The organism is Pseudomonas rhodesiae (assembly GCF_007858255.1).
In the GTDB taxonomy this organism is placed as follows: domain Bacteria; phylum Pseudomonadota; class Gammaproteobacteria; order Pseudomonadales; family Pseudomonadaceae; genus Aquipseudomonas; species Aquipseudomonas rhodesiae.
In genome coordinates, this window is the sequence record NZ_VFEU01000006.1 from 1 (window position 1) to 57,671 (window position 57,671).

The 57,671-nt window shown below is 64.4% G+C and carries 47 protein-coding genes and 1 pseudogene (1 of these 48 running past the window's edge); 34 read left to right on the forward strand and 14 right to left on the reverse strand.

Translation table 11 applies throughout. From position 1 onward, the window contains the following. Positions 1–366: 366 nt before the first annotated feature. Positions 367–1,515, reverse strand: coding sequence for an aldose epimerase family protein (locus FIV35_RS10875; RefSeq protein ID WP_034113004.1), 1,149 nt, complete (start codon positions 1,513–1,515; stop codon positions 367–369). Positions 1,516–1,651: 136 nt separating this feature from the next. Between FIV35_RS10875 and FIV35_RS10880 the strand changes: the two genes are divergently transcribed. Further along, positions 1,652–2,419 (forward strand): SDR family NAD(P)-dependent oxidoreductase, encoded by a 768-nt coding sequence (locus FIV35_RS10880; RefSeq protein WP_034138719.1) that lies wholly within the window; start codon positions 1,652–1,654, stop codon positions 2,417–2,419. 137 nt (positions 2,420–2,556) lie between these two features. On the opposite strand, the gene FIV35_RS10885 is transcribed toward FIV35_RS10880, so the two are convergent. After that, the gene (locus tag FIV35_RS10885; RefSeq protein WP_034138718.1) at positions 2,557–3,153 is read right to left on the reverse strand and encodes a glutathione S-transferase; all 597 of its coding nucleotides are present in this window, start codon (positions 3,151–3,153) and stop codon (positions 2,557–2,559) included. A gap of 99 nt (positions 3,154–3,252) precedes the next feature. Continuing rightward, positions 3,253–4,215 (reverse strand): AraC family transcriptional regulator, encoded by a 963-nt coding sequence (locus FIV35_RS10890; protein ID WP_034138730.1) that lies wholly within the window; start codon positions 4,213–4,215, stop codon positions 3,253–3,255. A gap of 97 nt (positions 4,216–4,312) precedes the next feature. On the opposite strand from FIV35_RS10890, the gene FIV35_RS10895 reads away from it, so the two are divergent. The 3 genes and pseudogenes from FIV35_RS10895 to FIV35_RS10905 form a co-directional block, all read left to right on the forward strand. Further along, complete coding sequence (locus FIV35_RS10895; protein ID WP_034138717.1) at positions 4,313–5,548, forward strand: MFS transporter; 1,236 nt, start codon at positions 4,313–4,315, stop codon at positions 5,546–5,548. A gap of 44 nt (positions 5,549–5,592) precedes the next feature. Continuing rightward, a complete protein-coding gene (gene yghU / locus FIV35_RS10900; RefSeq protein WP_034138716.1) occupies positions 5,593–6,420 on the forward strand; it encodes a glutathione-dependent disulfide-bond oxidoreductase in 828 nt (275 codons plus the stop codon). A 46-nt stretch (positions 6,421–6,466) separates the two neighbouring features. Beyond that, positions 6,467–6,616 (forward strand): annotated as a pseudogene (locus tag FIV35_RS10905) (helix-turn-helix domain-containing protein); the annotation flags it as partial. A gap of 350 nt (positions 6,617–6,966) precedes the next feature. Here FIV35_RS10905 and FIV35_RS10910 read toward each other — a convergent pair. Both FIV35_RS10910 and FIV35_RS10915 read right to left on the reverse strand, forming a co-directional pair. Then, positions 6,967–7,263 carry a DUF6124 family protein gene (locus FIV35_RS10910; protein ID WP_034138715.1) on the reverse strand — a complete coding sequence of 99 codons (297 nt, stop codon included), beginning with the start codon at positions 7,261–7,263 and terminating at the stop codon, positions 6,967–6,969. Between the two features lie 404 nt (positions 7,264–7,667). Next, on the reverse strand, positions 7,668–8,540 hold the full coding sequence (locus FIV35_RS10915; RefSeq protein ID WP_034138714.1) for an undecaprenyl-diphosphate phosphatase: 873 nt from the start codon (positions 8,538–8,540) through the stop codon (positions 7,668–7,670). A 177-nt stretch (positions 8,541–8,717) separates the two neighbouring features. On the opposite strand from FIV35_RS10915, the gene FIV35_RS10920 reads away from it, so the two are divergent. Then, positions 8,718–9,224, forward strand: coding sequence for a GNAT family N-acetyltransferase (locus FIV35_RS10920; protein WP_034096896.1), 507 nt, complete (start codon positions 8,718–8,720; stop codon positions 9,222–9,224). On the opposite strand, the gene FIV35_RS10925 is transcribed toward FIV35_RS10920, so the two are convergent. Then, positions 9,202–10,146 carry a GlxA family transcriptional regulator gene (locus FIV35_RS10925; protein WP_034096897.1) on the reverse strand — a complete coding sequence of 315 codons (945 nt, stop codon included), beginning with the start codon at positions 10,144–10,146 and terminating at the stop codon, positions 9,202–9,204. The two genes, FIV35_RS10920 and FIV35_RS10925, sit on opposite strands and share 23 nt — an antisense overlap. Positions 10,147–10,319: 173 nt before the next feature. On the opposite strand from FIV35_RS10925, the gene FIV35_RS10930 reads away from it, so the two are divergent. The 3 genes from FIV35_RS10930 (at position 10,320) to FIV35_RS10940 (ending at position 12,829) form a co-directional block, all read left to right on the forward strand. Continuing rightward, the gene (locus tag FIV35_RS10930) at positions 10,320–10,949 is read left to right on the forward strand and encodes a TetR/AcrR family transcriptional regulator (protein WP_034138713.1); all 630 of its coding nucleotides are present in this window, start codon (positions 10,320–10,322) and stop codon (positions 10,947–10,949) included. Continuing rightward, positions 10,946–11,623: a type 1 glutamine amidotransferase domain-containing protein gene (locus tag FIV35_RS10935; RefSeq protein WP_034096899.1), complete on the forward strand. Its 678-nt coding sequence runs from the start codon at positions 10,946–10,948 to the stop codon at positions 11,621–11,623. The genes FIV35_RS10930 and FIV35_RS10935 overlap by 4 nt, the downstream gene beginning before the upstream one ends. A gap of 81 nt (positions 11,624–11,704) precedes the next feature. Beyond that, positions 11,705–12,829, forward strand: coding sequence for an alkene reductase (locus FIV35_RS10940; RefSeq protein ID WP_034138712.1), 1,125 nt, complete (start codon positions 11,705–11,707; stop codon positions 12,827–12,829). Between the two features lie 122 nt (positions 12,830–12,951). Here the strand turns inward: FIV35_RS10940 and FIV35_RS10945 are convergent, their stop codons facing one another. Then, a complete protein-coding gene (locus FIV35_RS10945) occupies positions 12,952–13,950 on the reverse strand; it encodes an NAD(P)H-quinone oxidoreductase (RefSeq protein ID WP_034096901.1) in 999 nt (332 codons plus the stop codon). A 160-nt stretch (positions 13,951–14,110) separates the two neighbouring features. Between FIV35_RS10945 and FIV35_RS10950 the strand changes: the two genes are divergently transcribed. Next, positions 14,111–14,497, forward strand: a complete 387-nt coding sequence (locus tag FIV35_RS10950) for a DoxX family protein (protein WP_034138711.1) — start codon at positions 14,111–14,113, stop codon at positions 14,495–14,497. Positions 14,498–14,540: 43 nt separating this feature from the next. On the opposite strand, the gene FIV35_RS10955 is transcribed toward FIV35_RS10950, so the two are convergent. The 3 genes from FIV35_RS10955 to FIV35_RS10965 form a co-directional block, all read right to left on the reverse strand. Continuing rightward, the gene (locus FIV35_RS10955) at positions 14,541–15,359 is read right to left on the reverse strand and encodes an alpha/beta fold hydrolase (RefSeq protein ID WP_034113016.1); all 819 of its coding nucleotides are present in this window, start codon (positions 15,357–15,359) and stop codon (positions 14,541–14,543) included. Positions 15,360–15,440: 81 nt separating this feature from the next. Then, positions 15,441–16,832: an alginate export family protein gene (locus FIV35_RS10960; RefSeq protein WP_083377883.1), complete on the reverse strand. Its 1,392-nt coding sequence runs from the start codon at positions 16,830–16,832 to the stop codon at positions 15,441–15,443. Next, a complete protein-coding gene (locus tag FIV35_RS10965) occupies positions 16,829–17,725 on the reverse strand; it encodes a VOC family protein (protein ID WP_034138709.1) in 897 nt (298 codons plus the stop codon). The genes FIV35_RS10960 and FIV35_RS10965 overlap by 4 nt, the downstream gene beginning before the upstream one ends. Before the next feature lie 146 nt (positions 17,726–17,871). Between FIV35_RS10965 and FIV35_RS10970 the strand changes: the two genes are divergently transcribed. Continuing rightward, positions 17,872–18,939 (forward strand): NAD(P)-dependent alcohol dehydrogenase, encoded by a 1,068-nt coding sequence (locus tag FIV35_RS10970; protein WP_034138708.1) that lies wholly within the window; start codon positions 17,872–17,874, stop codon positions 18,937–18,939. Between the two features lie 72 nt (positions 18,940–19,011). On the opposite strand, the gene FIV35_RS10975 is transcribed toward FIV35_RS10970, so the two are convergent. Next, positions 19,012–19,326: a hypothetical protein gene (locus FIV35_RS10975; protein ID WP_034138707.1), complete on the reverse strand. Its 315-nt coding sequence runs from the start codon at positions 19,324–19,326 to the stop codon at positions 19,012–19,014. A gap of 217 nt (positions 19,327–19,543) precedes the next feature. On the opposite strand from FIV35_RS10975, the gene FIV35_RS10980 reads away from it, so the two are divergent. Genes FIV35_RS10980 through FIV35_RS10990 form a run of 3 tightly spaced genes read left to right on the forward strand, consistent with a single transcriptional unit; the run spans position 19,544 to position 21,694 of the window. After that, the gene (locus tag FIV35_RS10980; RefSeq protein WP_034138729.1) at positions 19,544–20,188 is read left to right on the forward strand and encodes a secretin and TonB N-terminal domain-containing protein; all 645 of its coding nucleotides are present in this window, start codon (positions 19,544–19,546) and stop codon (positions 20,186–20,188) included. Continuing rightward, positions 20,185–20,730, forward strand: a complete 546-nt coding sequence (locus FIV35_RS10985) for an RNA polymerase sigma factor (protein ID WP_034113023.1) — start codon at positions 20,185–20,187, stop codon at positions 20,728–20,730. Before FIV35_RS10980 ends, FIV35_RS10985 begins: the two co-directional genes overlap by 4 nt. 37 nt (positions 20,731–20,767) lie before the next feature. Further along, entirely contained in the window at positions 20,768–21,694 is a 927-nt protein-coding gene (locus FIV35_RS10990) for a FecR family protein (protein ID WP_034138706.1), read from the forward strand. Between the two features lie 763 nt (positions 21,695–22,457). Here the strand turns inward: FIV35_RS10990 and FIV35_RS10995 are convergent. Both FIV35_RS10995 and gspH read right to left on the reverse strand, forming a co-directional pair. Continuing rightward, positions 22,458–23,060, reverse strand: a complete 603-nt coding sequence (locus FIV35_RS10995) for a PulJ/GspJ family protein (RefSeq protein ID WP_034113026.1) — start codon at positions 23,058–23,060, stop codon at positions 22,458–22,460. Further along, the gene (gene gspH, locus FIV35_RS11000; protein ID WP_034138705.1) at positions 23,057–23,509 is read right to left on the reverse strand and encodes a type II secretion system minor pseudopilin GspH; all 453 of its coding nucleotides are present in this window, start codon (positions 23,507–23,509) and stop codon (positions 23,057–23,059) included. Before gspH ends, FIV35_RS10995 begins: the two co-directional genes overlap by 4 nt. 93 nt (positions 23,510–23,602) lie before the next feature. Between gspH and FIV35_RS11005 the strand changes: the two genes are divergently transcribed. Further along, positions 23,603–24,034, forward strand: coding sequence for a type II secretion system protein N (locus FIV35_RS11005; RefSeq protein ID WP_034138704.1), 432 nt, complete (start codon positions 23,603–23,605; stop codon positions 24,032–24,034). Here FIV35_RS11005 and gspI read toward each other — a convergent pair. Further along, the gene (gene gspI / locus FIV35_RS11010; RefSeq protein ID WP_034113028.1) at positions 24,021–24,386 is read right to left on the reverse strand and encodes a type II secretion system minor pseudopilin GspI; all 366 of its coding nucleotides are present in this window, start codon (positions 24,384–24,386) and stop codon (positions 24,021–24,023) included. The genes FIV35_RS11005 and gspI overlap by 14 nt on opposite strands. Before the next feature lie 148 nt (positions 24,387–24,534). Here gspI and gspG point away from each other — a divergent pair, with 148 nt between their 5' ends. From gspG to FIV35_RS11110, 20 genes are all read left to right on the forward strand, one after another. Further along, entirely contained in the window at positions 24,535–24,984 is a 450-nt protein-coding gene (gene gspG / locus FIV35_RS11015) for a type II secretion system major pseudopilin GspG (protein ID WP_034138703.1), read from the forward strand. A gap of 8 nt (positions 24,985–24,992) precedes the next feature. Continuing rightward, positions 24,993–25,871: a type II secretion system minor pseudopilin GspK gene (gene gspK, locus FIV35_RS11020; RefSeq protein WP_156796369.1), complete on the forward strand. Its 879-nt coding sequence runs from the start codon at positions 24,993–24,995 to the stop codon at positions 25,869–25,871. Further along, the gene (gene gspL, locus FIV35_RS11025; protein ID WP_034138702.1) at positions 25,868–26,932 is read left to right on the forward strand and encodes a type II secretion system protein GspL; all 1,065 of its coding nucleotides are present in this window, start codon (positions 25,868–25,870) and stop codon (positions 26,930–26,932) included. Before gspK ends, gspL begins: the two co-directional genes overlap by 4 nt. Beyond that, complete coding sequence (gene gspM, locus FIV35_RS11030; protein ID WP_034138701.1) at positions 26,925–27,437, forward strand: type II secretion system protein M; 513 nt, start codon at positions 26,925–26,927, stop codon at positions 27,435–27,437. Before gspL ends, gspM begins: the two co-directional genes overlap by 8 nt. After that, positions 27,434–29,752 carry a type II secretion system secretin GspD gene (gspD, locus tag FIV35_RS11035; RefSeq protein ID WP_034138700.1) on the forward strand — a complete coding sequence of 773 codons (2,319 nt, stop codon included), beginning with the start codon at positions 27,434–27,436 and terminating at the stop codon, positions 29,750–29,752. Before gspM ends, gspD begins: the two co-directional genes overlap by 4 nt. A gap of 139 nt (positions 29,753–29,891) precedes the next feature. Beyond that, a complete protein-coding gene (gspE, locus tag FIV35_RS11040; RefSeq protein ID WP_034138699.1) occupies positions 29,892–31,313 on the forward strand; it encodes a type II secretion system ATPase GspE in 1,422 nt (473 codons plus the stop codon). Further along, on the forward strand, positions 31,310–32,515 hold the full coding sequence (gene gspF / locus FIV35_RS11045) for a type II secretion system inner membrane protein GspF (RefSeq protein WP_034138698.1): 1,206 nt from the start codon (positions 31,310–31,312) through the stop codon (positions 32,513–32,515). Before gspE ends, gspF begins: the two co-directional genes overlap by 4 nt. A 345-nt stretch (positions 32,516–32,860) precedes the next feature. Continuing rightward, positions 32,861–34,042, forward strand: a complete 1,182-nt coding sequence (locus FIV35_RS11050) for a substrate-binding domain-containing protein (protein ID WP_034138697.1) — start codon at positions 32,861–32,863, stop codon at positions 34,040–34,042. A gap of 183 nt (positions 34,043–34,225) precedes the next feature. Then, on the forward strand, positions 34,226–46,792 hold the full coding sequence (locus FIV35_RS11055) for a filamentous hemagglutinin family protein (RefSeq protein WP_034138696.1): 12,567 nt from the start codon (positions 34,226–34,228) through the stop codon (positions 46,790–46,792). Between the two features lie 240 nt (positions 46,793–47,032). Further along, positions 47,033–47,626 (forward strand): transposase, encoded by a 594-nt coding sequence (locus tag FIV35_RS11060; RefSeq protein WP_034138695.1) that lies wholly within the window; start codon positions 47,033–47,035, stop codon positions 47,624–47,626. 59 nt (positions 47,627–47,685) lie between these two features. Further along, on the forward strand, positions 47,686–49,269 hold the full coding sequence (locus tag FIV35_RS11065) for a ShlB/FhaC/HecB family hemolysin secretion/activation protein (protein WP_034138694.1): 1,584 nt from the start codon (positions 47,686–47,688) through the stop codon (positions 49,267–49,269). A gap of 24 nt (positions 49,270–49,293) precedes the next feature. Then, entirely contained in the window at positions 49,294–51,093 is a 1,800-nt protein-coding gene (locus FIV35_RS11070) for a DUF2341 domain-containing protein (RefSeq protein WP_034138693.1), read from the forward strand. A gap of 11 nt (positions 51,094–51,104) precedes the next feature. Continuing rightward, the gene (locus FIV35_RS11075) at positions 51,105–51,530 is read left to right on the forward strand and encodes an ExbD/TolR family protein (protein WP_010211136.1); all 426 of its coding nucleotides are present in this window, start codon (positions 51,105–51,107) and stop codon (positions 51,528–51,530) included. A 3-nt stretch (positions 51,531–51,533) separates the two neighbouring features. Beyond that, entirely contained in the window at positions 51,534–52,235 is a 702-nt protein-coding gene (locus FIV35_RS11080; protein WP_034138692.1) for an energy transducer TonB family protein, read from the forward strand. Positions 52,236–52,277: 42 nt separating this feature from the next. After that, positions 52,278–53,978 carry a putative porin gene (locus FIV35_RS11085; RefSeq protein ID WP_034138691.1) on the forward strand — a complete coding sequence of 567 codons (1,701 nt, stop codon included), beginning with the start codon at positions 52,278–52,280 and terminating at the stop codon, positions 53,976–53,978. 18 nt (positions 53,979–53,996) lie between these two features. Beyond that, complete coding sequence (locus FIV35_RS11090; RefSeq protein WP_034138690.1) at positions 53,997–54,623, forward strand: hypothetical protein; 627 nt, start codon at positions 53,997–53,999, stop codon at positions 54,621–54,623. A gap of 20 nt (positions 54,624–54,643) precedes the next feature. Further along, entirely contained in the window at positions 54,644–55,120 is a 477-nt protein-coding gene (locus FIV35_RS11095; protein ID WP_034138689.1) for a YbjN domain-containing protein, read from the forward strand. After that, a complete protein-coding gene (locus FIV35_RS11100) occupies positions 55,117–56,058 on the forward strand; it encodes a peptidylprolyl isomerase (protein WP_034138688.1) in 942 nt (313 codons plus the stop codon). The genes FIV35_RS11095 and FIV35_RS11100 overlap by 4 nt, the downstream gene beginning before the upstream one ends. 51 nt (positions 56,059–56,109) lie before the next feature. Continuing rightward, positions 56,110–57,087 (forward strand): LysR family transcriptional regulator, encoded by a 978-nt coding sequence (locus FIV35_RS11105; protein ID WP_034138687.1) that lies wholly within the window; start codon positions 56,110–56,112, stop codon positions 57,085–57,087. Between the two features lie 83 nt (positions 57,088–57,170). Next, positions 57,171–57,671, forward strand: the 5' portion of a protein-coding gene (locus FIV35_RS11110) for a histidine phosphatase family protein (protein ID WP_052198984.1). The gene runs 102 nt beyond the window's last position; the window shows 501 of its 603 coding nt (coding positions 1–501); the start codon lies at positions 57,171–57,173; its stop codon lies beyond the right edge, outside the window.

Consider the following 57,671-nt stretch of genomic DNA (forward strand, 5'->3'; position numbering starts at 1 on the left):
GTAAGGACTCAATGTGGGAGGGGGCTTGCCCCCGATAGCGGTAGATCAGAAACAAAAATGCAAACTGACACTCCGCAATCGGGGGCAAGCCCCCTCCCACAGTAAGGCTGTTCGATGTTGTTGCTGATAGCGGTGATCGAGCCCATGAAACAACGCTGAGCCTTGGTCATGTGAAATCAAAAGGTGGGAGGGGGCTGTTCGATGCTGGTGCTGGCAGCGGTGATTGAGCCCATGAAACACCGCTGACTCCATGCCCTGTAAGGACTCAATGTGGGAGGGGGCTTGCCCCCGATGGCGGTGTATCAGAAGCAAAAAGCAGACTGACACTCCGCAATCGGGGGCAAGCCCTGCCACAGTAAAGCGGTGTTAATCAGCGCTGAACTTGAACACGGTGTGTTGGGTGTAGGTCTGCCCGGGGTTCAAGCGGGTCGAGGCAAACTTGGGCTGGTTCGGCGCATCGGGAAAGTGTTGGGTCTCCAGGGTAAACCCACTCCAGTGCAGGTACGTCTTGCCGGCTTTGCCCTTCACCGAACCGTCGAGGAAGTTGCTGGTGTAGAACTGCACGCCCGGTTCGCTGGTGTACAGCTGCAAGCGCCGACCGGATTCGGGGTCGTGGACTTCGGCAGCCAGTTGCTTGACGTCGCCTTGGGTGTCCAGGGCCCAGTTGAAGTCAAAGCCGCCTTGTTTCGGCTCGGCAAACTTGAGCTGCGGATGGTCTTCTTTGATGTGCTGACCGATAGGCGTCGGCTTGAGGAAATCCATCGGCGTGCCCTTGACCGGCGCCAGTTCACCGGTCGGAATCAACGTAGCATTCACCGGGGTGTAGTGGCTGGCATGCAAGGTCGCGACCTGCTTGAGGATATCGCCGTTGCCCGCGCCCGCGAGGTTGAAGTAGCTGTGGTTGGTGAGGTTGAGCACCGTCGGTTTATCGGTGCTGGCTTTGTAGTCGATGTGCAGTTCGTTCTTGTCGTTGAGGCGGTAGGTGACCTCGGTGGTCAGGTTGCCGGGGAAGCCCATCTCACCGTCCTTGGACAGGTAACTCAGCTTCACGCCGACCGAATCTTTGTCCTTGACCGGCTCGGCTTTCCACACCTGCTTGTCGAAGCCCTGGGCGCCGCCATGCAGCGAGTTGGGGCCGTCGTTGAGGGGTACTTGGTAGCGTTTGCCGTCCAGTTCGAAAGCACCGCCGGCCAAGCGATTGCCGAAGCGTCCGATGGTGGCGCCGAAAAACGCGGTACCGCTCTGATAGCCTTGCACGTCGTCGAAGCCCAGCACCACGTCGTCGACCTTGCCGTGCTTGTCCGGCACTTTGAGCGACTGCAGCACGCCGCCGTAGGTGATCACCGTGGCTTGCATGCCGTGGCTGTTGCGCAGGATGTACTGTTCGACCGGCGTGCCGTCGTTGGTTTTACCGAAGGGTTTGTGCTCGCTGGACAAGCCGGCCGCCTGAACGCCGCCGCTGGCGATCAGCATCGACAGCGCCAGGCCGGAGAGCAGGTATCGAGGGTGCTTCATGATCGAACTTCCTTTTGTTGTTTTGAGTGGAATAGTTCTACTAATAGCGATATTTTGTCGTTATGACAGCGAATTTATAGCCTTTAACCGTCGTTTCGTAAAATAAAATAAGACTAATTAAGCGAGGCATCACTGTATGAGTACTGAGCACGCCGTTTACCCCGACCTCAAGGGCAAGACTGTATTGGTGTCTGGGGGCGCCTCCGGGATCGGCGAATTCATGGTTCGCGCGTTTGCCGCCCAAGGTGCCAAGGTCGGTTTTGTGGATCGCGCGCAAAGCCAGGGCGAACGCCTGGCGGCGCTGTTGAGTTCACGCGGGGACGCGGTGGAGTTTGTCTGCTGCGACATTACCGACGAGATCGCCTACAAGGCCGCCATCGGCCGCTTCGAACAGTCCCTCGGCCCGATCACCGTGTTGGTCAACAACGCTGCCAACGATGTGCGTCACACCCTGGAAGAAGTTGACTCGGACACCTTCGACCGGCTTATCGCGGTCAACCTCAAGCACGCGTTTTTTGCGGCCAAGGCCGTGGTGCCGATGATGAAAAGCACCGGCAGCGGCTCGATTATCAACCTGGGTTCGGTGGGTTGGATGATGGCCTCCGCCGGCTACCCGGTGTACGCCGCCAGCAAAGCTGCCGCCCACGGCATGACCCGTGCCCTGGCCCGCGAGCTGGGCCCGGACCGCATCCGCGTCAACACTCTGGTGCCGGGCTGGGTGATGACCGAAAAACAGCTGGCCATGTGGGTCGATGACGCCGCCAAGGACCTGATCGCGCGCAGCCAGTGCCTGCCCGGCAGCGTACTGCCGGAACATATCGCCAATATGGCGCTGTTCCTGGCCTCCGAAGCATCGGCGATGTGTTCGGCGCAGAACTTTATTGTCGATGGCGGCTGGGTCTGAGCCGAACACTGCAGTTCAGACAACCCAGATCAATGTGGGAGGGGGCTTGCCCCCGATGAAGATGGGTCAGCTAATGCATCAGTGACTGACCCACTGCCATCGGGGGCCAGCCCCTTCTCACATTTGAACTGCGGCGCTTAGGCGATCGGGTAACGCTTGAACGCCGGATGCTGCTCCAGCCGCTCGGCATGCCGTTGCAGGTTGGGAAACGCATCGGCCTTGACCACCGACGCCACAGTGAACTGACTGAACGACCAGGCAACGGCGGCTGTAATCGACGCCTGGGTCAGCGCTTCGCTGTCGTCCAACTGCTTGTTTAGCAACCCATAGGCTGCGAGCAACTGCCCACTGACGCGTTCGAGCCACGGCGCGTGCAGCTTCTCGGCCGGGCGCAGGTTGTGCTCATAAACGATCTGCACGCTTTTCTCACAAGCTGCCAGGGCCAAGCCAAGGACGTGCAGGTCGCGGGCAAGTGCGCCAGGCGGCTGGGGCAACAACTTCCTGTCAGCCGGGGCCAGGGTTTCGAGGTATTCCAGGATCAGGCTGGAGTCCATCAACACCGTGCCATCGTCCAGCACCAGGGTCGGGGCCTTGACCACCGGATTGATCTGCGCAAATTCGTCGAAGGTGCGGAACACGGACAAGGGCTCATGCACGAAATCCACCCCGTACAGATCCAGAGAAATGGCGACGCGGCGTACGTAGGGCGAGTCGAGCATACCGATCAGTTTCATGAAGCCTCCATTGCTGTCAGGGTGATGGGTTTGGAGATTAAGGTTCCTCGGTCGCACCGCGCAATGCTTGCATGGCTCAGTCGGTCGACGAGGCATGCCTTATGCCGGGCTTCTGAAACCTTGGCGGCTGGCGCCCGGCGGTTGCCCGGTGATGCGTTTGTAGGCGCGACTGAAAGCGGCCTGTGAGGTATACCCCAGGCGGTACGCCACCTCTTCGATGGGCAGGCGCTCCAGGGTCAACCATTGACTGGCCAGGCGCATGCGCAGTTCGGTTACGTAACGCAGCGGTGGCACCCCCAGGGTGGCTTGGAAACGGTCCGCGAACACCGAGCGCGAGGTATGACAGTGCGCCGCCAGCTCGGCCACGCTCCAGTCGCGGCCCGGTTGCTGGTGCAGGGCGAGCAGGGCGCCCGCCAGGCGGTTGTCGCGCAAGGCGGCTGCCAGGCCCGACGCATTGGCGCACGCACATTCGACCCAACCGCGCACGATCATCGCTGCCACCACATCGGCCAGACGCGCCAGGATGCCGGCATAGCCGATGCGGGCGCTGGAAACTTCGCGCTCCATCACTGCCAGGATCGGCATCAGGCCGGGGTAACGCTGGCCGCCGGCGTCGATCAGCATCAAGGCCGGCATCAGGTTGCCCAGGCCCTGGATGCTGTCGAGTTCGAACTCCATGCAGGCGCTGAACAGCAGGGTATTGGCAGGCTCATCGGGTGAGGCGTTGACGGCACACACGGTATCGCCCAGCGACGCTGCGTCGAAGCTGGCGATGTCCTGCACGGGGGCATCCGGTTGGGATGACAGCGCATGCGCGCCACCGTGGGCGATAAACACCGCATTTCCCGCCGACAGTTCAAAGAGGCTGCCGTCCTCCATTCGCAAGGTCGCGCAGCCGGCAGCCAGGAAATGGAAATACGCATGACCCGGTTTAGCCGCAAAGCCGATACCGAACACCGGCCCGGCCTGGATGCGCCGGTATTGCACGCCGCGCAGGCGCATGCTGCGCAGCAGTTCGTTGATCAGTTCGGAAGACAGCGTGAACGCGGTGTCGGTTGGCATCGGGGTTTCGGTCAAAAAGTTAAGGGTTTGAATCATAGATCATCCAGATGGCGATACCTAGACTGATCGTCTCGCTAAAGCCTGAGGATGTCTTGTGATGAATGATTGTGTGTCCTACGCCCCTGTCAATTGCGGGGTTGAACCGAGCACTCCGGCCTGGATGGCGGTGTTTTCCCTGGCGATGGGGGTGTTCGGCCTGCTCACGGCCGAATACCTGCCGGCCAGCCTGCTGACGCCGATGGCCCTGGATTTGGGCGTGTCGGAAGCGTTGGCCGGCCAAGCGGTCACGGTCACGGCGGTGGTGGCTTTGTTCGCGGGGTTGCTGGTGCCCGGCCTGACGCGTGGCATCGACCGGCGCCTGGTGCTGTTGGGGTTCTCCACGCTGATGATTGCGTCCAACCTGCTGGTGGCGTTCTCGTCCAGCCTGGTGGTGCTGTTGTTGATGCGCATCCTGCTGGGTATTGCCCTCGGCGGGTTCTGGAGCATGGCGGCGGCCGTGGCGATGCGCCTGGTGCCGGCCGCGTCGCTGCCGCGCGCCCTGTCGATCATCTTCAGCGGCATTGCGGTGGGCACCGTCGTCGCCGTTCCGCTGGGCAGCTATCTTGGCGGTCTGTATGGCTGGCGCAGCGCATTTATCGCGGCTGCGGCTGTGGGGGTGGTCACCCTGGCGTTCCAGTTCATCACGCTGCCACGCCTGGCCCCCAATGGCACGGCGCGCTTGCGCACAGTGTTGGAGGTGCTGTTGCGCCCGGGCATCGCCATCGGCATGTTCGGCTGTGTGCTGGTGCATACCGCACATTTTGCGCTGTTCACCTATATCCGACCGTTTCTGGAAAGCACCACAGGCGTCGGGACCCAGGGCCTGGCGCTGATGTTGCTGGGGTTCGGCGCGGCGAATTTCGTCGGTACGCTGCTGGCCGGCGGGTTGCTGGTACGTAACCCGCGCGGCACGTTGGTGCTGATGCCGGTATTGGTGGGGGTTGCGGCGTTGGCCCTGGTGTTGCTGCCCGCGTCATTGCCTGGTCAAGCGATGCTGCTGGCGCTGTGGGGGATGGCCTTCGGTGGTGTGCCAGTGGCGTGGTCGAACTGGGTGGCCCGTGCGGTTCCCGATCAGGCGGAAAGTGCCGGTGGCATGGTAGTGGCGTCGGTGCAATCGGCAATCGCGGCGGGCGCCGCTGGCGGGGGCGCAATGTTCAGTGTCACGGGTATCGGCGGCGTATTTCTGGGCGCGGGTATTTTGATGTTACTGGCCGCATTGTTGATCGCACTGCGTGTGCGGGTGCCCGTGCATAACGCGCAGGGGAGTGTGACGCACCCCCGGTCTTTGGTTTAGTCTGACGCGCTCAGTTGATAGCCAATGCCTCTGGAGCCGTAAGCATGACCGACTACGTACCCCCTAAAGTCTGGACCTGGGACACCGAAAGCGGCGGCACCTTCGCCAGTATCAATCGGCCGATTGCCGGCGCGACCCATGACAAGGCACTGCCGGTGGGCAAGCACCCGCTGCAGTTGTATTCCCTGGCCACGCCCAATGGGCAGAAGGTCACCATCCTGCTGGAAGAGTTGCTGGCCCTGGGGCACAGCGGTGCGGAATACGACGCCTGGCTGATCAAGATCGGTGACGGCGATCAGTTCGGCAGTGGCTTTGTCGAGGTCAACCCCAATTCCAAGATCCCGGCGCTGATGGACCGCAGCGGCCCTGAGCCGATTCGCGTGTTCGAGTCCGGCGCGATCCTGCAGTACCTGGCCGAGAAATTCGGCGCGTTCTTTCCCACTGAGCCTGCGGCGCGGGCTGAATGCCTGTCGTGGTTGTTCTGGCAGATGGGCAGCGCGCCGTACCTGGGCGGTGGCTTCGGGCATTTCTATGCCTATGCGCCGAGCAAGATGGAGTACCCGATCAACCGTTTCGCCATGGAAACCAAGCGTCAACTGGACGTGCTCGACAAGCGCCTGGCGGTGAGCGAGTACATCGCCGGCGATCAATACACCATCGCCGATATCGCCATTTGGCCTTGGTATGGCGGATTGGTGAAAGGTCGTCTGTATGAGGCAGCGGAGTTTCTGTCGGTGCATGAATACAAACATGTGCTGCGTTGGGCGGACGCCATTGATGCGCGCCCGGCGGTGCAACGTGGGCGGCGGGTGAATCGGGTCTCTGGCGATGCACAATTGCCCGAACGCCATGACGCGAGCGACTTGGACTGACGGCCAACACGGTAGGAGGGCAAGCCCCTCCTACCGTTACCGGGGCCAGGACCTGAGCAGCCACGAAAGGCACGCCATCGTCGCCGCTCTCAAAAGCCCCGGCGGCAACATCCGCCTGGCCGCCCGGCAACTGTACGTGTCCCGGGGCGGGCTGTACAACAAGATGAGTCGGTTCGGGCTGAATGCTGCAGATTTTTTTGCGGTGCATAAATGTGGGAGGGGGCTTGCCCCCGATAGCCGTAGGTACCTACACAACGTTGGCTCAACGCTAAAAGCGCGGCGGATAGGGCTGTCGTGGTGAGCGGGCTTGTCCCGCGCTGGGCTGCGCAGCAGCCCCAAAACCAGCCTCTACAGAGTGTCTGATACACCGCGATCTTCTTGACTGGGGCTGCTGCGCAGCCCAGCGCGGGACAAGCCCGCTCGCCACAGGGAGATTTGTCAGGGTCTGAAAGGTTGCGTAGATACCCTTGCCCCGATAGCGGAGTGTCAGTTGACATCTACTTACCTGATCCACCGCCATCGGGGGCAAGCCCCCTCCCACATTTTCTAACCGCATTTCAGGCAGTTGATGGAGCGATCCACAGTGGTTTTGGCAATTTCCAGCAAATGCCACACCGCCAAGATCTTCGCCCGCTCCGGGCTTTCCAGTTGCTCCCCACAATCCAACGCAGTCGCCGACGCACTGTCGAGCAAACTGGCGGTGTAGAGCAGGGCATCTTCAAAACTCAGGTCTTCGTTGACGGAGTGGATGCCTTGGGTGGGGAGATAGTGATCGATGGCGCGGTTGAAGGCGGCGCGGTCTTTGGCGGGATCGAAGGGTGGGTCGGGTACGACTTTATTCATTGTGCAACTCCTATTGAGCTAAGGAGCTACCGCCAACGCTGCTAAACGAGGGTGGCAGCTGTACGCGGGTTAGCAGACCGGTCAATAGGAAAACCAGCGCACCCGAAGGTGCCCCGCGCACAGCCACCATAAACGCAGATGTGAACCGTGTGCCTATTGACGTCAGGCTGCTAAACCCGATCACTGATGAGCAGTGACGGACCGCAGACTAGCCACCGATTCCAGCAGGCACAAGGCGGCCAGGATTGTCTAGGAAACGTCCTGCAATTAAAAGGGACCGGCCTTGCTGGCCCTTTACAAACCATGACAAAACGCCAGCTGCCAACAATGAAACGCAGTCGATGTGGGAGGGGGGCAAGCCCCCTCCCACATAAGATTTATGCCGGGTTGAGACGGGTGTTATATCAACTCAGCAGCCCGGTGCTGACGGCCACAATCAGGAACACCCCCAGCAGCGCGCGGTAGATCACGAAGGGCCAGGTGGAGAACCGCTCCAGGAATTTCATCAGGCCCCAGATCGCGAAGAAGGCCGAGACACTGGCCACCACCAGCCCGAACAGTAAATGCGGCCAGGCATGGGCAGGCAGCTCGGCGTGCAGCAGCACCCACAGCTCCTTCAACCCCGCCAGGGCGATGGCCGGCAGGCCCAGCAGGAAGGAAAAGCGCGCAGCTTCTTCGCGTTTGAAGTTGAGGAACAGCGCCGCAGTGAGGGTCGAGCCGGAACGCGATACGCCCGGAATCAACGCGCCAATCTGCGCGACACCGACGATCAGCGCATCCCGCAGGCGCATCTGGCTGACCTCACGGGTATGCCGGGCTCGCAGCTCGGCCGCCGCCAGTAGCACCGCCATCACCACACAGGAAATCCCGATCACCATCAGTCCGCGCAGCGGCGAGTTGCAGGCGTTCAGGGTCGAGGACAACGCCAGTCCGGCGATGCAGATCGGCACCGTCGCCAGCACAATCGCCACCGCCAGCTTGAACCACGGGCTGTCGTAGTCGCCCTGGCGTACTGCGCCGATGCTGCCGCTGACCACCTGGCGCACATCGCGCCAGAAGTAGCTGACCACTGCCGCCAGCGCCGCCAACTGCATGGCGGCGGAGAACGCCGAGCCGGGGTCTTGCCAGCCGAGCAGGGCGGGTACCACGCGCATATGGGCCGTGGAGGACACCGGCAGCAGCTCGGTAATGCCCTGGATCACGCCCAGGATGAAAATCTGCAGGTAATCCAGGGAGGCGAAGCCCACATCCAGGCCGGCGGTACAGACGTTGGTCAAAGTGCGTGTCCTTGAAAAAGTGGCGAACCGGCGAAGTCTATTCGAAATGTTTCAAGAATTTGGCCGAGGCCATGGCTAACTGCGATCCGTTCAGCCAGCAGAAAGGTTCGCCGCGCGCTTGGCCCCTGCCGGGGTTTTGTGAACAATGGCGCCCTGTTTTTTCTGACTGAGCGCCCTATGCCTGAAACCACCGTGGAATTGATCCAGACCGGCCCCGAAGAGGCCGAGTTGATCCGCAATCTCTACCAGTACTACGCCTACGAGTCGTCGGACTGGGAGCAGGAAGATGTCGAGGCCGATGGCCGTTTTTACATTCACGACGAACACTTGGCCCGCTATTGGCAAGATCCGCGTTGGAGCGCCAACCTGCTGTTGGTGGACGGCTATATCGCCGGCTTCCTGCTGATCGAAGACAGCGAGCTGCCCGGCATCGACGCGCTGGAGCTGGCTGACCTGTTTATTCTCAAGCGCTACCGCCGCAAAGGCATCGGCCGCGCCATTGCCAACCAGGTGCTCTGCAGCGGCCAGACAAATTGGCTGGTGCGCTTTTATGATCAGGATGAAGTGTCACAGGCGTTCTGGCGCACGGTGCTGGATAACCTGCCACGCCCAGTGCAGATGCTTGAGCTGGATGACGACCCGCAACTGCTGAGCTTTTTGATTACCCGAGCGGCGCTGCATTAAACGCCTGTTGCATCGCCTGGGGCGGCTGGCCGAACGCCCGTAGAAACGCCTGGCGCATGCGCTCGCGATCACCGAAACCGGTCTCGCGGGCCACCACTTCCACCGGGTGCCGGCTGGTTTCCATCAGTGCCCGCGCGGCTTCCACCCGCAGGGCTTCGATGGCCTTGGCCGGGGTTTGCCCGGTTTCCTCGCGGAACACTCGGCTGAACTGGCGCGGGCTCAACCGCGCCACATCGGCCAATGCCTCCACGGAGAGGTCATGGGTCAGGTTCTCGCGGGCGTAGGCCAGGGCCAACTGCACGCGGTCGGATTTGGGGTCCAGTTCCAGCAGCGCCGACAGTTGCGACTGCTCGCTGCCACGGCGCTGGGCGATCACCAGTTTGCGTGCGATGCGCCGGGCGAGGTCGCTGCCCAAGTCGTTTTCCACCATGGCCAAGGCCATGTCGACGCCAGCGCTCATGCCGGCGCCGGTCCAGACCTGGCCGTCCACCACAAACAGTTTGTCGTCTTCCAGGCGGATGTCCGGGTAGCGCTTGCGAAAGGCCGGCGCGTGAATCCAGTGGGTGGTGGTGCGCTTGCCCGCCAGCAGGCCGGCCTCGGCCAGCACGAAGATGCCCATGCACAGCGAGGCCACGCGTCGTGATTGCGCGGACGCGGCCTTGACCATGTCCAGCAGGTTGGCTTCCGGCAGGCGGAATTCCAGGTAACCGCTGACGATCAGCGTGTCGTAGCCCTGGGGGCGAATCGGCGAGGTGTTCACCGAAAAGCCCTGGGACGTCATCACCGCGCCGCCGCTTTCCGATACCAAGTGAAACTCATAGGCCGGCTCGCCGCGCAGCAGGTTCGCGCACTCGAACACCGAACCCAGGCTGAGGCTCAGGGACTGGAAGTTCGGGTAAACCATCAGCGCAACGCTGTGCATCGTCATTCTCCAAGGGGCGCGGGAGGGGGGATTGTCGGCGTGTACCGGGTAAACGGCAACTGGCGTGGACGGCATGTCCGGAATCCTTGCGGATCTGACATTGTGGGCATCCGGCCTGCCTCCTACCATGGCTCCACGCACTAGACGACTGGTCTAATCGGCAGGAGTGAAGCATGAGCAACCCTAGTAAAGACGCACGCCAGACGATTCTGCAAACCGCGCAAGCGATTGTCGGGCGCAAGGGTTTTTCCGCGGTTGGGCTGACCGAAATCCTGCAGGCCGCCGATGTGCCCAAAGGCTCGTTCTATCACTACTTCGATTCCAAGGACGCGTTCGGCGTGGTGTTGCTCGACACCTACTTCGACCATTACGTACGGGGCATGCAGCAACTGTTCGACCAGCCGGGGCTGAGCCAGCACGCCAAGTTGATGCGTTATTGGCAAGCCTGGATCGACAACCAGACCGGCTGCACCGATGCGGGCAAATGCCTTGCCGTCAAACTCGGTGCCGAGGTGTCAGACCTTTCAGAGCCGATGCGTCTGGCGTTGCAACGCGGTACGTCGCGCACCATCGATTTACTCGGGATGGCGCTGCAACGTGGCATCGACGACGGCTCCCTCAGCTTTACGCAGCACCCTACGCACCTGGCCCAGCGTCTTTATGCGTTGTGGTTGGGCAGCAGCGTCATGAGCAAAATCACCCGTACATCGGCGCCGTTCGACGCGGCGCTCGGGTTGACCCAGCACCTGTTGGGCGGCCCCGAACACACTGACATTCACACCGATCGAGGCACTGGAAAATGAAAGTATTAATGGTACTGACCTCTCACGACCAGCTCGGCGATACCGGGCGCAAGACTGGCTTCTGGCTCGAAGAGTTTGCCGCGCCGTATTACGTGTTCAAGGACGCCGGCGCCGAGCTGGTGCTGGCATCCCCAGCCGGTGGCCAGCCGCCGCTGGACCCGGTCAGCGATGCGCCGGATGCGCAAACCGAGCAGACGCGCCGCTTCGCCGCCGACCCGGCCGCGCAACAGGCGCTGGCCAATACGGTCAAGCTGGATTCGGTGAACGCCGCCGATTTCGACACGGTGTTCTACCCAGGCGGCCACGGCCCGTTGTGGGACCTGGCGGAGTCGCCGACCTCCATCGCACTGATCGAGGCCTTCGAGCGCGCCGGCAAGCCCATCGGTTTTGTCTGCCATGCACCGGGTGCGCTGCGCCACGTCAAAGCGGTCAATGGCGAGCCGCTGGTCAAGGGCCGTCGCGTCACCGGTTTCTCCAACTCCGAAGAAGCTGCCGTGGGCCTGACCGAAGTGGTGCCGTTCTTGATTGAAGATGAGTTCAAGAAGCTCGGCGGCCACTACCAGAAGGGCGCCGACTGGTCGTCCTTCGTGCTTGAGGACGGGCTGTTGATTACCGGCCAGAACCCGGCCAGCTCCGCCGATGTGGCCAAGGCCCTGCTGAAACTCACCGCTTAAGTTAACCCCCCCGCGCTGTATTCATTGGCGACTCCAACGAGTCGCCAATGCTTCTGCTCGCCTCGAATTTGGAATATCGCAATGACTGACAGTCTCTTGAACACCCCGGTAAAACTCGGGCATCACACCTTGAACAACCGCGTCGTGCTGCCACCCCTGACCCGCCAGCGCAGCGCGCAACCGGGCGATATCCCTACCGCGCTGATGGCTGAGTATTACCGCCAGCGTGCCAGCGCCGGCTTTATGGTCAGCGAAGGCACCCAGATCGAACCGCGCGGCCAGGGCTATGCCTGGACGCCGGGTATCTACTCACCGGCCCAGATCGATGGCTGGCGCAAAGTCACCGACGCGGTGCACGCCGACGGCGGGGTGATCTTTGCCCAGCTGTGGCATGTGGGCCGCGTATCCCATAACGCCTTGCAACCGGACGGTGCGGCACCGGTGGCACCCTCCGCGCTCCCGGCCTTGCAGGCCAAAGCCTTTATCCAGACCGGCCCGGGCGTCGGCGAGCTGAAGCAACCGCCGGTGCCGCGCGCCTTGAGCGCGCTGGAAATCGAAGAATTAGTCGCACAGTACGCCCAAGCGGCCCGCAATGCGCTGGACGCCGGCTTCGACGGCGTGGAGATCCACTCGGCCAACGGTTACCTGGTCAACCAGTTCATCTCGGCCCATTCCAACACCCGCGACGACCAATACGGCGGCTCGCTGCACAACCGCCTGCGCTTCCTGCGCGAGATTGTCGAAGCGGTGTGCAAAGTGGTCGGCCCGGAACGCCTGGGCGTGCGTTTTTCGCCGCTGTTCAGCGGCACCGATCAGGACCGCGTGTACATCGGCCTGGTAGAAGAAGACCCCCATCACACCTACATCGAAGCGATCAAGGTGCTGGAAGAATCCGGGATTGCCTATGTGTCCATCGCCGAAGCCGACTGGGACAACGCGCCGGACCTGCCCGACACCTTCCGCGAAGCGGTACGCAGCACCTTCAGCGGCCGCATCATCTACGCCGGGCGCTACACCGCCGAACGCGGCGAGCGTCTGGTGCAGGCGGGGTTGGCGGATTTGATCGCGTTCGGACGGCCTTTTATCGCCAATCCGGACCTGCCCCAGCGCCTGTTCAATGGCTGGCCGTTGAATCCGCTGCGGGAAGAGGGGATGTACGGTGGCGGTGAGGCGGGCTATATCGACTATCCCACCTATTCCGAATAATCACGCAATCAATGTGGGAGGGGGCTTGCCCCCGATAGCGGTAGGACAGTCACAGCATCATTGACTGACCCAACTCTATCGGGAGCAAGCCCCCTGCCACATTGGTTTGTAGTGTTTTTGAATCAGGCGACCTGCAACACAATCTTGCCGATATGATCGCCGCCTTCCATCCGCGCATGGGCCTGGGCGGCGTCGGTGTAGGGGTAGACCTTGTCGATGATCGGCAGGCAGCGCCCGGCGGTGAGGACCGGCCAGATGTACTCGCGCAGTTGCTCGGCGATGGCGGCTTTTTCCGCGCCGGTGCGCGCGCGCAGCAGGGAACCGGTGATCACCGCGCGTTTGGCGAGGATGCTCAGCAGGTCCACGTCATGGGCCTTGCCGCCGCCGAGGAAGCCGAGCATCACCAGGTGCCCGTCCATGGCCAGGGACTTGAGGTTATTGTTCAGGTACGAGGCGCCCATGATGTCGAGGATCACATCTACGCCATGGCCGTCGGTCTGTTGGGCGATGACATCGGCGAAGTCCTGCTCGCGGTAATTGATCGGTTCGGCGCCGAGTTTGGCGATGGCCGCGCATTTGTCGGCGCTGCCGGCGGTAGCGAACGCCTGGATGCCAAACTCGCGGCACAGCATCAGCGCGGTGGTGCCGATACCGCTGGTGCCGCCGTGGATCAGCACGCGCTGGCCGGTATGTGCATCGCCCAGGCCGAACAGGTTGGCCCAGACGGTGAAGAAGGTTTCAGGTACGGCGGCGGCCTGGATCCAGTCCATGCCTTCGGGGATCGGCAACGCCTGGCCGGCCGGAACCGCGCAGAACTGCGCATAACCGCCGCCGTTGGTCAGCGCGCAGACCTTGTCGCCGATGGCGTATTCGCTAACGCCGTCGCCCAGCGCCACCACTTCCCCAGCCACTTCCAGCCCGGGGATCGGGCTCATGCCCGGTTTCATCGGGTACTTGCCGGCGCGTTGCAGAGCGTCGGGGCGATTGACCCCGGCGGCGTGCACACGAATCAGAATCTCACCGGGGCCAGCCTCCGGCACCGCCGCCTGACGCGGTTGCAGCACCTCGGGGCCACCGGGGGTGGTGATTTCGATCAAGGTCATTTCTTTTGGGAGTGTCATTCGAACGTTCCTGCAGCGATGAGCGTATGAGGTGGGACCGCGCCAAGCGGCCGGCGGTTCAGCGCGCGACGGTGAGCAGGTCAGCACAAGGCTGCAAGCGTGGGTGTGCATCTGCCCGCACCATCGGTGGCACCAAGAGGCCAACGAACAGGAAGCATATATGAATGACGGCAAAAACCAGGACTTCGGGTTGCTCTTTTTGCGCGTGAGCGGGGCGCTGTTTCTGCTGTGGGTGCATGGTTTGCCCAAGGTGCTGCACTACAGCGAACAACTGACGCTTATCGAAGACCCGTTCCACCTCGGTGCCCACGTGACCCTCGGGCTGGCGATTTTCGCCGAGGTACTGTGCCCGCTGCTGATCGTGGCCGGGGTGCTGGTGCGTCTGGCGTGCCTGCCGATCATTGCCGTTTTGGTGATCGCCATGCTGGTGGTGCATCCGGAGTGGACGCTATTGGAGGGCCAATTCGGCTGGCTGCTGCTGATCATCTTCACCAGTCTTCTGATCGCCGGGCCTGGGCGGTTGGTGGTGGGCCAGCGTTTCTCTTGAGCAAAAAAAGGCCGGGCAAGCCCGGCCAAAACGAGAGGGTGTTTCAGCGGCTCAGGAACGCCAGCAGGTCTTCATTGAGTGCCTGGGCGTGGGTCACGGCAAAACCGTGGGGGGCGTCTTTGTACACCTTCAGCTCGGCGCCCTTGATCATCTCGGCGGCCACCTTGCCGGTGGTTTCGAACGGCACGATCTGGTCACCGTCGCCGTGGATCACCAGGGTCGGTACATCGACCTTGGCCATGTCTGCGCGGAAGTCGGTTTGCGAGAACGCGCTGACGCAGTCCACGGTCGACTTGAGGGACGCCAGCATGGCGATCTGCAGGGTCTGCGACAGCACGCCTTCAGAGACGGTCTGGCCTTTGTTCAGGCCGAAGAACGGCGTGTTGAAGTCCGCGATAAATTGCGCGCGATCCTTGAGCAGGCCGGCCTTGATTCCGTCGAACACTTCAGCCGGCACGCCCTGCGGATAATCCGCAGCCTGGCCGAAAATCGGCGTGACCGCACCCAGCAACACCAGGCCGGCAACCCGTGCGCTGCCGTGGCGCCCGATGTAGCGCGCTACGTCGCCGCCGCCCATGGAGAAACCGACCAGCGTCACGTCGCGCAGGTCCAGGTGTTCGATCAGTTGCGCGATGTCATCGGCGAAGGTGTTGTAGTCGTTGCCGGTCCACGGCTGGTCGGAGCGGCCGAAACCACGGCGGTCGAAGGCGATGGTGCGGTAGCCGCGACTGCTGAGGTATTCCATCTGGTATTCCCACATATCGGCATCCAGTGGCCAGCCATGGCTGAACAACACGGGCTTACCGCTGCCCCAATCCTTGTAGTAGATCTGGGTACCGTCTTTGGCAACGAATGTGCTCATGGAAAACTCCTGGGTGGGTGAAAACCGTCACTATTGGGGTAAAGCGAATGGGCGGCTTGTACGCCTGTGCTTGCTTGAGGGTCACCAACTGAACTTGAGTTCGACCCCCAGGTAGTTGCTGTCATCGCCACCGGCGTCGCGCAGGGTTTGCCCGACCTGATAATGCACCGCCTCCACGGCGCCGCTGAGGTTGCCGGTAAAGGCATAGTCGGTGCGCAGTTGTGCATAGGCCCCGGTCCAACGCTCGCCCTGGCCCGCAGTGCCGGCGACCGGCAGGTTGGGCTGAGTGTAGACCGCGTCCTCGGTGGTCTGGCGCCAGAGCAAGCCGATGGCGGTTTGCACGCTGAGCTTGTCGATCGGCTTGACGGTGATGGACGGCTTGACGTGGATCAGGTTGCTGTACCCGGTGTAGCCGGCCAGGGAAAAATAATAGCCATTGGGGAACAGCGGGTTGAACGTACCGAGCGTGCCGTCACCGCTCTTGCGGTCGCCCGAGGCGATGTCCAATTGCAGACCGATGCGCGGTTTCCAGGCCAGGCTGTCGAACGTGTAGCCAGTGCGGCTGCCACCGGCCCAGGCGCGAATATCCTTGCTGCCCACCGCGCCGCTTTGCAGCATCCCTTCGATGTCCCAGTCAAACCCCATGGCCGCGCCGCCCAGGCGTGCGTCGAACAGGTGGCGGGTTTCGTCGCCGTCCGCGTCCAGGTAGTGCGCGGCACTGCGTTCGTACACGCCGTAATAGGCCGACAGCTCATTCTTGCCGCCCACCAGGCGCTCCACCCGGAGTAAGTGAAAGCGCGCGTCGCTGTTGGACTTGTCGTCGAAGTGCCGGCCGTCCTGGTACTGCACCGGTTGGCTGGCGAGGCCGATAAAACGCCAGTCGGCGGTCTCCCAGTCGGCCCACAGCGCATCGAACGACTGGCGCACATTCGGCCCGTCCCGCGATGAGATAAAACGCTGCAGGTCGAAGGCAAAGTCCTGGCGCCCTACGCGAGCTTTCAGGGTACCGCTGTCGAAGCGCTTCACGTATTCGGCGAACGCCAGGCGCAAGTCAACGCGGTTCTGGTCGGCCCCGCCCACTGTGGTTTTGTCGTAGGCCCGCACATCTTCAAGCTGGGTGAACAGCCGCCAGTGTTCGTTCAGGTGCAGGTCGGCGTGTACCTGAACGCGCTGGATCAAATAGCGATCGCGAGCCACGTTCTTCACACCGAAACCGCTGGCATCGTTCATCTCGAAGCGTTCGCGCAGCGTCGCGCCCAACGACAGGTAGGTGAACGGGTTGGCGCTGGACAAGGGTATGTACTTCAGGTTGTCCAACGGCTGCGTGCGCAGCGCCGGATCCTTGAGTACCGACCAGTCTTCCTGCCAGCGATTGGTCTTGATCGTCGGGCGCGCCGGCTGCGGGTCGGCGTGGACGCTGCCGACCAGCAGCGGCCACAGCACGGCCAGGCTCCAGCCCGTACGACGAATCATTGGGCCGCGTTGAGTTGGTGAATCTCGGCGACGTAGCCACCCGGGAATTCAACCAGTGCGCTGCGCCGGCCTTTGCCGTCGAACGTCGGCACCAGCACCTTGGCGCCGGAACCAGTGGCCTTGCCCAGGGCGGCGCTCAGGTCGGCGACTTGATAGCCGGTGGTTTCATGCCCGAACGGGTAGGGCAGTTGACCGTTGGTGACCAGCACCGCCATGCGCCCGAACGGCGACTCGATGTCCACGCGACGGTAGGTGCCGTTGGCCTGGCCCACCTCTACGCCGGGTGCGTGTTTGTCATCACCCAGAACTTTGCCGTGGGAAAACCCCAGGAAGGCTTTGATGAACTCATCGGCGCGGTCGGCGGACAGGTACACGCGGTTTTCCGGCACGGTCTGGAACGCGGCGTAGTCCGGGGTCTTGGTGTGCCAGTAAAGCTGCATGTTCACACCGCCTGGCCACTGCACCACGGCGTCGCGGCCGATGGGGTCGGGGAAGTCGCTGACGATCACCGCCGCGCCGTTTGCCCGCGCGGCCTTGAGCGCTACGTCCATGTCCTTGACCAGGTAGCCGTTGCGTTCCTGGCCGAAGGGGTGCGGGATCGGCGTGGTAAAGCCGAACAACGACACGGTGCCGGCCGGCGTCTGCAGCAATTGCGAAGTGGTGCTGCTCGGCACCGGCAACACGTTTACCACCACCTGGGGCGTGCTTTTCCCGCCGAAGGTGGCGAGAAAGCTCTGGGCAAACCGATCCACATCCGCCGGGGCGACGTACACATGGCTGGTGTCATATTGCGGCGCTACGGCCACGCTTGGTGTCGCCGCGAATGCGTTGCCCATCATTGCGCCGGCCAGCAGCGTGACTGCCAGGCTTGCCCTGATTGCTTTGTTAACCATGCCCATTCTCCAGCGTTCTAGATGATCGAAAGCCGTGAGGTTAGGCGCCGGTGCGCAGGGGTAATTGTACGGGCGTGCTCGGTTGAACGTTTCAGCGTCTATGCTAGTCCACTGACCTCCAACGTCAGATCACATAGGTGAACGAAATGGCCAAGACTTACAGCTACGCCGCTCGGGACTCCAAGGATTCGCTCAAGCCCTTTACCTTCGAGCGCCGCGCACCAGGGGCGGACGATGTTCAGATCGACATCCTCTATTGCGGCGTGTGCCACTCCGATTTGCACACCGCGCGCAACGAATGGAACAACACCCTTTACCCTTCGGTACCCGGCCACGAAATTGTCGGCCGCGTGACGGCGGTGGGCGCCAATGTGAAGAATTTCAAAGTCGGCGACCTGGCGGGCGTCGGTTGCATGGTCGACAGCTGCCAGCACTGTGCGTCGTGCGCCGAGGGCGAGGAGCAGTACTGCGAGAACGGCTTTACCGGCACCTACAATGGCCCGGTGTTCGGTGGTGAGAACACCTATGGCGGGTACTCGGACAACATCGTGGTCAAGGAGAAATTCGTGCTGCGCATCTCCCACGATGCCAGCAACCTGGCCGCCGTGGCGCCGCTACTGTGCGCCGGCATCACCACCTATTCGCCGCTGCATCACTGGAAGGTTGGGCCGGGCAAAAAAGTCGGCGTGGTCGGCCTTGGTGGCCTCGGCCATATGGCAGTGAAAATTGCCCACGCCATGGGCGCCCATGTGACTTTGTTCACCACCTCGCCGAACAAGCGCGAAGACGGCCTGCGCCTGGGCGCCGACCAGGTGGTGGTGTCGAAGAACCCGGACGAAATGGCCGCCGTGGCCAACAGCCTGGACTTCATCCTCAACACCGTAGCCGCGCCGCATAACCTCGATGCTTTCCTCAACCTGCTCAAGCGCGACGGCACCATGACCCTGGTCGGTGCCCCCGACAGCCCGCATCCGTCGCCGACGGTCTTCAACCTGATCTTCAAACGCCGCAGCCTGGCCGGTTCGCTGATCGGCGGTATCCAGGAAACCCAGGACATGCTGGACTTCTGTGCCAAGCATGGGATTGTCTCGGACGTGGAAATGATCGACATCCAGGGCATCAATCAAGCCTATGAGCGCATGCTCAAGGGCGACGTGAAGTACCGCTTCGTGATCGATATGGACAGCTTGAAAAAGGAAAGCCACGCGGCTTGAAACTCAATCTGCCAACCCCTCTAGACCCCCTGCCACAGGGGGTCTGATTGGCTCAGACAGTTATCGAATAACTCAAGGCCGCTGCGGTTTGACCGAGGTGCCGAAGGTATTGCCCATGCGCACGCTGGTCGCTGCCGGGGTGGCCAGGCCCACTTTGTTCGGTGGGCGTTTTTCCACCCCGATGTTTTGCGCTTCACGGTTCTTGCTGGCCGCCTTCGCCGCCCGTGTGTCGTTGCCCATCTGCTGGCTCAAGCAGGCATAGTCGGGCGCTTTATACCCATCCACCGTCACCTCGGCGCAGCCATTGGCTGGGAGTTCGGCGGCGTGGGCAAGTGAGGCAAGTGAGGCGCACAGCAACAGGCTGGCAATGCACATCAAGCGTTTCATCGAGGGCCTCCTGGCGGGTCGTGGGCAATGGCCTGTCACGCTCGCCAGTCTAGTGCAGCGCGCCTTACGTCACCGTGATGTTTTTTTTGCTATCACCGTAACATCAGGTTCATAAACTGGCCTCAGGATGACGGTTTTCTAGGGCGCGTCGACCGTGCAGCGAGGCAAAGCGTGGGGTGAACAAAGGGCCTGGCGGCGCGCCGTATGCGCCCTGGCCTTGCTTTGCCTGCTGGCCGGTGGCGGCGTGGCCCAGGCCGATGCGCCACTGCTGACACTGAACCTGCCGGCGCAGGACCTGGAACACGCCTTGCAAGCCTACAGCCGCGCCACCGGCATGGCGGTGCTGGTGGACCGCGAGTTGACGCGGAGCCGGCGTTCCATCGCGGTGCGCGGGCGTTTCACCGCGCAGGACGCACTGGCGATGTTGCTGACAGGGAGTGGCCTGATGGCCCGTTATGCACGCAGCGATGCGTTTACCTTGCAGATCCCCGAGGTCAGCCCGCCGACGCCCACCCAAGGCGCGGCGGCGCGTCAGGCGGCGCGGATCAACAACAGTTATGCCACGGCCTTGCAACAGGCCATCGAGGCCAGCCTGTGTCGTTCGCCCCTGACCCGCCCCGGCAGTTTTCGTGCGCTGGTGCAGGTGTGGGTCAAACGCAATGGCCTGATCGAACACAGCCGGCTGGTCAGCTCCACCGGCGATGAACAACGCGATGACGCTCTGGTTCGCAGCCTGGCCACTACCCGGGTCGAGCGCCCGGCGCCCAGTTCGCTGCGCCAACCGGTAACGTTGCTTTTAATGCCCGACACAACAGGAACACGCATGGAATGCACAGCAGCAAAAGGAGCCTGGAGCGGATGAAAGATACCGGGCATAGCACGATGGTCAGCTTGTTCCTGGCCTCCTATGAGGACTTCAAAGTCCGCCTGCGCAAGCGCCTGGGCTCAGAGGACCTGGCCAACGACGTGCTGCACGAAACCTACCTGCGGGTGGACCGCATGCAAGTGCCGCCCAACCTGGCACAACCCAATGCTTATCTGTACCGCATGGCCTTGAATATCGCCGCCGACCGCCGCCAGGCCGATGCGCGCCTGCTTACCGGCAGCGAGGTGGAAGAACTGCTGCAAAGCGCCGATGAAGCCCAGGACCCGTCGCGGGTGGTGGGCGGCCAGAAAGAAATCCAGTCCCTGGTCAAGGCCCTCTACGAGCTGCCGGCGCGGCGCCGCAAGATCCTTATCGCCGCGCGCCTGGAAGAGGCGCCGCACCTGGAAATCTCCCAGCGTTTCGGCATTTCCACGCGCATGGTCGAGAAAGAAATCAAGGCTGCCCTCGGCCACTGTGCCAAGCGCCTGGAAAGAAAAGCGATTCAGCGGTTCGGTCCCGGCGCCGGAAAACCGTCTTAGTGTTGAGTCCCTGATAAAACCGTGAGTATGTGCGCGCTTGAATATTTTCCGCTTCCCCACCGCCCGGCAAACGCCTGCCGACCCTTTGCACGATGAAGCCCGCGACTGGCTGGTCCTGCTGACCTCGGGCCGCGCCACCGTGGCCGATGCCAAAGCGCTCAAAGCGTGGTGCGCCCAGAGCCCTGCGCATGCCCAGGCATTCGAACAGGCCAAAGGGTTGTGGCAGCAATTACGCGTGGCCGCCGAGCAGGCCGAGCGCCCACGGGCCATGGGGCGCCGTGCGTTTCTCGGCGGCGCGCTGGCGGCGTCGGCGGCGGCGTTTATGGTGCATGTCGGCGTGCCCGGTGGGTTGGCCGGGCTGACAGCGGATTACCGCACCGACGTCGGCGAGCAACGGCACGTGGCCTTGAGTGACGGGGTGAGCCTGGAACTCAACACCCAGACCCGCATCAGCCGGGTCGGGCAGGGCATCGAATTGCTTGAAGGCGAAGTGGAAGTCATCGCCCACGCCGCGCAGCTGCTCAAGGTCCAGGCCGGTGCCGGCTGGATCAGCGCGGCGCAGGCGCGTTTCAATGTGCGCCACACCGACCACAATGTCTGCGTGACCTGCCTGGACGGCGCGTTGTCGGTGGACGTCGGCGGACGTAACGTGCGCCTGGACAGCGGCCGGCAGCTCACCTATGGCGCCGCCGGCCTGGGCGAACCCCAGACGGTGGACACCCAGGCCGTGGTGGCCTGGCGCGAGCAGGTGCTGGTGTTCAACAACGCCACCCTGGCCACTGTGGTCGATGAGATCAACCGCTACCGCCCGGGCATGCTGGTGCTGCTCAACAAACAACTCGGCCAACGCCGCGTGCAGGCGCGTTTCAGCTTGCAGCAACTGGCCGGCGTGGCCTTGCTGATCCGCGATGCCTACGGGGCCAAATGCACGGAGTTGCCGGGTGGGGTGGTGTTGCTGAGTTGAGTGTTGGGTGATCCCTCTCTGACCCAGAGGAATTTAACTGTGGGAGGGCAAGTCTCCCCCCACCTTTTGAACTGTTGACACGTCCAACTGTGGGAGGGGGCTTGCCCCCGATGGCGGCCTGACAGCCGACCAGGATGTTGGGGCAGATTGAGTACATATCCGTTGCCGCGGTCACGGCGGCTATGGGTTCCGCCCTTACGGCGGGTCACTTTTGGAAGAGCGCCAAAAGTAACCAAAAACGCTTTGCCCCACCACTCGGCACCTCGCTTAGGCTCGGTGTGCCCGTAATCCGACATTGATTTGGGGGGCCGCCGCCACGCGCCATCCATGGCGCGGGGCGGCTAAACCGGCATCCCTGCCGGCTTACCCCCCAAATCAATGCCGAATTCCGGCCAGCGTGGTTAACGGGGCGCCTGAGATCAAAAGCAAAAGCAAGAGCAAGAGCGGCTCGCTTCGCATCGTGGTTAGGGTTGGTGGCTGCATATCTTCGGTGACATAGCCTGAGAACATGAGGTTCTCGTGGTGAGCAGGCTTGCTGTGGTGAGAGGGCTCACCACAGAGTTATTTCAGCCTTTGAAACCTGTGTAGAGATCTATGGCTATCGGGGCCAAATGCACCGAGCCACAGGTTGGTGGCCCAGAGGAATTTAATTGTGGGAGGGGGCTTGCCCCCGATGGCGGTGGGTCAGCCTACCTGTATCAGCTGACACGCCCTCATCGGGGGCAAGCCCCCTCCCACAGTTTGCTCTTGCTGGGCAGAAACGCTACCGCAACGGCCCCACCACCTGGCGATAGCGTTCCACGCCTTGAGGTGTCTGCCTGACCAGTCGGATCTCCAGCCCCAACGGGTCATCGCGGCGGTTGCCGCTCAATTGGCGCCAGCCTTTGTCGGCTTCCCATACCCGCACTTGCAGGTCGCTGACGCCACTCAATACCAGCACCCCATCCTTGGCCGCCGGCAATGGGAAGCGCGCGCGTGCCGGCGCGGCCGCGCGGTACAGGTCGTCGCCTTTGAGCCACCAGCGCACCCGTTGCAGGCCAGTGCCGGGGATGGCGGCGCTGCGGATCACCTCTAGCCTGAACCCCTTGGTGTCGGAGCTGCGCACCGTCAGCGCGGCCAGTCCGTCCGGGGTCTTGGTTTCGTCCGTCGGAACGCTCAATTCCACGCTGGCCCGCAGGCTGATGTCGCGCTCAAGCTGGTTCAAGGCCCGTAGCAATGCTTCGGTCTGTTCGGTGCTTGCCTGTAGGTGTTGATCGGCGCGGGTGACGCTGTCCAGGCCGCGCCAGGCGATCAGGCTGACCACCGCCATCAGCAAAATCGCCACCATCACTTCGATCAGGGTGAAGCCTTGCTGCGCGCGGTTCATGGTGCGCTCACCACGCGCAGCACACCGGCGGCATCCCGTTGCAGGCTGAGGCGGTGTTGCCCGTCGGACAGCAGCACTCGCAACGGCGGGTTGATCCATTCGGCGTCAAGCACCAGGGTTTGGCGGGGCTCGATATCGATGTGCATGGGCGTGCTTTGCCACGGGCGCGGGCGCAATTGAGGGTCGCCTTGGAAGGTGTCCAGGCTCAAGCCATTGTCGCTGCGGCGGCTGAAGCGAAAGCCCTTGGCGTCCGCGCGCCAGGTAATCGGGCGACCGTCCGCGCGGGCTTCGGCCTGGGCCACTTGGAGCAATTGGCTCAGGCGTTCGGTGTCCTGGCGCAGCAGGCGCAGCGGGTCGGGCTTGATGCTCAGGCTGATGGCGGCACTGGCGATGCCGATGATCACCAGCACCACCATCAGCTCGATCAGGGTGAAGCCGCGTTGGTTCATCGGTCGGTGCCCGGTAAGTCAGGGTGTTTGTGAAATAAAAACGTGCGAATTGCGCGGTAGGCTGATGGCACGGACAAACAGGAGGTCCCGCTCATGGCAATTTCCCTGCGTCTTTGCGCAGCCCACGGCGTGCAGCTCGGCGCGCTGCTGGCCGCGTTGGCTTCTGTGGTGGTGTGGACGCCGCTGTTGCTCACGTCCGCCGAATCCCATACGCCCGCCGCCACGCCCCAGGCCCTGGCGGCGCGCGGCGATAACCCGGCGCTGCGATGGTTCTCCACCACGCCGGCGGCAGTGCAGGTCAAGGTTACCGGGGTGCTCGCGGGGGCCCGTGGCGCGGTGGCGATCCTCAGCCTCAATGACGGCCCGCCGCGCAGTTTCCAGGTGGGCGAACGCCTCGCCCCAGGGGTGCGCTTGACGGTCATTGAAGGCGACGCGGTGCAGATCGAGCGCGGCGGCGAAACCCTGCAGGTCAAGATGAACAAATTGCCGGATGCGCCGGCGCTGGCGCCGCTCACTCGGCCCTGACCTGGGTGGTCAGGCGCGCCAGCGGTGGCGCCTCGCGGCTGGCGTCGAGTACTTGCACCTGCACCTGATACAGCGGGCCCGCACGTTCGATGGTCTGCTCGCAGCGTAATTTCAAGCGGCCCTGATCACAGTCGAAGGTCTTCCTGCCACTGCGCAGTTGCCCCTCCAGACGCAGCTCCGCCAGACGGCTTTGAGCCGCGAGCAAAGCCATGGACTTGTCCCGCAGCAGCCCGTTGCTCTGGGTCATCACCCCGGCCACGCGCACGGCGGCGGCCATGGCCACGGCGATAATCGCCAGCGCCACCAGCACTTCAATCAACGTAAAACCTTGCGCGTGGCGATAGCCGTGCATGGCGCTCTCCAAGCCCGGAAACAGGCCCGCAGACTAGCGCGGCGAGTTGACCGATTGGCGACCGAAACTCCCGAGGATTTTCAATACGACTGACATGTCTTCTTGCAACACTGCGCCCCGAACTGCACTCACCCCAAGGAATGTCGAGATGGATATCGCGCGCCTGACCTACCCACTGCCCAGTCCTCGCGGCCAGCGTGGTTTTACCCTGATCGAGATCATGGTGGTGGTGGTGATCCTCGGGATTCTCGCCGCAATGGTGGTGCCCAAAGTGCTCGACCGTCCGGACCAGGCCCGCGCCACCGCCGCCCGGCAGGACATCGGCGGGTTGATGCAGGCGCTGAAGCTCTATCGCCTCGATCACGGCACTTACCCGAGCATGAACCAGGGCCTGAAAGTGCTGGTGGAGCGCCCGGCGGATGCCAAGAACAGCAACTGGCGCGCCTACCTCGACCGCTTGCCCAATGACCCTTGGGGCCACCCGTATCACTACCTCAACCCGGGTGCCAATGGCGAAATCGACGTGTTCTCCCTGGGCGCCGACGGCCAACCCGATGGCGACGGTGTGAATGCCGATATCGGCTCCTGGCAGTTGTAAGGCCCGCCATGAAACGGCATTCGCCCATGACGGCGAAGCAGCGCGGCATGGCGATTATCAGCGCCTTGCTGATCGCGGCGGTGGTGGCGGTGATTGCCGCCGGCCTGCTGACGCGCCAGCGCGTGTTCACCCGCAGCCTGGAGGCCGAACAATTGCGTATCCAGGGCCAGTGGCTATTGCTCGGTGCATTGGAGGACAGTCGGCAGCGGCTATGGGAGGCGCGTCAGAAGGACGTGCTGACCCGTCTCGACCAACCGTGGGCGCGTGCTCAAAAAGGCCTGTTTGAAGGGCGCCTGGAAGACGAGCAGGGCAAGTTCAACCTGCGCAATCTGGTCAACCGCGGGCGGCCGGATGCCGAGCAGGTGCAGAACTTCGAACGGTTGTGCGGCTTGATCGGCGTCGACGGGGCGTTGAGTCGCCGCATCAGTCAGCGGGTGATCGCTTCGTATGACCAAACCGAGCAACCGGCCAGGTACCCGATGCTGCGCAGCCTTGACGACCTGAGCGGTGTGGAAGGGCTCGACCCGCTGCTGTTGCAGCGCATGCAGGGTTTTATCAGCGTGTTGCCCGGGGTCACCTGGGTCAATGGCAACACCGCCCGCGCCGAAGTGCTCAGTGCGGTGGTACCGGGCTTGAGCCTGAGCCAGGCCCAGGCGCTGGTGGCCGAACGGGACGGCGGGCGCTGGTTTATCAACCGTGGCGATTTCGTCAACCGCCTGCACTTGCCCCAGGTGGCGGTGGAGTCGGTGCTGGTGGGCATCACCAGTGAGTGGTTTCGCCTGCAAGGCCAGACCCGCCGCGAACAGCGCCGAGTAACCCTCGACGCCTTGTTGCACCGCCCGGAAAATCGCCAGCCCCAGGTGATCTGGTCGCGGGTGGGGGCATGAAGCGCCTGCGTATCGGCTTGCCGCCCCTCGACCAACTGAGTGTCGACAGCCCGGTGACCTTCGCCTGGCTTGAACGTGGCGCGGTGGTGGCCCACGGGCAGGCCAGCCTGGCCGAACTGGGCAAGACTCGCCAGCCCTTGGACTGTTTTCTGCACCCGCGCGACAGCCTGCTGACCTGTCTGGATCTGCCACCGCTGCCGCCGAGCAAAACCCATGCAGCGGTGACCTGCGCGGCGCAGGCGCTGGTGCTGGGGCCGCTGGAGCAGATGCACGTCGCTCACGGCCCACGGGGCAGCGACGGGCGCGTACAAGTGGGCTGGGTGCCCAAGGCCGGGCTGGCGCGGTTGGATCAAGTGTTGAGCCAGGCACAATTGAAGCTGCGCGGTCTGTATCCGGCGCCCTATGCCTTGCCGGTGGGCGGCGCGGCGTTAGAGGACGGCTACGGCCTGAGTCGCGACAGCCTGCACCTGGCGACGGTGCATCCGCTGGGCTTGCCGCCACCGGCGACGCCCCCGCTGGAGCCCGCGCAGCGCTGGAGCGGTGCGCTACCCGGCTGGGGCTTGCAGGCGCGCCCAAGCCAACCGTCGGGCGCCGGCTGGGGTAGGGCGCTGGCGTGCGTCGCGCTGGCCGTCGCCCTCTGGACCCTCGGCCTCAACCTGTACGCTGCCCGCCAGGCGGACGCGGGCCAACGGCTCAAGGCGCAGATGAGCCAGCAAGTGCGCCAGGCGTTTCCCGAATTGCCGGTGGTGCTCAACCCCTTGCAGCAGGCGCGACAACAACTGGCCGCGCGCCAGGGCGGTACGGACACCGGCCCGCGTTTCAGCGCCTTGCTGCAACTGGTCGGCAACCAGCTGCCGTTTATGGTCGGCAGTGTTGAGCAATTGACCTTCGAGCAAGGCCGCCTGCACCTGGCGCTGCTGGCCGGCAGTCGTCAGCCGGCGCAGCCGGGGGAATGGCAAGCGGCGTTGGCCCAGGCCGGGTATGCCGCCACGCGCGATGAGCAGGGCTGGAGCATCGGCCCCGCACAACCTGTCGAGAACGCCGAGGCCAGCGATGAATAAGTGGCTGCGCGTGCGCGGCCAGGCCCAGGTGTTCTGGGCCGCTCTGGCCCAGCGTGAAAAACGCCTGCTGATCGGTGCCGGGCTGCTGCTGGCTGGCCTGTTGACCTGGCTGGTACTGGTGCAGCCGGCCTTGAAAAAAATCGCTTACTGGCAGGCCGAAACCCCCAAGCTGCGCGCCCAGGCCGAGGCCTTGCAGGTGCTGCTGCAGGATGTGGCCGCACCCCAGGTCGCCGACGACAACGCGCTGCGCCAGGCCCTTGATGGCGCCGGTCTGCGCGGCCATTACCAATTGCAGACTCTGGACCCCGGCGCATGGCGCCTGACCTTCGACAATGCCCCGGCCGACGCGGCGCTGGGCTGGCTGCTGGGCAATGTACGCACGTTTTCTCTGGAGGTGTCCGAGGCGCGTCTACAACGTGCCGGGGATGCCGTCGACAACTCGGCCGGCACTGTGTCCGGGACCGTTCGCATGGATCAGGCGCTTGGCGCTAAGGACGCTTCATGAAGTGGTCAGTCCCCCCGTTTCGCACCGTTGCGCCGCTGCTGTTGCTGGCCCTCAGTGCGTGCAGTTCCCAGGAGGCGCAGAAACCCTTGCTGGTGGACAGCGAACTCGGCCAGCCCTTGGCCGACACCCGCCGTAGCGGTGCAACCGCGCTGGATCGCCAACGCGAGCCGGCCGCCAGGCCCCCGGTCAAACACGCGCTCACCAGCAGCGCCCGTGGCCAGGCCCCGGCCACCGTGAAGGTGCGCAACCCGCTGGGGGACCAGCCGGTGCAGCTCAACTTTGTCGATGCCGATATCCAGGCGGTGGTGCGCGCGTTGTCCCGTGCCACCGGCCAGCAATTCCTGGTGGACCCTCGGGTCAAAGGCAACCTGACCCTGGTCAGCGAAGGCCAGGTGCCGGCCCATCAGGCTTACGACATGCTGCTGGCGGCATTGCGCATGCAGGGTTTCAGCGTGGTGGACGTGGGTGGGGTGGCCCAGGTGGTGCCGGAGGCGGATGCCAAGCTGCTCGGCGGGCCGATCTATAGCGCCGGCAGCAGCGGCATGCAGACCCGCACCTTTCGCCTGCAATATGAGAACGCGGTCAACCTGATCCCGGTGCTGCGCCCGATCGTGTCGCCAAACAACCCGATCAACGCATACCCCGGCAATAACAGCATCGTGATCACCGATTACGCCGACAACCTCGCGCGCGTCGCGCAGATCATCAGCGGTATCGACACCCCCAGTGCCATCGACACCGATGTGGTACAGGTGCAGAACGGCATCGCCGTGGACATCGCAGCCATGGTCGCCGAACTGTTGGAGACCCAGGGCGCGGACCCCACCCAGAAGATCAATGTGGTGGGCGACCCGCGCTCCAACTCCATCATCATCCGCGCCGGCAGCCCCGAGCGCACCGAGCTGGCGCGCAACCTGATCTACAAACTCGACAACGCCCAGAGCAACCCCAGCAATATGCATGTGGTGTATTTGCGCAACGCCCAGGCCGGCAAACTGGCGCAGTCGTTGCGTGGGTTGCTCACCGGCGAAAGTGAGTCGGGGGTCAGTGATGAAGCGCGCAACAAGCTCAGCGCCATGGGCGGCAACAGCCTGAACACGACAGCCGGCGGTGCAGCCCAGACCGGCAGCGGCACGCCCACCGGCAGCAGCGTGCAGCCCGTCTATGGGCAAACCGGCGCCGCCACCACCGCAACCAGCGGCACCAGCGCCGCCAGCGATCAGAACACCGCGTTCAGTGCCGGCGGCGTGACCATCCAGGCCGACGCCACCACCAATACCTTGCTGATCTCCGCGCCGGACCCGTTGTACCGCAACCTGCGTGAGGTGATCGATTTGCTCGATCAGCGCCGCGCTCAGGTAGTGATCGAAAGCCTGATCGTCGAGGTAGGGGAAGATGACGCCACCGAGTTTGGCGTGCAATGGCAGGCCGGCAACCTGGGGGGTAAAGGTGGGTTCGGCGGCGTCAATCTGGGCGGCACTGGTATCAATGGCAGCCCCGCCAGCAAAACCAGTATCGACGTGCTGCCCAAGGGCCTGAATATCGGCCTGGTGGACGGCACCGTGGATATCCCGGGGATCGGCAAAGTGCTGGACCTCAAGGTGCTGGCCCGTGCGTTGAAAAGCAAAGGTGGCACCAATGTGCTGTCCACGCCGAACCTGCTGACCCTGGACAACGAAGCTGCGAGTATTTTCGTCGGCCAGACCATTCCCTTCGTCACCGGCAGCTATGTGACCGGCGGCGGAGGCACCAGCAACAACCCGTTCCAGACCGTCACGCGCGAAGAGGTCGGGCTCAAGCTCAACGTACGCCCGCAGATTTCCGAAGGCGGCACGGTGAAGCTGGATATCTATCAAGAGGTCAGCAGCCTGGATGCGCGGGCAACCGTGAGTGCGGGCGCGGTGACCAACAAGCGCGCGATCGACACCAGCATCCTCTTGGATGACGGGCAGATCATGGTGCTCGGCGGTCTGTTGCAGGACGGCTACAGCCAAAGCAACGACGCGGTGCCGTGGCTGTCGGATATCCCCGGGCTGGGGGCGCTGTTCCGCAATCAAAAGCGCAGCGTCAGCAAGACCAACCTGATGGTGTTCCTGCGGCCCTACATCATCCGCGACAGCGGCGCCGGGCGCAGCATCACCGTGAACCGCTACAACTTCATGCGCCGCGCCCAGGGCGCATTGCAACCGGAACACAGTTGGGCCATGCCGGATGTGCAGGCGCCGCAGTTGCCGGCGGTGGAGAAGGCGATTCCGGGCGCGCAACCGGGGCCGAGGGCTGCTATCCGCGCAGTGCCGGTGGGCGTACGACCATGAATTTAAATGAAGATCCAAATGTGGGAGGGGGCTTGCCCCCGATGAGGGTGTGTCAGCCACAGATGTACAAACTGATCCACCGCTATCGCGGGCAAGCCCGCTCCCACATTTGCACCGCGCTCGGTCAGGAAGATGCCTTGTGAGCCTTCTCCCTTACGCCTGGGCCAAGGCCCAACGCATCCTGCTGCGCCCCGGTGACAGCGGCCTGTTGCTCACCGTGTGCCCCTCGACACCCGGTTGGGCCATCGGTGAAGCGCGCCGCCAGTTCGGCGAGTCGCCCGTGGAGCAGGTGCGCGACGACGAACTGGACGGCCTGCTCGCCACGGCCTACGCCGACACCGGCAGCGCCGCCGCTGTGGTGGGCGCGGCGGAAAACGAAGTCGACCTCGACCGCCTGATGCAGGCCATCCCCGAGATCACCGACCTGCTCGACACCCAGGACGGCGCGCCGGTGATTCGCATGATCAACGCCTTGCTCACCCAGGCCGCGCGGGACGAGGCCAGCGATATTCATATCGAACCCTATGAAAGCCACTCGGTGGTGCGCTACCGCGTCGACGGCACCCTGCGCGACGTGGTCTCGCCGCGCAAGGCGCTGCACGGCGCGTTGGTGTCGCGGATCAAGATCATGGCGCAGCTGGACATCGCCGAAAAACGCCTGCCCCAGGACGGCCGTATCGCCCTGCGCGTGGCCGGGCGGCCGATTGATATCCGCGTGTCGACGGTGCCGACCGGCCACGGCGAGCGCGTGGTGATGCGCCTGCTCGACAAACAGGCTGGGCGCTTGCAGTTGGAAACCCTGGGCATGGACCCGCGGTTGCTGGCGCGCCTCGATACGCTGATCCGCCAGCCCCACGGCATCGTGTTGGTGACCGGCCCCACCGGCAGCGGCAAAACCACCAGCCTCTACGCCGCCCTGGCGCGGTTGGACGCCAGCACGCGCAATATCCTCACCGTGGAAGACCCGGTGGAGTACGACCTGCCGGGCATCAGCCAGATCCAGGTCAACGCCAAGATCGACATGACTTTCGCCCTGGCCCTGCGCGCAATCCTGCGCCAGGACCCGGACATCATCATGATCGGTGAGATCCGTGACCTGGAAACCGCGCAGATCGCCGTGCAAGCCTCGCTGACCGGGCACCTGGTGCTCGCCACCCTGCACACCAACGACGCGGTGTCGGCGGTCAACCGCCTGGTGGACATGGGCGTGGAACCGTTTCTGTTGGCGTCGTCGTTGCTGGGGGTGTTGGCCCAGCGTTTGGTGCGGCGGCTATGCCCGCACTGTAAGCAGCCGGACCCGACAGCGCCGGGCACTTGGCGCCCGGTGGGTTGTGCGCAGTGCAATCAGGTGGGCTACAGCGGACGCACTGGGATCCATGAGTTGTTTTATGTCGACGACGCGGTGCGCGGGCTGATCCATCAAGGTGCCGGGGAACAGGACCTGCGAGTGGCGGCACGCCGCGCCGGCATGTTCAGCCTGCGCGAAGACGGCGAGCGCTGGGTGCGCAGCGGCACCACCGCGCCGGAAGAAATCCTGCGTGTGACCCGGGACGCCGGATGAATCGCTATCGCTATGAAGCCGCCGATGCCAGCGGCCGCATCGAGACCGGGCAAACCGAAGCCGACAGCCAGAGCGCGGCCTTCAGCCTGTTGCGCGGTCGCGGCCTGACCGTGCTGGCGTTACAGGAGCAAACCCCGGCAACGGCAGGCGGCGGCCTGTTCACTGCCAAGCTCTCCGACAACGACCTGGCCTGGGCCACCCGGCAACTGGCGAGTTTGCTCGGTGCCAGCCTGCCCCTGGAAGCGGCCTTGAGCGCCACGGTGGAGCAGGCCGAGAAAAAACACATCGCCCAGACCCTCAGTGCGGTACGCACCGATGTGCGCGGCGGCATGCGCCTGGCCGATGCCCTGGCTGCGCGGCCACGGGATTTTCCGTCGATTTACCGCGCGCTGATCGCGGCGGGGGAGGAGTCCGGCGACCTGGCCCAGGTCATGGAGCGTCTGGCCGACTACATCGAAGAGCGCAACAACCTGCGGGGCAAGATCCTCACCGCGTTTATCTACCCCGGCGTGGTGGGGCTGGTGTCCATCGGCATCGTGATCTTCCTGCTCAGCTACGTGGTGCCCCAGGTGGTCAGCGCGTTCTCTCAGGCACGCCAGGACCTGCCGGGGCTGACCCTGGCCATGCTCAACGCCAGCGACTTCATTCGCGCCTGGGGCTGGTTGTGCTTTAGCGGCCTGGTCGGTGCGTTCTGGGGCTGGCGCCTGTACCTGCGCAATCCGCTGGCGCGCCTCAATTGGCACAGCCGCGTGCTGCGCTTGCCGCTGATCGGGCGCTTCGTGCTGGGCTTGAACACTGCACGCTTTGCCTCGACCCTGGCCATCCTCGGCGGTGCCGGCGTGCCGTTGCTGCGCGCCCTGGAAGCGGCGCGGCAAACCCTGTCCAACGAGCGCCTGAGCCAATGCGTGAGCGACGCCACGGCCAAGGTGCGCGAAGGGGTCAACCTGGCGCCGGCGCTGGCGGTGGAGAAAGTCTTTCCGCCGGTGCTGATCCACCTGATCGCCAGTGGCGAAAAAACCGGGTCGCTGCCGCCGATGCTCGAACGCGCCGCGCAAACCCTGTCCAAGGACATCGAACGTCGCGCCATGGGTATGACCGCGCTGCTGGAGCCCCTGATGATCGTGGTGATGGGCGCGGTGGTGCTGGTGATCGTGATGGCGGTGCTGTTGCCGATCATCGAAATCAACCAATTGGTCACCTGATACGCGCCGGGTTTTGCCTGGCTCCCGATGGCGCGGGGCCAAGCTCGGGTTCCTCATTCCGTCATCTTTCAACTCCATGCATGGCCCTGCGGCCAGTGGCGAAAACCATTGCGCTCGGCGGCGCCCAAACCGCTCAAAACGATGACCGAAACACCCGAGAATCTTTTTCAAAATCAAGCGCTTTCTCCCGAGGTTTTTTCCTTTAGCTGTCATCGGATGCTGCGAAATTTCCTACCCATGGCCTCCGCCTTCGCCACCCCCGAAACACGGCCTGGGTCCGAAGCCATGGCGTCATGCAAGAGCCATCTACCCCAAACGTACAAACACGATGAAAGGAGATTCTTCATGTTTAAGCGCAACGTTCTCGCGGTATCCATGACCCTCGCTGCACTGTGCTCGGCCCAGGCGGCCATGGCGGACATCAACGGCGGCGGCGCCACGCTGCCACAACCGCTGTACCAGACCGCTGGCGTACTCACCACCGGCTTCGCACCCTACATCGGTGTGGGCAGCGGCAACGGCAAGTCGGCGTTCCTGAACAACGACTACACCAAGTTCGTGGCCGGCGTGACTAACAAGAACGTGCACTGGGCCGGCAGCGATTCCAAGCTGAGCGCCGCTGAGTTGCTGGCTTACAAAACCAACAAGCAACCGACCTGGGGCAAATTGATCCAGGTGCCGTCGGTGGCCACGTCGGTGGCGATTCCGTTCAATAAGGCGGGCGCCAACGCCGTCGACTTGAGCGTCAGCCAACTGTGCGGCGTGTTCTCCGGCCGCCTGACCGACTGGAGCCAGATCACCGGCGCTGGCCGCACCGGCCCGATCACCCTGGTGTATCGCAGCGAGTCCAGCGGCACCACTGAACTGTTCACGCGCTTCCTGAACGCCAAGTGCGCCGAAGCTCAACCGTTCGCCGTGACCACTACGTTCTCGTCCAGCTACGGTGGTGGCCTGCCGTCGACTGCTGTTGCCGCCGCCGGTAGCCAAGGCGTGATGGATGCGCTGAATGCTGTGGAAGGTCGCATCACCTACATGAGCCCGGATTACGCCGCGACCACCCTGGCCGGCCTGGATGACGCCACCAAAGTCGCCAAAGTCGCCGGTGTTTCCCCTGCGCCTGCCAACGTGTCGACCGCCATCGGCCAGATTCCTGCGCCCACCGAAGCGCGGGCTGACGGCTCGTTCATCGACGCGACCAACCAGGACAACTGGGTACCGGTCTTCGCGGCCACGGCCAGCGGCTCAGCCACCTTCGCTTACCCTTCCAGCGGCTATCCGATCCTGGGTTTCACCAACCTGATCTTCAGCCAGTGCTATGCCGATGCCACCCAGACCACCCAAGTGCGCGGCTTCTTCAACCGCCACTACGGCAGCCTGGTGAACAACGACACCGCCATCAACAACAACCGCTTCGTGCCGCTGCCAGCGAACTGGAAAAAAGCTGTGCGTGACACCTTCGCCACCGCCACCAGCGCTCAAGGCATCGGCAACACCAGCGTGTGCAACGCCATCGGTCGTCCGCTGTAACCCCCGCTGTTCAGCACCGCTTTACCGATCAGCAACGGCCCGTGCCGTTGCTGATTTTTTTTGCGCTAACAGCCGTATATGAACTTTGCGTGACAGAAGTTCAGTCCGGCCTCTCGCCAACCGCCTAACCCTCATACGTGAGCCTGTGTTGCTCCTGGCGATAACAAAGAAGGAAGTGTCCCGATGGTCCGCTGCAAACCCACGCTTAAGCTGAATGCCCAGGGCTCACGGGCCCAGACTGTGTTGCGTCTCAAGCCGCTGGCGCAGGTCATCGCCTTATGGGTGGTGGCGGGCAACGCCTCGGCGGCGACTGCGTTCAGTCCGGCGTGGTTCGCGGCCAAGGGGGCGACCCAGGCGACCACGGCGGCGCGCATCAGTGCCGGGCAGATGCCGTCGGTGCCGACCCTGAACCAGCAGGCGCGGGTCAATCAGCAGTTGGCGCGTTCCATCAGCACCCTGAACACCAGCGTCGCGGCGATTGCGGCGCAGCAGGCCGCTCAGGCCGCCGGCCGGCAAGCGGCGTTCGGCCAGGTGTCGACGATTCCCGATGGCCTGGGCAAAGGCGGCCTGCAAGTGGACAACAGCCTGACCCAGGGCTGGACCAACGCCAAGGCGCCGACCCAGACCCAGGCCGGCGGCAAGACCACGGTGAGCATCGAGCAGACCGCCGACAAGGCGATCCTCAATTGGGAAACCTTCAACGTCGGGCGCAACACCACGGTGGATTTCCAGCAGCAGTCCACCTGGGCAGTACTCAACCGCGTCAACGACGCCCAGGCCCGCCCCAGCGAAATCCAGGGCCAGATCAAGGGCGCCGGTACGGTGATGATCATGAACCGTAACGGTGTGGTGTTCAGCGGCACCAGCCAGGTCAACGTGCGCAACCTGGTAGCGGCGGCGGCGAACATCACCGATGAACAGTTCACCCAGCGCGGCCTGTATGTCGACACCAATGGCACCCAACCGACATTCACCGACGCGGCGGGCAAGGTCCAGGTGCAGCGCGGCGCATTGATCCAGACCCACAACGCCGCCACCTCCACCGACGCCGGCGGCTATGCCTTGCTGCTGGGCAGCGACGTGGAAAACGCCGGCACCATCATCACCGCCAAGGGCCAGACTACCTTGGCGGCCGGTGACAGTTTCTACATCCGCAAAGGCGTGGGCACGGCGGGTAACGAGCGTTCCACCACCCGTGGCAATGAAGTCGCCACCAGCCTCAAGGCGGGCAGCACGGCGGGAGCGGTGACCAACAGCGGCCTGATCATGGCGTCCACCGGCGACGTCACCCTGACCGGGCATCAGGTGCAGCAGAACGGCGTGGCCCTGGCCAGCACCTCGGTGGACACCCGCGGCACCGTGCACTTGCTCAACGCGGCCAGCGACAGCAGCGGCAGCGTCAGCCTGGGGGAGGGCAGCACCACCGCGATCCTGCTGGACGCCAGTGGCAGCACCGCACTCAACAGTCAGAAAGACAATGGCCTGATCAAACTCGACGGCAGCCCCGCCAATTTGATCGGCGGCGCGTTCAACCACCTCAGCGCGGTAGTCGACCGCACGGACCAGTCACGGATCGAGATCGTCAGCGGCGGCACCGTGGATTTCCGCAAGGGCTCGATCACCCTCGCCACCGGCGGCCAGGTGGCCGTCAGTGCCGGCCAGCGCAGCCTGGTGCGCGATGGGGCGATGATCGATGTATCGGGGGCCGTCGGCGTCAAGGTGGCGATGGAAGCCAACAACATCAAGATCAACGTGCAGGGTAACGAGCAGCGCGATGCGTCGGTCAACCGCGACAACGGCCAACTGATCAACAGCGATGTGTGGGTCGACCTTCGCGACCTGGTGTTTGTGCCCGCCGGCACCAACGGCTACGCCACCGACCGCTGGTACACCGCCGGTGGCCTGCTGGAAGTCGGCGGTTACCTTGGCACCCAGGGCCATTCGGTGGGTGAATGGATGGCCCAGGGCGGCACCGTGACCTTTACCGGCAAGGAAGCGGTGACCCAACAGGGCGCGCAGATCAATCTGTCGGGCGGCACCGTGGACGTGCAAGGCGGCTATATCCGCCAAACCTGGCTCAAAGGGCCGAATCGCCGTTTGTACGAGCTGTCCAAAGCGCCCGGCGACATTCTCTATTCCGGTATCTACAAGGGTTACGAAGACACTAGCGTGCGCTGGGGCCAGACCGAGTATTACTACAACCCGCTGATCGCCCCCCAGGGCCGCAATGAGGCCGGGTACACCGTGGGCCGGGACGCCGGCAAACTGGTGGTCGGCACCTCCAGCGCGGTACTGGAAGGCCGCCTGATCAGCGATGTGTTCCAAGGCGATCGCCAGACTCAGGCACCCATGCCCAACCTGGACGGTTACCAGCAATCCCAGAAGGCCATGGCCCAGCTCGCGCAATTGATCGTTGGCCAGTACACGCCGTTCTACAACAAAGCCAACGGCACCTTGCGCTACGCCTTGGGGGCGAACGCCGATCAGGTGACGCTTGAAAACGACACGCAAGCGATTGCCGATGGCCTGGACCTTGCCAATGCATTGCCGGCCGACCGCCAGGGCAAGATCGTGCTCGACAGCGACCTGCTCAATGCCGCGCCGTTGGGTGCCATCAAGGTCGCGGCCCGCCAGCAGGTCAGCGTCAATGGCGCGCTGCGCGTGGCCGACGGCGGCGACATCACCCTGTTCGGGCCGCGTGTCGACATCAATGCCAACCTCACGGCCCACGGCGGCAGCCTTAACGCCGGCAACATTCTCAGCCAGGTCAACCCGTTCAAGGCCGGCGTGGTCGAGGACACCACCCTGGCCGGCGGCACGCAGGTCACGCTGGGCGCGGGTGTCAAACTCGATACCCGCGGGCGCTGGAATAACCTGCTGCTGGAACCTGGCAATGGCAGCGGCCTGGCGTATATCAACGGCGGCAAGGTTTCGCTGCGCAGTTCGAGCCAGTTGAATCTGGCGGCCGGCAGTGAGGTGGACGTGTCCTCCGGGGCCACCCTGGGGGTAGACGGCAAGCTGATCGGCGGCAATGGCGGCAACGTGACCCTGGGCGCCCTCGGCGCTCTGGCCCTGGATGGCGACGTGCGCGGTTATGGCGTCAATGGTGGCGGCACCTTGACCTTGCAGGCGCGCACGGTGCAGATCGGCAACCGTGCCGGTGCGATGGACCCGGACACCTTGCACCTGGCCGGCGACTTCTTCGACAAGGGCTTCTCGGCCTACGACATCACCGGCAACGAAGGGCTGATCGTCACCGACGGCACTCAAGTGAATGTCAGCCTGCCGACCTATCGATTGGGCACGCAGGCGTCCACGGTGGCGACCGGCGGCGCACCGACGGCGGCCCTGGAGCAGTGGACCTCGCCGCTGTATCAGGAAGATGCCGCCAAAGGCGTGCTGACCCAGCGTCGCGGCGCCGGTTTGAGCCTCACCGCCGGCAATGTATTCGCCACGGCGGCGCAACTGGCGAGCACGGCCTTGACCGTGGGCCAGGGGGCGGTGATCAACGTCGATCCTGGGCAGGCCATCAACTTGCGCAGCGTCGGTCAGTTGACAATGGATGGCACGCTCAATGCCTGGGGCGGCAGCGTCAGCCTTGAGGGGCTGACTGCAGCCACTTCGGAAGCGGTGAATGCGGCCGGTCATGGCCGCTCGATCTGGGTCGGCGAACACGCGCTGATCGACGTGGCTGCGCGGGCAGCCACGGCGGTGGACAGCCAAGGGCGCCGTTATGGCGTGGTGCGTGACGGCGGCAGCATCAGCCTGGGCGGCACGCTGGACCTGAACACCGGCCTGGCCAAGGCCAGCGACCTGTTCGTGGTGGTACACGACGGCGCACGACTGGACGCCTCCGGCACCCAAGCCGAGCTGACGGTGCCGGGGCAGGGTACGGTGTCGGTAGCCAGTAACGGCGGCAGCATCAGCCTGGCCTCCAACAACGGCCTGTACCTGGAGGGCAGCGTGATGGCCCGGGCCGGTGGCGCTGGCGCGGCGGGCGGCAGTCTTAACCTGGCGCTGGAGAGCCCGTATTACACCAAGACCGGGGTCGCTGACCGGGTGCTCAAGGTGCGTGAACTGGTGCTCGGCCAAGGGCATCCACCGAGCGCTCTGGCCGGCACGCCCGCAGCGGCGGCCGACAGCCTGGACTATGGGCACGCACGTCTGGGCGTGGATCAAGTCCAGGCCGGCGGCTTCGATAACCTCGCGCTGCTGAGCAATGGTTTGCTGAGCTTTGACGGCGACATCCGCCTGAATATGGGCCAGAGCCTGCGTCTGTACAGCCGTGGCTATGGCCTGAGCGACAACGCCGCCGCCACGGCACGCATCGACCTGTCGGCGCCGCACCTGCTGCTGGCGGGCTATCTGCCGCCCCCCGAGAGCGGCAAGGATTTCTACGTGCGTCCGGTGCCGGTGCTGCCGGTGCCGTCCCAGCGTGCCACTCAGGCGCAGTTCAACGCTGAGGGGCAGTTGGTCGAAGTGCGTGGCAATGTGATCTTCGGTAACCGCAGCAGCCTGTACCGCGCCGATGCCAGCCAGGCCAGCCTCGAACGCCGTGGTTTCGACCAAGTCAACCTGACCAGCCAGGGCGACTTGCGCTTTCTGGCGGGGACTTCCGTGAACGACATCATCACCGGCGTCAGCACCCAGTTGCTGACCCAGGGCGACATGACCTTGCGCGCGGCGCAGGTGTACCCCGCCACGGACGTCAGTGCCCGGGTGATTGTCGGCTACCTCGGTGAGTCCAGCACCATTACCCAGGGCCTGGACTTTAATCCGCTGCGCAGCTTGACCCTTGGCCGCGTCGGCAGCACGGAGGCGGCGTTGCCGTATTCGGCGTTCGGGCGCCTGCAACTGGGCGCCGCCACCGTCAAGCAAGGCGGCGTGGTGCGCGCGCCGCTGGGCCTGATCAATATCGGCAGCATGGGCAGCAGCCAGGTGCAATTGCTGCCGGGCAGCGTCACTTCGGTGAGCGGCAAGGGGTTGGTGCTGCCCTATGGCGGCACCCTGGACGGGCAGGTCTACACCTATAACGGCAAGACCGTGGCCTTTCTCGGTCAGGGTGGGTTGGTCAATACCAACAGCGACCTGAGCGTCGGCGTGATTCTGGGCGGCCAGTCGGTGGCCGTGCAGTCGGGGGCGGTCGTCGATCTGTCGGGCGGTGGCGAGCTGCTGGGCGCCGGGTTTATTTCCGGACGCGGCGGCTCCACGGATGCGCGCTACAACCCCCTGGTGCAGTTCGGTGCCAGCGCCGGGTTCGTGCTGCCGGGGCTGTCCACCAACCCGATCTACGCCATTGTGCCGGGGGTGCAGCCGGGTGCGGCGCCGGTAGCGGCCGAGGGTGGTGCGGTGGCGCCGTTGGTGGGCCAACAGGTCACCATCGGCGCCGGGGTGCCGGGCTTGCCGGCCGGCACCTACACCTTGATGCCGTCCACCTACGCGTTGATGTCGGGGGCTTATCGCGTGGAGATCAATGGCCTGGCGGGGCTGGGCAGCGACAGCGCGACCACCTTGATGCGCAACGGCTCATGGGCCACCTCCGGGCAGTTGTCGATTGCCCATACCGGCATCCGCAACAGCGTCGCCACCCCGTTGATCCTGACCTCGGCGGACACCCTGCGCCGCTATTCCCAATACAACGAAACCAGTTACGCCCAGTTCGCCAAGGCCGATGCCGCCCGGTTGGGCGTACCGCGCCCTCTGCTGGAGGCCGACGCCAAAACCCTGAAGTTGGCCCTGCGCCCCGGCGCGGGGGCCGATGGGTTTTCATTCAACGGTATCGGGCGCTTTGACGCCGCCACCGGCGGCTACGGCGGTACGGTCGCGGTGCTCGACCAGAGCCGGCTGGGTATCGAGGTGGTGGCGCCGCAGGCGTCTGCCACCGCCGGTTTCGGCGGCATTAGCCTCAGAGCCGACACCCTCAATGCTATCGGTGCCGCACGGTTGATGATCGGCGGCATGACGGTGGTGGATTACGGTCAGTCGGGTAACTTCATCAGCCTGGCCAGCGGGGTGAATGCCGCCAACAGCAACATCACTGTGCGGGCCGGTGCCACCCTGGCGGCGCCGGAAGTGTTCCTGGTCAGCGACACCGGCGCCATCGTGGTGGAGCAGGGCGCCTCCCTCAACACCTTGGGCCGGGGCAAGGCCAGCTACGATGCCCGCGACGGGTTTATTTATCAGGTCGCCAATATGCTCGGGGTGTCCAACGGCTTGCTCAACGTGGTCAGCGCCTCGCGGCCTGGCGGTGTGATCAGCGAGGGGATCAACGTCGGCGCCTGCGCTGCCCAATCTTGCGTCGGCCAGACCGGGCTGTACTCCGAGGGCAGTATCGTGGCTCTGACCGACGGCACGTTCCAACTGGGCGACCCAGTGCGCTATGGCACCCGTCACCTCAACCTGGGCGTGAGCACCATCAACCTGGGCAGCGTCGAAGCCCTGGCCGCGGCGGCCGCCGGCAACCGCTTGCCGGCCGGTTTGACCTTGAACCAGGCACTGCTCGACCGCCTACTGCGCGGCGACACGCAACTCGGCGCCCCGGCCTTGGAAACCCTGCAACTGTCGGCGCGCGACGGGTTCAACCTGTATGGCAACGCCAGCCTCGACACCTATGACCCGCTGACCGGCAAATCGCTGCTGAGCAACCTGATGCTGTCCACTCCGGCGCTGTACGGCGCAGGCGACGCCAACGACGTGGCGACCCTGCACACCGCCAATCTGATCTGGCTGGGCGCCACCCAGGCCCCGGGCGCAGTGGTAACGGGCGGTGCGGGCACCGGCAGCGGGCGCCTGGATATCAACGCTGAGCGCATTGAGTTCGGGTATGGCGCCTTCGGTCAGCCGAGCAACGTGAAAAGCTTCGACCGGTTGGCCCTGGGCTTTGCCACGGTGAACCTCAACGCTAGCGAACGCATTACCGCCAACCACAAAGGCAGCCTGTCGGTGTACCAGCGCCAGGGTGCCTATGACCCGGTCAGCGGTTACCAGTACAGCGGTGGCAACTTGACCATTCGCACGCCGTTGATGACCGGTGAGGCCGGTTCGGTGAACAACATCAAGGCGGGCGGTGCGATTGACATCGGTGCGTCGTCAGGCCCCCGTGGCAACGCCAACGGCCAGGGCGCACAACTGTCCCTGCAAGGCGACAGCCTGCGCGTGGCCAGTGCGGTGGTATTGCCCAGCGGCAAAGTCAGCCTCAGTACACGGGGTGATCTGGTGCTGACCGACGACGCCCTGATCGATGTGGCCGGCCGTGCGATGCGCTTCAACGACGTGACCCAATACGGCTGGGGCGGCGACGTGCTGCTGGACAGTCGCAGCGGCAATATCCTGCAGGCGGCGGGCTCGACCATCGATCTGTCGGCCCAGCACAACCAGGCCGGTAAATTGCGCGCGGTGGCCACGGATGCGGCGGGCGGTATCGTCGACCTGCAAGGCAAGATCCTCGGCAGCAGCAGTGGCTACTTCAATGCCGGCGGCACCTCGATGCCGCAACCGGCGGGCAGCGTGGAGATCCAGGCGCAGCGCCTGGGCAGCAGCGGTGCCTTGGACCAACAGTTCGCCGACCTCAATCAACGCCTGAACCAGGGCCAGGTGTTCGGCGCGCGCAGTTTCCAACTCAAACAAGGCGACCTGACCATCGGCGATGGGCTCAAGGCCGGCAGCATCAGTGTGTCGGTGGACAACGGCAGCCTGCGGGTCACTGGCCTGGTGGATGCCAGCGGCGAGCGCGTCGGCAGTATCAACCTGGCCGGCAAGCACGGCCTGACTCTGGACGGCAGCGCCGTGCTCGATGCCCACGGCAGCAAGTTGCGGGTGGACAGCTACGGCAAGATCATCGACGCGCCGAACCGCGCCATGGTGGTGCTGGGGTCCGGCGATGGTCAACTGACCCTGGCCGACGGCGTGCGCATCGACCTGCGCCACGGCACTGCCGCCAGCGGCAACGACGGGCGCCCGCGCGGCACCCTGGAGCTGAATGCGCCGCGCCTGGTCAACCCGGATGGCAGCAGCAATGACGTGGCCATCGACGCTCATGGGCGGTTGACCATCCAGGGCGCGCGCTCCATCACCCTCAACGGCATGGCGCGCTACGACGATGCGCCGGAAAAAACCGACCCGACCGCCAGCGGCAGGCCGTACCAGGAAATCACCCAGGGCTACCTGGACCAGAAACACGCCCTGAGCGACGCCTTTATTAATGCGGCGCTGCTCAACCAGAACCTGCTGGATAACAAACTCGCCGGCCTGAACAACGCCACCTACGCCGATGCCTTCCACCTGCGCCCCGGGGTGGAAATCGTCAGTAAAACCCAGGACGGCGACCTGGTGGTGCAGGGTGACCTGGACCTGTCCGGCTACCGCTATGCCAGCCTCAACCCCCATAGCGTCAAGGACAACGCGGTCTACGGCTCCGGTGAATCCGGCAGCCTGACCCTGCGCGCCGGCGGCGACCTGAATATCTACGGCAGCCTCAACGATGGCTTCGCCAAACCGCCGGTGTCCGAGGATGACAAAGGCTGGGTGCTGCTACCGGGCGTCGACTTCAGTGGCGGCACCATCGTGGTGCCGGGCAACGGCGTGACCCTGGCCGATGGCACGGCGTTCCCGGCCGGCAGCACGTTGAATTACGACCTGCCTATCAAAGCGCTGACGATGGCCGCCGGCACCCGCTTGCCGGTGGCCGCGACGCTGGGCCAGGAGCTGGTATTGCCAGCGGGCAGCGTGGTCTCGGCCGATGTGCGCGATGCCGGCGGCAACCTGTTGCTCGCTGCGGGCACCCTGTTGCGTGAGGCGCAGACCCTGGCGATCGGCACCCAACTGGGCGCCGGCACACTGTTGGCCCAAGGCACCCGACTGGACGGTATGACCTGGCCCAAGGGTGTGCCGCTGCCGGCGATACACCAGGCGAACCCGGCCAACAACACGGTGCAGCTCAGTGGCAGCAAAGCCTTGCCCAAGGGCGCACTGATCCCGGCTGGGACCGATGTGAAACTGCCCAACAATGCGACCTCGGTCGCCCTGCGCGTCGGGGTTTCCGGCCCGGCCGGGCAGGTCTGGGCGATTTCGCCGATGCTGGCCGAAGGTACCCAGTCGTGGTCGTTGCGCCTGGTGGCGGGCGCCGATACCGAGGCGGCGGACAGCCGCCTGCTGCAAGCTCATCCGCGCAGTGGCGATATGCACTTGGCGGACAACCACTACGGGATGTTCGCCAAGCAATTGCCGAGCAAGGGCGTTCAGACCTGGACCGCCCTGGCGGTGGCTGAACTGAGTGGCGCCGGTGTGGATGTCAAGGTAGGTGACCCCATCGAGCAATCGTTGCTTGACGTGTTGGGCGCGGGCTCTATCGAGGATTTCTGTGCCAGTTCGCCGGACTACTGCGCAATGAAGGTGACCTACGTATGGACTCAGAAAGCGGCCGATGACTTGTTGGAACAGGCCGGTATCGTGATTCCGGTGGGGGCGGTGATCACCAATGAATTCCTGGCCGATCTGCAATTGCCGGGGGTGGACGAGGTGTGCGGCCAACTGCCGGAATACTGCGCGGCCCAGAACAAGACCGAATACGGCGCCACGCCGGCGAGCACGCGCTGGAGTGTGATCCGCACCGGCAGCGGCGACCTTGAACTGTTGAGCGCGGGCAACCTGCAGATGGACTCGTTGTTCGGCGTGTACACCGCGGGCACCTCATCGACCGGGACCTTCGCCGGTGACCCCTACAACCTGCCGAAGGCAAAGCGGGCGGGCGCCGATCCGTTGACCAGCACGGTGCTGAACGACGCCGGCAGCTTCTTCGAACAGTTCGTCAACGGCTCGTCCACCAGTCTGTACCGCGCTTGGTACCCGGAGGCAGGCGGCAATCTGACCCTGAATGTGGGCGGTGACCTGACCGGGCATATCACCAGCAGCGTAGCCAGCAGCGTGCGCCCCAACCCCAAGGATGTCGGGGTCGACTCGGCGGCCGTCGGCAACTGGCTATGGCGCCAGGGCAGCGGTGCCGTGGCGACGGGCGGGCCGGCGCAACCGACGGCCTGGTGGATCAACTTCGGCAGTTACACCGCCACCGCGGCGGCGGACAAACTGCTCGGTTTCACCGGCTTTGGCACCCTGGGCGGCGGCAACCTGGACGTCAATGTGAGCGGCAACGCCGGGGTGCTGGATACCTTGGGGTACAGCGTTTATCGCCCCGAAGTGAACCCCCACAGCCAGGGCTTGGTTCTGGCCGTCGGCAGTACCGGACGGATCGCCGCCGATGGCAGCCAGCAGCTGACCGGTGGCGGCGATTTGCGTGTCCGCATCGGCGGCGCGCTGAACCCCGCCAGCGTGGCCGCCACCACGGACCACCGTGACGGCGTGCTGGTCAACCTGCGCGGCGACGTGCAGTTGCGCAGCGCGACCGTGGGCAGTGTCGACCTGCTGTACGGCAGCACGGCGCGCAGCCAAAGCCCGGGTGAAACCCGCGCGTTCGACCCGCAGGTCGCGACCCGTGGCGTTGCCCGTGGCGGCATGACCCTGGTCCCCGGTGATGCCACGTTCAACCTGCAGACCCTGGGTGATTTGGTGGTGCAGAACGTCGAAGACCCAGGCCGGGTAGTGCTCTCCCATGTGTCGCCGTTTGCCCAAGGCGCCTCACTTGGCGGCGGTTCCAGCTGGTTTACGCTGTGGACCCGAGACACGGCCATCGACCTGTTTTCCCTGGGCGGCAACCTCACGCCCTTCAGCCGCATCGACGCGCTCCCCGACTTGGCGGTGGTGTATCCCTCGATCCTCAGGGCAACCGCCGCCGGCGGCAGCCTGTATTACGGTAAAGCGGCCGAGGCCCAGGCCAACGGCGATAACACCTACATGTTCCCCTTGCTGTTGGCGCCCGCCGACAATGGCCAGTTGCAGTTCCTCGCCCAGGATTCGATCTACGCCGGCGGCATGACCGTCAGCCGCTCCGGCACCGCTGGCAGCGCCATGGCGACACCTTGGAATCCGGCCTTCCAAGGCATGCTCGGCACCCAGGTGGTGGCGAGCAACCTGTCGGCCAGCGGCAACCTGGATGCCCGCGCGCTGTTCGCGTTCGGGCCCGGCACCACGTCCGCATCCACCGGCGGGCGTGGCGAGCCCGCGCGGTTTTATGCCATGGACGGCGACCTGGTGGGGGTCAGCAGTGGCCGGATCATTCGGTTCGACACCTCCCCTGGCAGTCTGCATGAAGGTCAGACCTGGTACGAAGGCAGCGGCCCGGTCCGCATGCTGGCCGGGCGGGATATCGTCAGCAGCGGGCGCGCGTTCGGCGATGACATGATGTTTGGCCGTTCGAGCAATAACCTGTTTATGCACGACGCGACCCAGGACATCTCCATCGTGTCCGCCGGGCGCGACATTCTCTACAGCAGCTTCCAGGTGGCCGGCCCTGGCCTGCTGGAAGTCTCGGCCGGGCGCAATATCCTGCTTACCGGTGTCGGCGGTGAGCACAGCGTAACCAGCCTCGGCGCGGTGTTGCCGGGCGACAACCGCCCCGGCGCGAGCATCGTTATGCAGGCCGGTGTGGGCGCCAGCGGGCCGGATTACAGTCGGTTCGTCGAGGCTTACCTGAACCCGCTCAATCAGGCGCAGGCCGGTGAATCCTTGCAGAGCGGCAAAGTGGCCAAGACCTACGACGATGAATTGGTCAGTTGGCTCGCCGAGCGCTTCGGCTTTGTCGGCGACACCGTCCAGGCTCGCGCCTACTACGCTGCGTTGCCCGCCGAGCAGCAACGGGTGTTTGCCCGCGATGTGTATTTCGCCGAGCTCAAGGCCGCCGGTCGCGAATACACCCAGGCCGGCGGCGTGCGCCAGGGCAGTTACGTGCGAGGTCGCGCAGCGATTGCAGCGCTGTTTCCGACCAAGGACGTGGCCGGCAACCCGATCACGTATCAGGGCGATATCACTCTGTTCAACGGCTCGGGTGTACACACCAACGCTGGCGGAGCGATTCAGATGCTCACTCCGGGCGGCAGCCAGACCTTCGGTATCGAAGGTGCGGCCCCACCGTCGACGGCGGGTGTGATCACCCAAGGCGCGGGGGATATCCAGCTGTACTCGATGGGCAGCATTCTCCTGGGGCAAAGCCGCATCATGACTACCTTCGGCGGCTCGATCCTGGGCTGGACCGCCCAGGGCGATATCAACGCCGGCCGTGGCTCCAAGACCACCGTGGTGTACACGCCGCCCAAGCGTGTCTATGACAACTGGGGCAACGTCGGCCTGTCGCCGTCGGTACCGAGCACCGGGGCGGGGATCGCCACCCTGAACCCGATCCCGGAAGTGCCGGCGGGGGATATCGACCTGATCGCGCCGCTGGGCACCATCGATGCGGGCGAGGCGGGCATTCGCGTGTCCGGCAACGTCAACATCGCCGCCTTGCGCGTGGTGAACGCGACGAATATCCAGACCCAGGGCAAATCCAGCGGCGTGCCGGTGACGGCCACGGTCAATACCGGCGCCCTGAGTTCGGCCAGCGCCGCCGGGGCGGCCGCCTCCCAGGCTGCGGAAGACGCCGCGCGCAGCCAGCAGGCGGCGTCCAGGCAAGGTCGGGCGTCGATCGTCACCGTGGAGGTGTTGAGCTTCGGCTCCGAGCCGGTGCCGCGTGAGCCGCAAGAGCAGCAGAAAACCTCGGCCTACAACCCCGACAGCCCTGTGCAGGTGCTGGGCGCCGGGCCGCTGAGCGAACAGGCGCGGGCGCGGTTGACCGACGAGGAGCGCAGACAAATCAGCCTTTAACGGGCGCCAGAACCTCTCGATGGACCTTGGGGGCGATCTATGATCGCCCCGTTTTTTTTGGGCGCGCAGCCCTGCGTGATCAGCGCGTAAATGCCCCCGACCCAATCCCAAATGAAGCTTTCATGACAAAAGTTCGGTAGCCCATGGCCACTCCCGTCTCTCCTGTGTAACGCGCTCGACAGCATCCACAAGGTGCTCATCACGCGCATGCGGCAGGCCAGGAGTGGGGCAATGGGAACTATGGAACGTTATTCGAAAGTGGGCATGCAGGAGCTTGATCAGCGCCTGTCGAAGATCGTCGAAGCGGCGCGCAAGAAGCCGGTGTCGGTCTATCGGTACGGTGCGCCCTGGGTGTGGATCGTGTCCCAGGAAGATTGGCAGGGCGCGTTGAAAGAGGTCTCCAGCTATATCCCCGCCGGTCATTCCCTGGTGCTGCTGCGCCCGCAGATCGATGAGGTGCTCGACCAGCACCGCGACTGGCTGGCGGCCGAGCCGTCGATGACGATCGCGCCGCAGACCGTGCTGCAGATCCTGCTGCTGCAACTGCTGTATTCGGTGCCCAGCGAGCAGCAACTGCATGAACAGCTCAATTACAACCTGTTGTTCCGCTGGTTCGTCGGCCTGGGGTTGAACCAGAAGGTCTGGAGCATCCAGGTGCTGACCCGCGACATCGCCACGCTGCTGAGCAACCCGCGCGCGGTGCAACTGATTCAGAAAATCATCGGTGAAGTGTTCTGTGGCGCCTTGCTGCACATGCCGGAGTTCTCGTTGAACTTCGCCCTGTTGCACACCTGGCTGGCACGGCATGGAAACCCTGCGATCGCCAGCCATTGAACCGGCCAGACGCAGTGCATAGCGCGGCGACGCACAACATAACTAGTTCAGGGGGCGGTGTGGAGCATCTGTTCAAATCAACGCTGGCGCTGTGCGGCCTGGTGCTGTGGAGTGCGGTTCAACCGGCGCTGGCCGAGGGCGACGCCCCGGTACGCCGGGTGGACGTCAACGAGTACTTCGTGCGCGGCAATACCGTGCTCGACGCGGCGACCATCGAGGAAGCGGTGTACCCGTTCCTGGGCCCGCAAAAGACCCTGGACGATATCGAAGGCGCCCGCGATGCGTTGCAGAAGATCTACCAGGCGCGCGGTTACCAGTCGGTGTTTGTCGAGTTGCCGGAGCAGAAGGTCGACGACGGTATCGTCTATTTGCAGGTCAGCGAAACCAAGGTCGGCCGGGTGCGCGTGGTGGGCGCCAAGCATTACTCGCCGGTGGAGATCCGCGAGCAGGTGCCGGCCCTGGAGGAGGGCGCCGTGCCGGACTTCGCCAGCGTGCAAACCCAACTGGCCGGCCTCAATCGCGGCACGGGGCGCCAGGTTACGCCGCTGGTGCGCGAAGGTCAGCGGCCCGGCACCATGGACGTGGACCTGCAAGTGGAAGACCAGAACCCCTGGCACGCCAGCCTGGGCCTGAACAACGACTACAGCGCCGACACCGAGAAGCTGCGTTCGGTCGCCACCCTGGGCTACGACAACCTGTGGCAATTGGGCCACAGCATTTCCCTGACCTACTTCACAGCACCCCAGGACACCGATAACGCCAAGGTCTGGTCGGCCACTTACAGCGCGCCGCTGGATGAGCGCTGGACCTTGCAGTTCTCCGGTTATCAGTCCGACAGCAACATCGCCACCATCGGCGGCAGCAACGTGCTGGGCAAGGGCCATTCGTACGGAGTGTCGGCGATCTACAACCTGCCGGCCGCCGACAACTGGGCCAACTCGTTCTCCCTCGGCGTGGATTTCAAGGACTTCGACGAGCAGCTCAACTTCGGCGCCAGCGGCGATCAGGTGCCGCTCAAGTACGCGCCGTTGACCCTGGGCTACAACGGCTATCGCTACACCGAACAGTCCCAACTGGGCCTGGGCCTGAACCTGGTGGTCGGCACCCGTGCGTTCTTCGGTTATGGCAGCGACGAAGACGAGTTCGAGTACAAGCGCTACAAGGCCAGCGCCAGTTTTGCCGTGCTCAAGGGCGACCTGAATTACACCTACACCTTCGCCAACGACTGGCAATCGGCGTCCAAGGCCGGCTTCCAGCTGGCCTCGGGGCCGCTGGTGTCCAACGAGCAGTACTCGGCCGGGGGCGCCACGTCAGTGCGCGGCTATCTGGCGGCCGAGCGCACCGGGGACGAGGGCTATTTGCTCTCCCAGGAACTGCGCACGCCGTCCCTGGCCAAGTTCCTCGGCAGTTATGTGCAGGAGTGGCGCTTTTACGCGTTCGCCGAGGGGGCGCGCCTGCGTCTGCACGACCCGCTGCCCGAGCAAGAAGACGAATACAGCCTGGCCAGCGTCGGCCTGGGCACCCGCGCCAGTTTGAGCAAATGGTTGTCCGGCAGCCTGGATTGGGGCTACCCGCTGCTCGATGGACCGAACACCCAGAAACAGGACTCGCGGCTGCACTTTAGTGTGCAGGCGACTTTCTGACTTTTTCTTCCGGAGACTTCACCCATGCAACGCCTATTTCTGAGCCTGTTGATCTGCCTGGGCTTCGCGCTCCCGGCCACCGCCCACGCCTGGTGGCAGGATGACTGGCATTACCGCAAACAGATTTCCGTGGACACCACCGCCCAAGGCGCCGCGATCAACCAGGCCCTGGGCCGCACCGCGCTGCTGGTGCGCCTGCATACCGGCAATTTCAGCTTTGACGGGGTCAAGGAAGACGGGGCCGACCTGCGCTTCGTGAGTGCCGATGACAAGACCGTGTTCAACCACCAGATCGAAAGCTTCGACCCGCTGATGGGCATGGCGCTGATCTGGGTCGATGTGCCCAAGGTCGAAGGCGGCCAACGCCAGGACATTTGGATGTACTACGGCAACCAGAAGGCCCCGGCCACTGCCAATGGCCAACTGACCTTCGACCCCGATTACACCGCGCTGTACCACTTCGACGGAGCCCCGGCCACGCCGCCGCGCGACACCACGGCCTATGCCAACACCGCGTCGAACGCCACCGGCAGCAGCATCGACGGCGTGATCGGTCGCGCGCTGCAATTGGGCGGCCAGGCGCTGTTGCTGCCGGCCAGCCCCTCGCTGCAACACGCCGCCGGCGCGGCGTTTACCTTCAGTGCCTGGCTGCGTCTGGACCAGGCCAGTGGCGAGCAGATCGTCCTGGCCCGCCGCGACGGTGCTCACAGCCTGCTGCTGGGGTTGAACCAGGGTGTGCCGTTTGTGGAAGTCGATGGGCAACGTGCGGTGTCGAACCAGCCGCTGAACCCCGGCCAATGGCAGCACCTGGCGTTCACCGCCGAGGGCGCCAATGGGCTGCTGTTTGTGAACGGCCGCGAAACCGCACGCCTGGGCGTGGCGCTGCCGGCGTTCAATACGCCACTGGCTATCGGCGCCGACCTGCCGGACGCCGCGAGCACGCACCTGCCGTTCGCCGGGGCTATCGATGAGCTGCGCCTGTCCAAGGTGGCGCGGCCGGCGGCCCTGTTGCTGGCCGATGCCAGTGCCCAGGGCGCCGAGTCGAAGCTGGTGGCATATGGCGTGGATGAAGAACAGTCCGGCTTTGGCTTCGGCAGCCTGGGCTTTTTGCTCAACGCGGTGCCGGTGGACGCCTGGGTGATCATTCTGGTGCTGGTGGCGATGATGGTGCAGTCGTGGTTCATCATGCTGCGCAAGAACCGCCAGGTCAGCCGGGTCAGCCGCGCCAACGAAGCGTTCCGTGAGCAGTTCGCGCAAATCGGCACCCGCCTGGAAATGTATTACGACGATGCGCTGCTCGCCGAGCGCCTGAGCCACTCCTCGCTGTGGCGCCTGTATTGCGTGGCGGTCAAGGAAATCCGCACCCGCCGCGCCCAGGGGGCCGACACCTCGTCGGTCTCGGCGGCCACCATCGAAGCCATCCGTTGCTCCATGGACGGTGTGCGTACCCGCGAAAACCAGGCCCTCAGCGCCAAGCTCTCGACCCTGTCCAATGCCATCGCCGGCGGCCCGTATATCGGCCTGCTGGGTACGGTGCTGGGGATCATGGTGGTGTTCCTCGGCACGGCCATGGCCGGTGACGTCAACATCAATGCCATCGCCCCCGGCATGGCGGCGGCCTTGCTGGCCACGGCCATGGGCCTGTTCGTCGCGATCCCGGCACTGTTCGGCTACAACCGCCTGATCACGCGCAACAAGGAAGTCAGCGCCGACATGCGGGTGTTCGTCGACGAGTTCATCACCCGCCTGGCCGAGATGCACGGCGAAAGCCAGCACAGTGAAGCGGCGCATCGGCGCGCGCCGCACGCATCGGTTCCGGCCTGAGGAGAATCGCCATGGCTTCCGTAAATGCCTCCCACGACGATGACGATGATGCCGCCGTCGACAGCATCAATATCACGCCCCTGGTGGACGTGCTGATGGTGGTGCTGGTGATGTTTATCCTCACCGCCACCGCCCAGGTGTCGGGGATCCAGATTCACCTGCCCAAGGCCAGCGCCTCGGTATCGTTATCGGAGGCCAAGACCAAGGCCATCTCCGTCAACGACGGCGGCCAGGTGTTTCTCGATGCCTACCCGGTGACCCTCGGCGAGCTGGAAGAGCGCCTGCGTATCGAAAAAGCGCTGAACCCGGACTTCCCGGTGATCGTGCGCGGCGATGCCATGGTGCAGTACCAGAAAGTCATCGAAGTGCTCGACCTGCTGCGCCGGTTGGAGCTGTCCCAGGTCGGGCTGGTCACCGGCAAACCGAGCCAGGGCTGAGCCATGACCGCACAGATGCCGATCACACCGCCGACCAAGACCCCACGGCCATTGCGCCCACTGAAGTGGGGCGCCGGCCTGCTGCTGGGCGCCGTGGCCGCCTGGTTGTTGTGGCAGTGGGCCAACGACATGAGCGGCGTACGCCGCGAGGCGCCCAAGGTGCCGACCATCATTCCGTTGCCGCCTCCGCCACCACCGCCGCCGGAAAAGCCCAAGGAACCGGAGCCCAAGGTGGAAGAAAAAATCCCTGAGCCGCAGCCCACTCCGGCGCCGGAAGAGGTCAAGCCGGCCGAGGAAGCACCGCCGTCACCAGCCGATGACTTGGCCAACCCGATGCAGATCGACGGCGACGCCCAGTCCGGCACCGACGGTTTCAACATCGGCGCGGGCAAGGGCGGCGGCATGGCCGGGTCCGGCGGCGGTGGCCTGGGTACCGGCACGTACAAGCAATACCTGGCGGGCGTGTTTCAACGCTTGCTGCGCGACGACCCCGAGCTGCGCAAGAAGGCGTATGCGGTGCAGGCGGATTTATGGCTGAACGCCGAGGGCCAGGTGGTGCGCGCCGAGCTGGTCAAGTCCAGCGGCGATGCCCAGACCGACGCCCAGGTGCTGGCGGCCCTGCGTGCGCCCCATGCCACACAACGAGTGCCGGCGGCCGTGACCATGCCGGTGCGCCTGGCGCTCAAGGGCCGTCGCCCGGATTGATCGAACCCTTTTTCTACGGTTTTTTACAGGAGTTGCGTACACATGATTTCCCCCGTGAATCGACTGACCCTGGCGGTCGGCATGGTCATCGCGACCCTCGTCGGCACCGCGGCGGCAGCGCCGGTGGCGCCTTCGGAAAACGTCACCGTCAACCTGATCCGCCTGTTGGTGCAGCAAGGTGTGCTCACCCAGGACACCGCCAACGGCTTGATCGCCCAGGCCGAAAAAGAGGCCCAGCAGGCGCGCCAGGCCAATGCCGCGCCGGTGGTCGCCAGCGGCCCGCCCACTGCGCCTGGGGATGTGCGCGTGCAGTATGTGCCGCAGGCGGTGCGCGACCAGATCCGCGACCAGGTCAAGGCTGAGGTCATGGCCACCGCCAAACAGGAAAACTGGGCGCAACCCAACACGTTCCCGGACTGGGTGTCCCGCGTGAGTTTCGATGGCGATATCCGCTTGCGTGACGAGTCGCGTTACTTCTCGGGGCGCAACGACGACACCATCACCGACTACGCCAAGCTCAACGACAACGGCCCGTATGACGTCAACCCCAGCTCCAATACGCGCTTCCCGCCGTTGCTCAATACCCGTGAGGACCGCTCCAACCTGTTCCGTCTGCGCGCACGCCTGGGCATGAAAGCGGTGATTTCTCCGGAGTGGACCGCGGGCATTCGCTTGGGCACGGGCTCGGACAACAACCCAGTGTCCACCACCCAGACGCTGGGCGGTGGCTTTGGCAAAAAAGACATCTGGCTCGATCAGGGTTACCTGAGCTGGAAAGCCGCCGACGGGGTGACGCTGACCGGCGGGCGGATCGGCAACCCGTTCTATTCCACTGACATGATGTATTCCAACGACCTCAACTTCGACGGTGTGGCGGCGATCTTCAATCATCGGCTGAACAACGAATGGGGCCTGTTCGGCACCCTCGGCGCGTTCCCGGTGGAGTACACCTCCGACACCGCCAGCAGCAACGGCATCGACAAGGAAAGCAGCGACACCAAGTGGCTGTTTGGCGGGCAGATCGGCGCGGACTGGAAGATCAACCGCGCCAACACGCTCAAGCTCGCGGCGGCCTATTACCAGTTCCAGGACATCGAAGGCGAGCGCTCCAGCCCGTGCAGCCCATGGGCCGGTCAACCCGGCTGCGACACCGACGGCACGCGGGTGGCCTTTATGCAGAAGGGCAACAGCGTGTTCAACCTACGCAATATCACGCCCAACCCGGCCACGCCCGGCACTACGCCGGAACCGCAATACGTCGGCTTGGCCTCCAAGTTCAACGTGCTGGACCTCAACGCGGTATGGGACAGCGAGTTGCCCAGCGACTTCAAGCTGCGCACCCAGGCCAACTTCATCCACAACCTGGCCTACGACAAGGGCGAGATGCTCAAGCGCAGCGAGGGCCAGATCGTCAACAACATCAACAGCAACGGCCAGTTTGAAAGTGGCGGCAATGCCTTGATGGTTTCGTTCACCCTCGGCAGCGCGCTGGAGATGCGCAAGCGCGGCGACTGGAACCTGTTGGCCGGCTACAAGTACATCCAGCCCGACGCGTTGCCAGACGGGTTTAACGACTCCTCGTTCCACTTGGGCGGCACCAACGCCAAGGGCTATTTCATCGGCGCCAACTACGGCATCGAAAAGAACATCTACGCCAGCGCCCGTTGGTTGAGCGCCTCGGAAGTCTACGGCCAGCCGTTCGAAGTCGATGTGATGCAACTGGAACTCAACACGCGCTTCTGATGCGCAGGGAGATGCCCCATGAACACGCGAATCTGCGGGTTGTTTTTACTGCTGGTCGCCGGCGCGGCCTCGGCCGAAGGCATGGAGGAGCGCCTGCGCACGCAACTGCGCAGCACCACCCAGCAATTGCAGGCCCTGCAAAGCGAGCAAGCCCAGGCCAGTGCCGCGCGGCTGGCCGCCGAAAACCAGGCCAAGCAGGCCCAGGCGCAAATCCAGCAACTGACCGCCGAGCTGAACAAGGCGCGCGGCGTGGCCGAGCAACTGGCCGGCCAGCAACAGAGCCTGCACAGCCAGGCCCAGGCCCAAGTGGCGGCGAGTAACGAGCAGATCGGCAAGTTCAAGAAGGCTTATGACGAACTGCTGGTGCTGGCCAAGGGCAAGGAGGCCGAGCGTGCGCGCTTGCAGGCGCAATTGGCCGAACGTGACACACAAGTGCAGCAATGTTCAGTCAAGAATCAACAGATGTACGGCGTGGCCCGGCAGCTGCTGGCGGCCTACGAAAAAATCGACGTGGCCGAGGTGATGAGCATCCGCCAGCCCTTCGCCAGCAGCGCGCGGGTCAAGTTCGAAGAACTGGCCCAGGGCTTTGGCGACGATTTGTACAAGAGCCGTTTCGATGCGCCCCAGGCGGGCGCCCACCCCTGATCGACAAGGAAGCACCGAACATGAACGCATTGATCAATCACGTCACCGCCCAGAGCCTGACCGAACTGCTGCAAGAGGCCGGCTACCGGGTCAATCAGACCGACCAGAACGGCATCGTGCAATTGCTCAGCGCCAGCCAGGGCATCGGGTTTGCCGTGCGCTTCGGCAACCCGGCGACGGAGCAGGGCGCCTATGTGGATTTCACCTACAGCTGCGCGCTGCGGGTGCAGGGCCAGTTGCCTGAGGGCCTGGCTCAGGTGTGGAACGCTTCGCGCCGTTTCGCCCGGCTGTCGCTGCAAGGCGAATTTTTGCTGATGGAGATGGACGTGGTGGTGGCGGGTGTCGCGGCCACTCACCTGCGCAGTCAGTTGGAGTTGTGGGACCGCCTGTTGCAGGAGTTTATCGTCTACCTGCGCGAATACAGCCAGAACGCCGCGCAGCTGCAGGCGCAAAGCGCCGCTCCGGCGGTGGCTGAAGAGGAGGTGGCAACGCTGTGAAAAAGCCAACCCTGATGGTCGGCGCGGGTGCGCTGGCCCTGTTGGTGGTGGCCGTGGGGTTGAGCCTGCGCCCGGGCAGCGACCCGGTCGCCGCACAAGCCCCGGCGCCGGTGGCCAGCCCCAGCGTTGCGGGCCCGGCGGTGGCGCGTCTGGGCAACCAGCAGATCGACCCGCAAGAGCTGAAAAGTGTGCTGGCCAGCTTGCCCGCCGAAACCCGCGAGCAACTGCGCGGCAACCGCGGCGCGCTGGAAACCTGGATTCGCTCGCGCCTGGCGCAGAAGGCCGTGCTCGAACAGGCCGACGCCCAGGGCTGGCGGCAACGCCCGGAGGTCGAGCAACAGACCCGCGCCGCCACTGAGCAGATCGTGTTCCGCGATTACATGCTGTCGGTCAGTCAGGTGCCGGCCGATTACCCCAGCGCCGCCGAATTGCAGCAAGCCTATGACAGCGGCAAGGCGCAATGGGTGACGCCGCCGTTGTACCGCGTCAGTCAGATCTTCCTCAGCGTGAATGACCCTCAGAGTCTGGAGACGGTACGCCGCCAGGCCCAAGAGCTGAGCCGCAAGGCCCAGGCCGCGCCGGCGGATTTCGCCGCCCTGGCCACGCAGTTTTCCCAGGACCCGGACACCGCCGCACGCGGTGGCGATTCGGGCTTGCAACCCTTGCAGCAACTGGTGCCTCAGGTGCGCGAGACGGTGGCGCGCCTCAAGGTCGGCGCGGTCTCGGACGCGGTGCAAAGCGCCGCCGGGTTCCATGTGCTGAAACTCACCGCCCAGCAACCGGCGCGCACCGCCACCCTCGACGAGGTGCGTGAACGCTTGACCCAGGCCCTGCGTGCCCAACGCCAGGAGCAGATCGCCAAGGCTTATCTGGAGGGCATGCTCAACACGGCGACCCTGAGCATCGACGGCGCCGAACTCAACAAAGCGCTGGAGTGACACGCGGCAAGCGGCATTGGATGCACCGACCCACAAGACAAGGAGTCTGCCATGGCATTACTGGAACCGTCCGGCCCTCAGGGCACTGCCGCTTATCGCGTGCCCACCGAGTCGCGGCGCAATTGGCTGGCATTGGCCGATGAGATCGACCCGGAGGTGGCGCGCTATTTCCTCGTGAGCGCCCGTTGCGGCTGTTTTATGCAGGCGGCGCGCAGTTTGAACGTCAAGGCAACCCTGCTGCGCAAACGCCTGGCGCAACTGGAAGAACAGCTGCGCCGTGGGCTGTTCAGCTACCACGGCAACGGCCTGGTGCTCAGCCGCGACGGTCAGCACTTGCAGGCGCAACTGCTCGCCTTGGCCAATGAGCGGCGTTTACCGGTGGTGGAGCAGCCGCTGATTCGCCTGGCGGTGGCCGCGCCGATTCTGCATGACATCCTCGGGCGCGACCTGATCGCCTTGCTGCGACGCAACGCCAGCGTGCGCCTGGAGATCATCGCCCTCGACAGCCATCTATCCCTGCACGCGGTGGAGGCAGACGTGGTGTTGTGGCTGGCTGACATGGACGAGCGTGCATCCGGCCCAAGTTTTGCGACCCACGCGCCCCAGGCCCTGGCGCGCCTGCGCTACCTGCCGCACATCGCCAAGCGCTATTCACGCCTGACCACCCGCCCGGACAGTGTGGAAGACCTGGATGACTACATGCTGGTGCAATGGCAACCCGATGCCCAGGTCGATGCGCTGCAACCGTGGAACCAACTGGTGCAGCAACGGCTGGCCGCCATGGTGCAGGTGCACGCTTATGCGCTGATGCTGGAGATGATCCGCTGCGGCGCCTGCATCGGTCTGTTGCCGCAGTATATGAGCAGTGTCGACCGCGGCCTGGTGGCCCTGCCGGGGTTGCTGGCCGACAGCATGCAGCGCCAGGTCTGGCTGGCGGTGAATGCGCAGGTGCGCCACCCCGAAGCGGTGCAGATGATCGTCGAGCTGATCGTTGGAACATTCGAGGGGCGGCGCGACTGGTTTGACTAGTGCCATCGGGCAGTCGTCGTTGCGTCCTGGCGGCAACTGCGCCAGGCTTGCCGGTCTTGACTGCTGCGTTGGAGCCGCCTGCGATGCGCGCCACCCGTTTGACCCTGATCTGCCATGCCGTCACCCCCCACCAAAAGCAGGGGCGCTTTGCCGATGACGAGTCGGTGCTTATGGATTGGCAAAGCGCGGCGTTGTCCCTGGCCGACCAATACGGCCCCAATTCGCAACTGTTGAGTGGGCCGGAGGCGCGTACCCGGCAGACGGCGGGGTTGTTCGGCGCGGCGGTGCAGATTCACCAGGCCCTGGGCGATCTCGACCTGGGGCATTGGAAGGGCCGGGATATTGGCCGGATCGAGCCGGCCCAGTTGAGTACCTGGCACACCGACAGCGCCAGTGCGCCCCATGCCGGCGAGTCGGTCGACCAGCTGTGCGCGCGGGTGGCGCTGTGGCTGAAGTCCCTTGAAGGGCAACCGGGCCATGTGGTGGCCGTCACCCATCCGTTTGTGATTCGTGCCGCGCTGCTATCGGTTATGGCGTTGCCGATGTCGATGTTCTACCGCATCGATGTCGAGCCACTGTCGGCC

What these genes read in the sequence shown, in the direction of transcription:
- FIV35_RS10875 (WP_034113004.1), bottom strand. Translation starts at nt 1,515, where the DNA reads ATGAAGCACCCTCGATACCTGCTCTCCGGCCTGGCGCTGTCGATGCTG.
- FIV35_RS10880 (WP_034138719.1), top strand. Translation starts at nt 1,652, where the DNA reads ATGAGTACTGAGCACGCCGTTTACCCCGACCTCAAGGGCAAGACTGTA.
- FIV35_RS10885 (WP_034138718.1), bottom strand. Translation starts at nt 3,153, where the DNA reads ATGAAACTGATCGGTATGCTCGACTCGCCCTACGTACGCCGCGTCGCC.
- FIV35_RS10890 (WP_034138730.1), bottom strand. Translation starts at nt 4,215, where the DNA reads ATGCCAACCGACACCGCGTTCACGCTGTCTTCCGAACTGATCAACGAA.
- FIV35_RS10895 (WP_034138717.1), top strand. Translation starts at nt 4,313, where the DNA reads ATGAATGATTGTGTGTCCTACGCCCCTGTCAATTGCGGGGTTGAACCG.
- yghU (WP_034138716.1), top strand. Translation starts at nt 5,593, where the DNA reads ATGACCGACTACGTACCCCCTAAAGTCTGGACCTGGGACACCGAAAGC.
- FIV35_RS10910 (WP_034138715.1), bottom strand. Translation starts at nt 7,263, where the DNA reads ATGAATAAAGTCGTACCCGACCCACCCTTCGATCCCGCCAAAGACCGC.
- FIV35_RS10920 (WP_034096896.1), top strand. Translation starts at nt 8,718, where the DNA reads ATGCCTGAAACCACCGTGGAATTGATCCAGACCGGCCCCGAAGAGGCC.
- FIV35_RS10925 (WP_034096897.1), bottom strand. Translation starts at nt 10,146, where the DNA reads ATGCACAGCGTTGCGCTGATGGTTTACCCGAACTTCCAGTCCCTGAGC.
- FIV35_RS10930 (WP_034138713.1), top strand. Translation starts at nt 10,320, where the DNA reads ATGAGCAACCCTAGTAAAGACGCACGCCAGACGATTCTGCAAACCGCG.
- FIV35_RS10935 (WP_034096899.1), top strand. Translation starts at nt 10,946, where the DNA reads ATGAAAGTATTAATGGTACTGACCTCTCACGACCAGCTCGGCGATACC.
- FIV35_RS10940 (WP_034138712.1), top strand. Translation starts at nt 11,705, where the DNA reads ATGACTGACAGTCTCTTGAACACCCCGGTAAAACTCGGGCATCACACC.
- FIV35_RS10945 (WP_034096901.1), bottom strand. Translation starts at nt 13,950, where the DNA reads ATGACACTCCCAAAAGAAATGACCTTGATCGAAATCACCACCCCCGGT.
- FIV35_RS10950 (WP_034138711.1), top strand. Translation starts at nt 14,111, where the DNA reads ATGAATGACGGCAAAAACCAGGACTTCGGGTTGCTCTTTTTGCGCGTG.
- FIV35_RS10955 (WP_034113016.1), bottom strand. Translation starts at nt 15,359, where the DNA reads ATGAGCACATTCGTTGCCAAAGACGGTACCCAGATCTACTACAAGGAT.
- FIV35_RS10960 (WP_083377883.1), bottom strand. Translation starts at nt 16,832, where the DNA reads ATGATTCGTCGTACGGGCTGGAGCCTGGCCGTGCTGTGGCCGCTGCTG.
- FIV35_RS10965 (WP_034138709.1), bottom strand. Translation starts at nt 17,725, where the DNA reads ATGGTTAACAAAGCAATCAGGGCAAGCCTGGCAGTCACGCTGCTGGCC.
- FIV35_RS10970 (WP_034138708.1), top strand. Translation starts at nt 17,872, where the DNA reads ATGGCCAAGACTTACAGCTACGCCGCTCGGGACTCCAAGGATTCGCTC.
- FIV35_RS10975 (WP_034138707.1), bottom strand. Translation starts at nt 19,326, where the DNA reads ATGAAACGCTTGATGTGCATTGCCAGCCTGTTGCTGTGCGCCTCACTT.
- FIV35_RS10985 (WP_034113023.1), top strand. Translation starts at nt 20,185, where the DNA reads ATGAAAGATACCGGGCATAGCACGATGGTCAGCTTGTTCCTGGCCTCC.
- FIV35_RS10995 (WP_034113026.1), bottom strand. Translation starts at nt 23,060, where the DNA reads ATGAACCGCGCGCAGCAAGGCTTCACCCTGATCGAAGTGATGGTGGCG.
- gspH (WP_034138705.1), bottom strand. Translation starts at nt 23,509, where the DNA reads ATGAACCAACGCGGCTTCACCCTGATCGAGCTGATGGTGGTGCTGGTG.
- FIV35_RS11005 (WP_034138704.1), top strand. Translation starts at nt 23,603, where the DNA reads ATGGCAATTTCCCTGCGTCTTTGCGCAGCCCACGGCGTGCAGCTCGGC.
- gspI (WP_034113028.1), bottom strand. Translation starts at nt 24,386, where the DNA reads ATGCACGGCTATCGCCACGCGCAAGGTTTTACGTTGATTGAAGTGCTG.
- gspG (WP_034138703.1), top strand. Translation starts at nt 24,535, where the DNA reads ATGGATATCGCGCGCCTGACCTACCCACTGCCCAGTCCTCGCGGCCAG.
- gspK (WP_156796369.1), top strand. Translation starts at nt 24,993, where the DNA reads ATGAAACGGCATTCGCCCATGACGGCGAAGCAGCGCGGCATGGCGATT.
- gspL (WP_034138702.1), top strand. Translation starts at nt 25,868, where the DNA reads ATGAAGCGCCTGCGTATCGGCTTGCCGCCCCTCGACCAACTGAGTGTC.
- gspM (WP_034138701.1), top strand. Translation starts at nt 26,925, where the DNA reads ATGAATAAGTGGCTGCGCGTGCGCGGCCAGGCCCAGGTGTTCTGGGCC.
- gspD (WP_034138700.1), top strand. Translation starts at nt 27,434, where the DNA reads ATGAAGTGGTCAGTCCCCCCGTTTCGCACCGTTGCGCCGCTGCTGTTG.
- gspF (WP_034138698.1), top strand. Translation starts at nt 31,310, where the DNA reads ATGAATCGCTATCGCTATGAAGCCGCCGATGCCAGCGGCCGCATCGAG.
- FIV35_RS11050 (WP_034138697.1), top strand. Translation starts at nt 32,861, where the DNA reads ATGTTTAAGCGCAACGTTCTCGCGGTATCCATGACCCTCGCTGCACTG.
- FIV35_RS11055 (WP_034138696.1), top strand. Translation starts at nt 34,226, where the DNA reads ATGGTCCGCTGCAAACCCACGCTTAAGCTGAATGCCCAGGGCTCACGG.
- FIV35_RS11060 (WP_034138695.1), top strand. Translation starts at nt 47,033, where the DNA reads ATGGAACGTTATTCGAAAGTGGGCATGCAGGAGCTTGATCAGCGCCTG.
- FIV35_RS11070 (WP_034138693.1), top strand. Translation starts at nt 49,294, where the DNA reads ATGCAACGCCTATTTCTGAGCCTGTTGATCTGCCTGGGCTTCGCGCTC.
- FIV35_RS11075 (WP_010211136.1), top strand. Translation starts at nt 51,105, where the DNA reads ATGGCTTCCGTAAATGCCTCCCACGACGATGACGATGATGCCGCCGTC.
- FIV35_RS11080 (WP_034138692.1), top strand. Translation starts at nt 51,534, where the DNA reads ATGACCGCACAGATGCCGATCACACCGCCGACCAAGACCCCACGGCCA.
- FIV35_RS11085 (WP_034138691.1), top strand. Translation starts at nt 52,278, where the DNA reads ATGATTTCCCCCGTGAATCGACTGACCCTGGCGGTCGGCATGGTCATC.
- FIV35_RS11090 (WP_034138690.1), top strand. Translation starts at nt 53,997, where the DNA reads ATGAACACGCGAATCTGCGGGTTGTTTTTACTGCTGGTCGCCGGCGCG.
- FIV35_RS11095 (WP_034138689.1), top strand. Translation starts at nt 54,644, where the DNA reads ATGAACGCATTGATCAATCACGTCACCGCCCAGAGCCTGACCGAACTG.
- FIV35_RS11105 (WP_034138687.1), top strand. Translation starts at nt 56,110, where the DNA reads ATGGCATTACTGGAACCGTCCGGCCCTCAGGGCACTGCCGCTTATCGC.